The sequence below is a fragment of the Sphingobium chlorophenolicum genome (assembly GCF_000722875.1).
GTDB classification, from domain to species: Bacteria; Pseudomonadota; Alphaproteobacteria; order Sphingomonadales; family Sphingomonadaceae; genus Sphingobium; species Sphingobium chlorophenolicum.
The window spans coordinates 1-54,858 of record NZ_JFHR01000035.1; the positions used below are offsets into that span (position 1 = coordinate 1).

A 54,858-nucleotide genomic window follows, 5' to 3' on the forward strand; every position below is an offset into this window, starting at 1 on the left:
CGTCGACCGTCTGACCCGGAATGTCGCGCAGCAGCGACAGCGCGCGTCCCAGCGTGCTCTTGCGCGGGGGGGCGTCGCGCATCGGGCGGCGCATAGGGGCGGCGATCAGCCCCGGCGGCAGGCGGGGCGACAGGCCCCCCAGCCAATAACCCCGCACCCGCCCCTGCCCCCGCCCCGACCATTTCCGAGCAGCAGCAGATAGAGGATGACGCTGCCGCCACCGGCATGACTTCGCGCCTGGAACGGGCTGGCGCGGACGAAGGCGCGAACGCGACCCAGTAAGCACCGGCGCGGCCCACCCCAAAAACAGGGCAGGGCAACGGCTTTGCAGGCCAGGATCGGATAGACGACAGGCGCGATCCGCCGGTCCTCTTGGACCGGCGCTGCTCCTTTGCTATATTGCGATTCATGGATCGTCGTAGTTTCACGAAGCTCGCTTTGAGCGGGCTGGCCTTTTCATTCCTTGCCGACAGCGCCGGACGTGCCGCGTCCCTGGGCGAAACGCTTCCCCAACCTGCTGCTCCACCGGCTCCGCGCCCCATCACCGGCGGCCCGCTTGCTGCCCAGCCCTATGCGAAATTGCTGGAGCGCGCCAAGGCCGCGCTCGACCAGCATGGCCATATGTTCACGCTAAGGGACCGCGTGGCGCTGGCCGATTTCAACGCGCCGTCGCGGGAATTGCGCTTTCATATCGTCGACCTGATCGGCGGACAGGCCAGTTCCTATCTGGTCGCCCATGGCCGGGGCTCCGACCCTGGACATTCCGGCTGGCTCCAGACTTTCTCCAACGAACCCAATTCGCTGGCGAGCTGTTCAGGCGCGTTCAAGACGGGCGAAATCTACGAAGGCCAGCATGGCCGGGCGATGCGCCTGGCGGGACTGGACCCGCAGAACAACAATGCAGAAATGCGCGCCATCGTCGTGCACGGCGCCGATTATGTGAGCGAGGACCATATTGCCACCTGGGGCAAGATCGGCCGCAGCGAAGGCTGCTTCGCCCTGGCCCGCCACATGCTGCCGCAATTTATCGGCCTGATGGGACCTGGCCGGCTGCTCTTCGCCGACAAGATCGTCGGCGGCGTGGCCTAAGCCAAGACCGGCATTCCCCTCAGGCGCGGGTCAATTCGCAAAAGGCACGCGCCATAGCGAATTCATCCCGGCGGCGCGCCGAACGGGCAGCGGCTTCGGCGTCCTCGCCCCATTGTTCAATTTCCCACGCCTCGTCGATTTCCGCGGCGGTCCAGATCGCGTCGCCGTCATGCCTCCCCTCCACGACGGCCAGGCCGCAGACCAGCGATCCCGACAGAGTCACCAACGCCGACAGGCCCGCCAGGGTGAAGGGATCGAAGGCGGCCACCGCCGCCGCCAATCGCTCCAGCGTCTCGGCGGGCTGATCGACCGGAATTATACCCTGCGTCACCCGGAAGGTGACGTCATAGCGGCGGCGTGCCCAATCGAGCAGCGGGTCCCATGCGGCAGCTTCGCGAGAGACCAGTTCCGCCGGTCCCTCGGCGCGGTAGCAGAGCAGGTCGCTTTCCCCATAGCGCGCAATGCCTGCGGCGAAGCTGTCGCTCTGCGGCGCGATCTGGTCGATGGCCCCGTTGGCAAGGCCGGTGAACGGCATGGAGCGCGGGTCGACCATATCGCCCTGGGCGTGCCATTCCTCGGCAATCGCTTCGGCAAGGCGCGCATGAGGCAAAGCCAGCGGAGCGCGGGCGGGCGTGCGGACCGGACGACCGTCCAACTGTATCTCGAAACCGGTTTCGCCCGGAACGACCGAAACATTCTTGTAGAAGCGTTTCATGATTGCGGCGGTTTCCTGAACAAGGCCAGCAGCAGGCGCGGCACGATCACAAATTGGAACAGGCCGACTACGACGAAGATGGCGCCCATCGCCTTGGCCTTGCTCCCCTGCACCCAATGGAAGCGCTGCATCAAGATGAGGAAGCCGAACATCACCAGCAAAGCGCCCGACAGGCGGAACAGGCCCAGCGCAAAGAAACGCTGACGGGCGACCTTTTCGGGGTCGACCGGCGGGATCGGCGGAATTTCGGTCATCGGCTAATGCCGGGCGCGTGGATATGTCCGCGCAATTCCGCACTGTCCATCGCCACGCTATGTGCGCCCGCCGCGATCAAATCCTGCGGCGGGTGGTATCCCCAGCCGACCCCCAGCGCTCGCGTGCCCGCCGTCAAAGCCATGTCGATGTCGAAGCTTGTGTCCCCAATCATCACCGTCGTTTCGGGAACGGCGCCCGCTTCCGCCATGGCGGTGAGCAGCATGGATGGATGCGGCTTGGACGGATGGCGGTCAGCGGTCTGAAGCGTCACGAAATGGGCATGGATGCCATGATGGGTGAGGCAGAGCCGCAAACCGCGATCCGACTTGCCGGTGGCGACCCCCAGCAGCCATCCATCGGCGTCCAGTTCGCGGATAAGCTCGGCTATCCCCGGATAAAGCGGTTCCGACACGGCATTTTCGCGGCGAAGCTGTTGAAAGGCCAGCTTGTAGCTTTCGGAGAGATGCTCGTGATAATCGGCCCCCGCCTCCGGCAGCAGCCGCGCCATGGCCAGCGGCAGCGACAGGCCGACCACCGACAGGATCGTCGCCCGATCCGGCGCGGTCAGGCTTTCCCCTTCGAAAGCGCGGATCATGGCCGTGCAGATGCTGTGCTGGCTGTCGACCAGTGTGCCGTCGCAATCGAACACGGCAAGCTTGTTCATCATGGCTTCTTGCGCGCCCCCCCGCCGGAGCCGCGCGCGCGCCTTTCGCCTTTGCGGCCCTTGCGGATTTGCTTGGCATGGGCACGGGCGGCCTTCTTCTCATCCTCACGCGTGGGTGCGCGGGCTATCTCCTCGTCCAGCGGCAGGTCGCCGGTGGACAGGTCGAAACCCAGCGAGGCAAGGCTGGCGGCGAAATGCTCCGGCAGTTCGGCGCGCACGTCGACCCGGCCGCCATCGGGATGATCGACGCGGATGCGGCGGGCATGGAGGTGCATCTTGCGGCTGATCGTGCCGCTCAGAAAGGCTTCCTTGCCGCCATATTTGCCGTCGCCGACGATGGGATGGCCGATGGCCGCCATATGGACGCGCAACTGGTGGGTGCGGCCGGTATAGGGTTGCAGTTCCACCCAGGCGGCGCGATTGCCCGCGCGCTCGATCACGCGGTAGCGGGAGCGGGAGGGAAGCCCCTCCTCCTCATCCACATGCATTTTTTCGCCGCCGGTGCCGGGCTGCTTGGCGATGGGCAGTTCGATCATGCCGTCCTCAATGGAGGGGACTCCCATAACGATCGCCCAATAAACTTTCCGCGCCGTGCGGCTGGAAAAGGCCTTGGCGAAAAAGGCCGCCGAACGGGCAGTGCGGGCGATCAGCAGCGCGCCGGACGTGTCCTTGTCCAGCCGGTGGACCAGCTTCGGGCGCTGGTCGAGTTCATATTCCAGCGCGTCGAGCAGGCCGTCGACATGATCGTCGGTCTTCGTGCCGCCCTGGGTGGCCAGGCCCGGCGGCTTGTTGATGACGATCGCCTGCGCGTCCCGGTGGATGACGATGCCCTGGGCGAAGGCGATCTGGTCGTCGGTCAGTTGCGGACGGACGCGCTTGGGCTTGGCGGTTTCGGCGGCCTTGGGTTCAGCGGGGGGCACGCGGATGCTCTGGCCCTCCGCGATGCGGTCGCCGGGCGCGGCGCGGGCGCCGTCGACGCGCAACTGGCCGGTGCGGGCCCAGCGCGAGACGGTGTTGAAGCCGACATCGGGCAGATGCCGCTGGAACCAGCGGTCGAGCCGGATGCCGTCATCGTCCGCGCCGACGCGGAACTGCCGGACATCCAGCGAAACGCCCTTGGCAGGGGATGGCTTGGCTGGCTTGGCAACGGCAGGCTTGACGGCAGCCGCCTTGGGACCGGGCTTGGGCGCTTCCGGCTTGCGGGCGCGAGCAGCCTTGACGGCGCCCCGCGCACGGCCCTGGGGAGCAGCCCCGGACTTGCGCGGGCCGGAGGGTTTGCCGGGAGGACGCCCCTTCATGCCACGCTCCTCATCACGGCCAGGCCGCCGGCCAGCGCGCCCACCGCGCCGATGACCGAAAAGGCGGCATAGGCCAGCGCCATGCCGAACTGGCCGCGCTGCATCATCAGCACGGTTTCCAGGCTGAACGAGGAGAAAGTGGTGAACCCGCCCAGCACGCCGACGGCGAGCAGCAACCGCGCCGGTTCGCCCGCGCCGCCGTTGAAGCGCGCCAGCCACCCGGCCAGCAGCCCCATGGCAAGACCGCCGATGATGTTCGCGCCGAAGGTTCCCCAAGGCCAAAGGGCGCCGGGGACCATCTGGGCTGCAAGACGTCCGAGCAGGTAGCGCAGCGCCGATCCGGCGGCGCCGCCCGCCATGACGAGAAAGATATTGGTCATGCCGCCCGCCCTAGCATTTTTGCGCGCATTGGGAAGCGATCATTGGCTTTTGGAACATGAGTTGGCGAAGTGGCGGGCATTGCATAAAGCCCCATAGGCTCAAACTTTTCCTATTCACTCCTAAAGCGGTGATTGCCAAACGCGATTCATCCGCCTATCTAGCCCTCAGCATCAAGAGTTGGGGCGACGCCCAACGCCAACCTGCCGATCCGGGCAAGGTGGCACTCCGTCAAAGGAGGATGTGGCCGATCCGGCAACCAAGCGGACCCCAGCCACATCGCCAGCGTCGCTCCGCAACGGGGAATGGCGAGACGTGCCGATCAAGATAGCCGACGACCTGCCCGCCCGCGCCATATTGGAGGGTGAAGGCGTCGTCGTCATGCGGGAGGCCGATGCGGTGCGGCAGGATATCCGTCCGCTGCGGATCGCGCTGCTCAACCTCATGCCGGACAAGATCAGCACCGAAACGCAGCTTGCCCGGCTGCTGGGCGCGACGCCGTTGCAGGTCGAACTGACGCTGGTGCGGATCAGCGACCATGTGTCGCGCAATACCTCCGCCGATCATATGGCGTCCTTCTACCGCCCGTGGAGCGATGTGCGGGACGAACGGTTCGACGGCTTCATCATCACGGGCGCGCCGGTGGAGACGCTGCCGTTCGAAGAGGTCAGCTATTGGGACGAACTGCGCGCCATCCTCGACTGGACGCAGACCCATGTGCATCGTTCGCTCAGCATCTGCTGGGCGGCGCAGGCGGCGCTGCATCATTTCCACGGCGTGGGAAAGCATGGGCTGGAGCGGAAGGCGTTCGGCCTGTTCCGGCACCATAATCACATGCCGTCATCGCCCTGGATGCGGGGCTTTTCCGACGATTTCTGCGTGCCGGTGTCGCGCTGGTCGGAAGTGCGGCGGCAGGATATTCCGGAGGGACGCGGCTTGCAGATATTGGCGGAGAGCGACGAATCCGGCCTTTGCCTGATCGGCGATCCGGGGCGCGGTTTCCTGCATATGTTCAACCATCTGGAATATGACACGCTGACGCTGGCGGAGGAATATGCGCGCGACGGGGCGCGGCAGTTGCCCGCTTATTATTTCCCCGATGACGATCCGGCCCAGACACCGCGAAATCACTGGCGCAGCCATGCGCATCTGCTGTTCGGCAACTGGATCGACGAAATGTACCAGACGGTGCCCTTCGACCTGGGCAGGGTTGGTGCGGCGGTGTTGACGGCGGCTTAGGGTGAAAGCGGTCCTATCCTGTTCCTCCCCATCGGGAGATGGGGCGTGACCTGCGAATTTCCCCTCCACCATCGGCTGCGCCGACGTCGAAGAGAGTCACGCGCCTCTCTTCGACCCTCCCCACGCTTCGCGTAGGGAGGATTTTACCCTTAGCGCCCATTGTCGGCGACGACGTCCACGCTGGTCTTGCCGCCGGGCGCTCCGGTGAACAGCAGGAAGAAGGCGCTGCCGTCATCCTTGCGCGATCCGCCCAGCACATGGTCGCCGCCCATCACCTGATGTTCGGCGTCGAATCCGGCGCGGCGGGCCTGGGTATAATAGAAATCCATCACGCTCTGCCACGGCACCGGCGTCACGAAAGTGGCGGCGCGCAGCGTGCATCCATCCTTTTCCGCGCCCGCAGCCTCTACCAACTGCGCGCCGGGATAGACGGTGAAGGGTTCCGGCAGGCGGCTGGCCCATTGCGTGCCCTGCACCAGTCGATCCCGGCAGAAGGCGTTGCCGCCGGGCTTTTTCTGTTCGCTGGCCACGGCGGCGAGGGCGGACGCGGATTCCTTCGCTTCCGCCTGCGCGGGCGCGGGCGTGGCGAGCAGCGTGCCGCCAGCCAGCTTCACGGCATCGGCCAGCCCCTTGGCCGCCGCCCCCGTCAACACCGGCAGCTTCGCAGTCCGCTGCGACTGGCCCGCAATCCGGGGATCGACCACGATCTGTCCCGCCAGCGCGTCGACCGCATTGTTGGTGAGCTGCGCGTCCAGCGCGTTCAGATCGTCCTTCTCCTTGCCGCATGCCGCCAACGACATAATGGCAAGCAACGGGAGAATGCGAAAAGATCGGACAGGCGCCATGACTTCAACTCCTTCGTAAACAAGCGATGAAGATCAGAGGTTAATTTTTCGTTAGGGATTTTGGTGAATCCCGGAATTTATCGGCATGGGGGCCAGTTTCCGCCGATTGGCATCGCCGCCCGCCTTGCCGGGGCGCGGTGGACGCTTCATCTATGCCGCCATGTTCACCATCCAGCCAGCACCGTTCCAGGGGGGAGGCATCCTCTGAACTCCCAGCCATCCTCCGAACAGGCGGTCCGGCGGGGCCTGATCGCCGCGATAGCCGCCTATGCCACCTGGGGCCTGCTGCCCATCTTCTTCCGGTTGCTCCACCATGTGAAGCCGGTGGAGATCGTCAGCCAGCGCATCCTCTGGTCGCTGCTGCTGGTCACGATCCTGCTGCTGGCGCGGCGGAACTTGCCTGCGCTGTGGGCCATATTGCGGGATCGCCGTCTGGTGCTGCCGCTGGCGGGTTCGGCGCTGATGATCGGCATGAACTGGCTGACCTATGTCTGGGCGGTGAATGCCGGTCATGTGATCGCCGCCAGCCTGGGCTATTTCCTCAATCCGCTGGTCAATGTCGGGCTGGGCGTGCTGCTGCTGCATGAAAGGCTGCGGCGCGGACAGGCAGTGGCGGTAGGGATCGCGGCGGTCGGCGCGGCCATCATGGCCGCCACGGCGCTGACCACATTGTGGATCAGCATCGCGCTGGCGCTGACCTTCGCCTTTTACGGGCTGATCCGCAAGCTGACGCCGGTCGCCCCGATGACGGGACTGGGCGTGGAGACGCTGCTGCTGACGCCGCCCGCCATCGGCTACCTGCTCTGGCTGTCGGCGCATGGCGGCCTCGGCTTCGGGCAGGATATGACGACGACCGTACTGCTGATCGTGACGGGCGCGGTGACGACGGTGCCGCTGGTGCTGTTCGCGACCGCCGCGCAACGGCTGCCCATGGCGACGCTGGGCCTGCTGCAATATCTGGCGCCGACGCTGCAATTTCTCTGCGGCATCCTGCTGTTCGGGGAAAAGCTGACGACGGGCCAGATGGCCAGCTTCGCGCTGATCTGGCTGGGCCTGATCCTGTTCGCGACGGACAGTCTGACCGCTGCGCGACGCAACCGTCTGGCAGCGGCTTAGGGTGTGTGGGGGTTTAGTTCAGGGCGGGCTGCAAATGGTTGAAGGGAGTCGCGATACAGGCTGGGCCGCGTGGACAAATTAGGAAATGCCGGGAAATGGCCAATGGCGGACGTTAATGCTTCCCCTCCCCTTCAGGGGAGGGGACCGAGGGGTGGGGGTGTGCCCCACGCGAAAGCTGTCCTGTAACGGCACGCCCCCACCCCAACCCCTCCCCTGAAGGGGAGGGGCTTAATGTCCGCTAACCACCTAAATCACTTAGTCCAGCGGGTCTTGAATTTGTCTACGCGGCCCAGGCTTTAGGCGAATTCAGTCGCTTCGAACCGGACAGCTTCGCCCACCGCCTGGTTGGCGAGCGCGTCTTCCCACATGACGCGATGGCCGCGGATGATGGTGCCGATGGCCTTGCCGGTCAGGTCCATGCCCTCGAAAGGCGACCAGTCGCAGCGCGAGGCCAGCCAGTCGCTGCCCACGGTCCAGCGCTTCTTCAGGTCGACCACGGTGAAATCAGCATCATAGCCCAGCGCGATGCGCCCCTTCCCTACCAGGCCGAAGACGCGCTGCGGGCCAGAGGAGGTCAGTTCGATGAAGCGGCGAAGCGACAATCGTCCCTCCGCCACATGGTTGAGCAGCAGCGGCACCAGCGTCTGGACGCCGGGCATGCCGCTGGGCGAGGCGGGATAGGGTTTCGCCTTTTCCTCTATCGTATGGGGCGCATGGTCGCTGCCCAGCACATCAGGCACGCCCTGGTTCAGCCAATGCCACAGGCCGTCGCGATGGGCGCCCGACCGGATCGGCGGGTTCATCTGCGCATAGGTGCCCAGGCGCGGATAGGCATCCTCCGCCGCCAGGGTCAGATGCTGGGGCGTCACCTCGCAGGTGGCGATATCCTTGTTGCGGGCGATATATTCCAGTTCGGCGGGCGTCGTCACATGCAATATGTGGATGCGGCGGCGCGCCTTGCGGGCCAGGTCGATGATGCGCTTCGTCGCAATCATCGCGCTTTCGTCGTCGCGCCAGACGGGGTGGGAGGACGGATCGCCCTCCACGCGATAATCCTTGCGGGCGTTCATCCGCGCCTCATCCTCGGCATGGATGGCGACGCGGCGCGTGCCGCTGGCCAGTACGCGGGACAGGGCGTCGTCATCGTCCACCAGCAGGCTGCCGGTCGATGCGCCCATGAAGATCTTGACGCCCGACGTGCCGGGAATCCGCTCCAGTTCCTTCAACTGCCCGGCATTGTCGGCAGTGGCGCCGACATAGAAGGCGTGGTCGCACCACATGCGATGATGGGCGCGCTTCAGCTTGTCATGCACGCGGTCGGCGGTGTCGGTGTTGGGGTTGGTGTTGGGCATTTCGAAGACGGCGGTGACGCCGCCCAGCACCGCGGCGCGGCTGCCCGATTCCAGATCTTCCTTATGCTCCAGCCCCGGTTCGCGGAAATGGACCTGGCTGTCGATGCAGCCGGGCAGCACGTCCAGGCCGGTGCAGTCGATCACCTCCCCCGCGTCGCCCAAGGATGTGCCGATGGCGACGATCCGGCCACCGCTGACGCCCACATCCACGCTTTCCGCGCCGCCGGGGGTGTGGACGGTGCCGTTCTTGAGAAGAAGGTCGAAAGTCATGTCAGTGTCGCCTGCTTTGGATGGGCTTGGATATGGTTGCCGACTGTCCTACCTAAAGCCGATGACCGGCACCACCCTAACCGACCGCGCGCTCCTTAGAATTTCGGGCGAGGAGGCGAAAATCTTCCTGCAGGGCCTGTTGACCCGCGATGTGCCGGGGCTGAGGGCGGGCGAACCGCGCTGGACGGCGCTGCTGACGCCGCAGGGGAAGGCGCTGTTCGACTTCATCCTGTGGGCGGACGGCGACGATGTGCTGATCGATTGCGAGGCTGCGCAGGTCGACGCGCTGGCGAAGCGGCTGACCATCTACCGGCTGCGGCGCAAGGTCGCGATTGCGCGGGAGGAGTCGCTGGCGGTGCATTGGGGGCTGGAGGCTGCGGACAAGCCTTTCGATCCCCGGCTGCCCGCTTTGGGGCATCGCTGGATCGCTCCGGCGGACGGGGGCGATGCTTCGGCGGCCTTCCGGGCGCACCGGCTGGCGCTGGGCGTGTTCGAGGGGGTCGGGGAACTGGGGCAGGACCAGATTTTGTGGCTGGAGACCAATGCCGGGGAACTGGGCGGCGTCGATTATGACAAGGGCTGCTATGTCGGGCAGGAAAATACCGCCCGCATGCATTATCGCAATAAGGTGAGCCGACGGCTGGTGGCGGTGCCGATCGCGCAGGCGGACGAGAAGCGCCAGAAGGCGGCGCTGCCCGACCTTGGTCTGTCGATCGAATTGCGGCGGGTGGAGGATATCGATCCCGCCGCCTTGCCCGACTGGCTCTCCGGCGCGATGGCGGAGCAGGCCGCCGAATGAAGCGTGTGGTGTTCGCGCTGCTGGGCGCGTGGCTGCTGGTCGCTCCGGCGCAGGCGGAAACGCGGTGGAAGCTCGTTCGCAGCTATCCGCACGATTCGGCCGCCTTTACTGAGGGGCTCTTTTACCATGACGGCGCTTTGTACGAGAGCACCGGGCTGGAGGGCGAATCCGAAATCCGCAAGGTCGAGCTGAAGAGCGGCAAGGTGCTGAGCCGCCGGATCGTGCCGCGCCCCTATTTCGGGGAGGGGATCGTCAACTGGAAGGACCGGCTGATCAGCCTGACCTGGCGGCATCGGCAAGGCTTCGTCTGGAAACTGGATGATTTCTCGCCAGTGTCCCAGTTCCGTTATGAAGGTGAAGGCTGGGGGCTGACGCAGGATGGGCGCAGCCTCATCATGAGCGACGGCACGGCGCAATTGCGGTTTCTGGACCCTGAAAGGCTGACCGAGGAACGGCGGATCACGGTGACGTGGAACGGCCGTGCCGTGGATCGGCTGAACGAACTGGAATATGTGAAGGGCGAGATCTGGGCCAATATCTGGTATGACAGCCATATCGCCCGGATCGACCCGCGCACGGGGACGGTCATCGACTGGATCGACATCGCGCCGCTCGTTAAGGCCAGTGGGGCCAAGGACAGCGAGGCTGTGGCCAACGGCATTGCATATGACGCGAAGGCCGACCGGTTGTTCGTGACAGGAAAGAACTGGGCCAAATTGTTCGAGATAAGGATTGAGCGGTGATTTGGGCGGTGGATGGTAGCGACGTTCTTAATCCTCCCTGCGAAGCGTGGTGGAGAGGAAATGGGGAGACCTGCGTATCTTCCCCTCCACCACCGCTTTCAGCGGCGGTCCCCCTCCCCATCGATCGATGGGGAGGAATAGGATGGGTCTGCTTTCCACTCATAGTAGCATGATCGGAAGTGACGCCGTTAAAGCCCTAAACGGCTCCAGAATTCGTCCGGCTTGACTGGTGTGGCGCATTCGGGGGTGCGTTCGACGCGGCTCCAGGACGAGTGCGGGATATGGATTTGCGGGCTGGAGCCAGCACGGCGGCGCTGGCGGGTACGGGAGGCATTCTGGGTCATCGTCTTCTCCTGTCGAGGAGGAACACGAAACCTTGCGTGGTCGCTTCAGTACCGTGCGCTTTAGCCGTTGGTGACGCGGAGCAAGCTGACATCCTTCAAAAGCCGCGGAGCGTTGCGCTCAGCGATATATCTACTCTTTTCATAGAGAGATGGAAGATAGCTTTGCTTGCACCGCCCAGAAGACAGGTTTCAGGCGCAACGCGTCCGTCAGAAGGCCACGTTATAGATGAACCAGCCTACAATCAGCAGACTCGTCACCACGCACAGCCGATCACCGAAAATGTCGATACGCGACATCGTTTCCATCCTTCCTTGGCCGAGCGATCTTTGCCGCTTCGTTTCGAAAGGATAAACCATCAGAGCCGATAAAGGAATAGGATAAGTGCGGCGAAACGCCCCGCCAATCAGGCGAAGCGATAAGTCCTCATCTTGAACTCAATTGGCGCCATATGGCCGGAAAGCCGCCAGTCCGACGACTTTTCGCTGAAAATCAGGATATTAGACCCCGATGTTTCAGAAAGGACCGGGTCGCCTCCTCCGGGCCCCGATAAGCCTCCTGAAACTCCGCGCTCCAATATTTGAGGTCGTCGAGATCGATCCGCGCGCCCGAAACGGCGCACAGCACGAACTGCCCCGGACGCAGGATGTCGAAATGCGGCGTGTCGTAATGCAGCACCGCCAGCCCTTGAATATCCGCCATCAGTCGCCGGTCAGGATGCGATCGACAAGCTGCTTCACGGTCGGCACGAACCCGTTCGAATAAAAGGGATCCTGCTTGAACTTATAGGCGCCATGGCCCGCGAAGAGCAGATTCTTGTCGAGGTCGCCGCCATGGACCGCCTCCTGCAACGACTTCTGGATGCAGAAGCTGCGCGGATCGGCCAGGCGGCCGGTGGAGTTGGTCTCGCTGTCCATCCAGCTTGAAAAGGCGCATTGGCTGAGGCAGCCCATGCAATCGGTCTGATCCTTGCGGATTTCGGCCTTTTCCTCTTCGGTCACGAAGACCAGCGTATTGTCCGGCGTCTTGAGCGCGGAGGTGAAGCCCTGCCCAACCCATTCGCGGGCGCGCAGCAGGTCGCCCCGCGTCACCCAGAAATTCTTGCCCTTCACCCCGGCGTCAAGCTGGTGCGTGTGGTCGCCCGCCTGCTCGGTGCTGAAGGGAATCTGCCGTTCTGAACGCGCTTCCAACTGGCGCAGGAAGGGATTGCGGACGGCCGAACTGTAGAAGCCGGTCGGCGAGAAACGGTGCAGCAGCACGTCGCCCGGCTCCAACTGCATCAGCCGCTCTTTCCAAAGCTGCGGGATGGGGCTTTCCTGCGTCAGCAACGGACGGGTGCCGAACTGGAACATGATCGCGCCCAGTTCCGGATTGTCGATCCAGTCGTTCCAGTCCTTGAGCGCCCAGACGCCGCCCGCCATGACGATCGGCACGTCGTCGGAAATGCCGCCTTCGCGCATGGTGGCGCGCAGGTCGCGGACGCGGGGATAGGGGTCTTGGGGAAGCTTCGGGTCTTCGGCGTTGGACAGGCCGTTATGCCCGCCCGCCAGCCAGGGATCTTCATAGACCACCGCCGCCAGCCATTCCGAAGCCTTGGAATAGGCACGCTTCCAAAGGGCGCGGAAGGCGCGGCCGGAACTGACGATGGGCAGATAGCTGACGCCATAGGATGCGGCGATTTCGGACAGTTTGTACGGCATGCCCGCGCCGCAGGTGACGCCCGCCACCATGCCCCTGGTCTTTTCCAGGACGCCGTGCAGCACCCGCTGCGCCCCGCCCATTTCCCAGAGGACGTTGATGTTGATCGCGCCCTTGCCGCCCGCGATTTCGAAGGCGCGCTTCACCTGTTCGACCGCGCCGTCGATGGCGTAGGCGATCAGTTCCTCATGCCGGTCGCGGCGGGTGCGGCCATGGTAGATTTGCGGGATGACGTTGCCGAAACTGTCATAGCTGTCCGCGTTCACCGCCGACACCGTGCCGATACCCCCGGCCGCGGCCCATGCGCCGGAACTGGCGTGGTTGGAAACGGCTACCCCCTTGCCGCCCTCGACCAGCGGCCACACTTCACGGCCGCCATAGATGATGGGCTTCAACCCCTTGAACAACGCAATCTCCCGCGCAAAAATCCCGTGGCCCCGACCACTTAAATGCCGCCCTATAGCAGCTTTGCAGTCGAATGACGAATATTTGGCCGCGCCCTACCCTAAAATAGGGGGGCTGGATAGTGCCTCGCCATAAAGGGTTGCATAGGCGTCAACCATGGCGGCTTCGGTGAAATCGCGCCCGGCGCGAAGGCGGTTGGCCTCGCCCAGCCGTTCGCGAAGGCCCTGGTCGCGGGACAGGATGCCGAGCGCGGTGGCAAGGCCCGCCTCGTCCGGGACGACGAACGGCCGGTTTTCGGGCGCGACCATATGGGCGACGTCGCCCACATCCATGGAGGCTATGGGCAGGCCCGCCGCCATCGCCTCTATCAGCGAGATCGGGAATTGCTCGCTGTCGGAAGAGAGCGCGAAAATGTCGAACAGGCCGATGAAGCGCCACGGTTCGCTGAGGAAACCGGCCATGCAGATATCGACGCCATGCGCCCTGGCTTCGGCGAGTATGGCGTCGCGTTCCGGCCCCTCCCCCACCACCGCCAGTTGCAGCCGGTCGCGATGCGGCGCGACGGCGCGAACCAGGCGCGGGATATTCTTGACGGCGCGCAGACCGGCCAGCGTGCCGACCACCAGCTTGCCGGGCTGATGGTGGAGCGCCGGGATGGCGTCCAGTGCAGGCATCTGCGCGTAGCGGGCGGTGTCGATGCCGTTGCGGATCAGATGGACCTTGGCGGCGGGTTGCCGCCAGACCTGCCGGGCGACGGCGTCCAGCCGGATCGACGGGACGACCAGCGCATGGGCGCGCTGCAACGCAAGGCGGCGGTAGAGATTGCGCTGGGCTTTCAGGCCGGTCGCCTCGTCCGCGTTGAACCCGTCCTCATGGTGGATCAGCGGCGGCAGGTTGAGGGACCGGGCATGGATGCGATGCGCCATCACCGCATCCATCGCGCCCCAATTATAGCTGAGGATCAGGTCGTAGCCCGACAGGAATTCCGCAATTGCGCGGAAGCGCTTCAGGCCCGGCTTGCCCGCCATCGGGGGGGCTTCGGGAAAGTCGGCCGGCGTGGCGGGATCGATGGCGTCGCGGGCGCTCATCAGATGCGGGGCGGCGCTGACGATGCTGTGGCGGGCGCGGTCGCCCCACAGGTTCATCAGGCGGACGGCGCGGGCTTCCTTGCCGCCCAGCGAGAAGCTGCCATGGACATGCAGCAGCCTGGGCGGGTCTTTTCCGGCTGTCAAAGCCAGGTCAGCCATTCAAGACCCGCGCCAGCAGCCGGTCTATGGCAAAGGCCGACGCGGGTTCGTCCAGTAGCGGGGCATGGCCGACATGGGGGACGGTCGCCAGTTCCGCGTCGGGGCCGATTTCCTGCGCCATGCGCTCGGCCGTAGCGGCGGACAGCAGGTCGGACCGCTCGCCGCGCAGCAGCAGCGTCGGGATGCCGCGAAAGGCCTGCATCACCGGCCACATGTCGAGCCCGGCTTCGTCGCTGGCGACGCGCAGCGGTTCAGCGATGCGCATGTCGTAATCCAGGACGATGCGGCCCGCGCCGGTAAGCCGATAGAGCCGCTTCGCCATGGCGAGCCATTGGTCCAGTCCATAGGCCGGATAGATGTCTCGGCTCGATTCCTCCAGGGCGCGGGCGGCGTGGACCCAACTGGGATGCGACTGGCCGATGCCGACATAGGTGCGGATGCGGGCGAGGCCCGCCTCCTCCAGCGTCGGCCCCACATCGTTGAGCAGCGCGCCCGCCAGCCATTCGCGATGGGTCGCGGCGATCAGCATGGTGATGATGCCGCCCAGCGACGTGCCGATGGCGACGAAGCGGGTGATGGCCAGGTCGGCCACCAAGCGGCTGATGTCCTGCAAGTAAGTGAGCGGGACATAGCTCATCGGGTCTTTCGCCTGCGCGCTTTCGGCGCGGCCCCGCATGTCGGGGCAGATCAGGCGCCAATCCCCGGCGAGACGGGCGGCCAAAGGCTCGAAATCGCGGGCGTTGCGGGTCAGGCCCGGCAGGCAGAGCAAGGACGGGCGGCCATCCGCGCCGCCCCCATAATCGCGATAATGGAGCCTCAGCCCGTCGGGGGACCACCAATATCCGTCGCTATAGCTGCTCAAGCCGCTTGATCCTTCCGCCCTGCATCCCCCATATCGCCGCATGCGCCCTGCCCTGCAACCCGCCAAATATAGCCCCGCGAATGAAATCGTCGCGCTGCAACCCGATTTCGCCGATCCGGTCGCGGCGGCGGACTTTCCGCAGGCGATCCTGCGTTTCCGCAACGACCGCTGGGCTTCGGCGGTGGGGCTGGACGGGCTGAGCGACGAGGAGTGGGTGGCGCATTTCGGGCGGTTCGCGCCGCTGGAGGGATCGCTGCCGCAGCCGCTCGCGCTGCGTTATCATGGCCATCAGTTCCGCGTGTATAATTCCGATATCGGCGACGGGCGCGGCTTCCTGTTCGCGCAGGTGCGGGACGGGGCGGGCCGGTTGCTGGACTTGGGCACCAAGGGTTCGGGGCAGACGCCCTACAGCCGCTTCGGCGACGGGCGGCTGACGCTGAAAGGCGGGGTGCGGGAGATATTGGCGACCGAGATGCTGGAGGCGTTGGGCGTCAATACGTCCAAGACATTCTCCATCATCGAGACGGGCGAGGCGCTGGAGCGCAATGACGAACCTTCCCCCACGCGGGGCGCGGCGATGGTGCGGCTCAGCCATTCGCATATCCGCATCGGGTCGTTCCAGCGGGCGGCCTATCATGACGACAGGGCTTTGCTGGAGCGGCTGACAGACTATGCGCTGACCCGGCTTTACGGCGAGGCGCCGGGCGACAATCCGCCTGCGCAACTGCTGGGCCGCGTGGTCGAGCGGACCGCCGATCTGGCGGCCAGCTATATGGTCGCGGGTTTCGTGCATGGCGTGCTCAACAGCGACAATATCAATGTGACGGGCGAGAGTTTCGACTATGGGCCGTGGCGGTTCACGCCGCTTTGGGAGCCGGGCTTCACCGCCGCCTATTTCGACCGTGACGGGCTTTATGCCTTCGGGCGGCAGGCGGAGGCGATCCACTGGAATGTGGCGCAACTCGCCGTGTCGTTGCGCCCCTTGGTGGAGGCGGAGCCGCTGATCGAACAGTTGGAGCGTTTTCCCGCGCTTTACGCACAGGCGATGACCCGGCGCTTCTGCTGGCGGCTGGGCGTGGTGGAGACGAACGACGCCTCCGCCATGATCGAGGCGGCGGTGCGGGGGATGATCGCGAGCGGGACGCCGATCGATCGCTTCTTCCAGGATTGGCGAGGCGGCGATCCACGCGGCGGCACGGCTTATGCGGGGGAGGAATGGGCTGGATTCCGCGAAGCTATTGCCGGATTTGAGGCCAGCGGAGCGAAGGATCATCCCTATTGGGCGGACGCGTCGCCCTGCTCCATGCATATCGATGAGGTGGAAGCCATCTGGAGCGCCATCGCCGAGCGCGACGATTGGGCGCCGCTGCATGCGAAGGTCGCCGCGATCCGGCGCATGGGCGATGCATTGGGCGATGCGCCACCCCTTCCCTAACGCCCCATTATCCTCCATATCTGCACCATGTCCGCAACGCTGACTTCGATGGAACCCGCCACTGGTGCTCTCTTGTGGCAGGGGACTGCCAGCGACGTGGAGGCGGAAGTCGCCCGCGCCCGCGAGGCCTGGCCCAAATGGGCGGCCCAGCCCATCGCTTACCGCATCGAAACGCTGCGCCGCTTCGTCAATGTCGTGCGCGCCAATGAGGATGCGCTGGCCGACCTGATCGCGCGGGAGACGGGCAAGCCGCTGTGGGATGCGCGGACCGAAGTTACGGCGGTGATGAACAAGGTCGACATTTCCGTCGCCGCCTTTTCGGAACGGACCGGACAGCGGCGGCTGGAAGCGGCGATGGGCGCGCGCCAGTCGGTGCGGCACAAGCCCCATGGCGTGATGGCGGTGCTGGGGCCCTATAATTTCCCGGCGCATCTGCCCAATGGGCATATCGTCCCCGCGCTGCTTGCCGGAAACGCCGTGCTGTTCAAGCCATCGGAAAAGACGCCCGCCGTGGGCGAGATGCTGGTGCGCCTCTATCATGAGGCGGGCGTGCCGGAGGATGCCGTGCGGCTGGTGCTGGGCGGCCCGGAGGAGGGCAAGGCGCTGGCCGCCCATCCCGATGTGGGCGGGGTGCTGTTCACCGGATCGGCGCAGACCGGCATCGCCATCAATCGCCAGTTCGCGGCCAATCCAGGCAAGATATTGGCGCTGGAGATGGGCGGCAACAATCCTATCGTCGCCTGGGACACGGCCGATATAAGCAGCGCAGCGGTGCTGATCGTGCAATCGGCCTTCCTGTCGAGCGGGCAACGCTGCACGGCGGCGAGCAGGCTGATCGTCAAGGAAAGCCTGGCCGACATGCTGATCGCGGAGGTCAAGAGGCTGGCGGACCGGCTGATCGTCGACCATCCCCATGCCGACCCCGCGCCCTTCATGGGACCGGTGATCGACAATCAGGCAGCCGATCAATTGACCGAAAGCTTCCTTTACTTGATGAGCAATGGCGGCAAGCCGATCAAGCATATGGTCCGCACGGTCAAGGGGCTGCCCTTCCTGACTCCCGCGATCATCGACGTGACCGCCATGGCGGAACGGCCGGATATCGAGTTGTTCGGGCCTCTGTTGCAGGTCATCCGCGTGCCGGATTTCGAATCGGCTATCCGGGAAGCGAACAATACCCGCTATGGGCTGTCGGCCGCGCTGATCGGTGGATCGCTGGAGCAATATAACCAGTTCTGGGCCAATATCCGGGCGGGGATCGTCAACTGGAACCGGCCGACCAACGGCGCCTCTTCATCCGCGCCCTTCGGTGGCGTCGGGATTTCGGGAAACCATCGGCCGAGCGCTTATTATGCGGCGGACTATTGCGCCTATCCGGTGGTTTCGGTGGAGATCGAACAGCCCCGCGCATCCATTGGCGTGGGTTTGAAGGATATCGATACCGGCGCGATGGGGGATTGAAGGAAGCGAGTTAAATTAGCGTCTCCCCAAATTTTCCTACGCGCCGGGCAAAGCATTCTGAATTGAAACCATTGGCCGCTTTCGCCATTTGCCGAGCATGGCTGAAACTCCACCTGCCCTTGTTCATCTCGTCGGCGCTGGTCCGGGCGACCCGGAACTGCTGACCCTTCGCGCCGCGCGCCTGATCGGCGAGGCGGAGGTGATCGTTCATGACGGGCTGGTTTCCGCCGGGATATTGGCGCTCGCCTCGCCCCATGCCGAACTGATTTCCGTGGCGAAGCAGCGCAGCCGCCATTCGGTGCCGCAGGACAGGATCAATGCCCTGCTGGTCGAACTGGCGCTGGCCGGGCGGAAAGTCGTGCGGCTGAAGGGCGGCGACCCCTTCATCTTCGGGCGCGGCGGCGAGGAGATGGAGGCTTGCCGCGCTGCGGGCGTGCCGGTCGAGATCGTGCCGGGGATCAGCGCGGCCATCGGTTCCGCTGCGCAGGCGCAATTGCCCCTCACCCATCGCGACGCGGCGAGCGCCGTGACCTTCGTCGCTGGCCAGTGCAAGGGGCTGACCGATCAGGACTGGTCGGGACTGGCGGGCGCGGGGCGCACGCTCGTCATCTATATGGGCGTGGCGACGGCGGCGGACATCGCCGACAAGCTGATCGCGGACGGCGTGTCGCCGGGGATTCCGGTGGCGGTGCTGGAAAACGGCACTCGCGCCGACATGCGGAGCTTGCGCACCCTGCTGGCCGATCTGGGCGACATGGTGGCGCGGGAAAAGGTCAGAAGTCCGGCGCTGATCGTGGTGGGTGAAGTGGCGGCCTATGCGCTGGCGCAGGATGTGCTGGCGGGTTGGGCCGCGCAGATGAACAATGGGGCGGAGATGCTTTCGTGAAGATTTTGACCGGCAATGACCTCGGCACCGGGGACGTGATCTGGTGGGCGGGCGACGGCTGGTCGCGGCAGGTCGGCGATTCCGTCGACGTGGGCGACAAGGGCGACGAACTGGCGCGCGCGGAGGAAGCGGCGCTGCGCGTCGTCGGCGCCTATGTGATCGACGCGACCGTCACTGAAGAGGGCGTGCGCCCCGCGCATATCAAGGACCGCATCCGCGCCCTGGGGCCGACCGTGCGCCCCGACCTGACGCTGAAACCGAATGACGCCGACGCCGGCAACTGGGTGATCTGAACCATGTATCGTTACGACAGCTACGACCAGTCCATCGTCGACGCCCGCGTCGAGGAATTTCGCGATCAGGTGCAGCGCCGTCTGGCAGGCGCGCTGACCGAGGATCAGTTCAAGCCGCTGCGGCTGATGAACGGCCTCTACCTTCAGCTTCACGCCTATATGCTGCGCGTCGCCATCCCCTATGGCACGCTGTCCGGCAAGCAGATGCGCAAGCTGGGCGAGATCGCGGCGAAATATGACAAGGGCTACGGCCATTTCACCACGCGCCAGAACCTGCAATATAATTGGATCAAGCTGGCCGACGCGCCGGATATCCTGGCCGAACTGGCCACGGTCGAGATGCATGCCATCCAGACCAGCGGCAACTGCATCCGCAATATCTCTTCCGATCAATATGCGGGCGTGTCGGCCGATGAAGTGACCGATCCGCGTCCCTGGGCGGAATTGCTGCGCCAATGGTCGACCTTCCATCCGGAATTCACCTATCTGCCGCGCAAGTTCAAGATTTGCGTGATCGCCAATGAGGAAGATCGCGCCGCCATGCGGCTGCATGACATCGGGCTGAAACTGGTGTTGCGCGACGGACAAATCGGGGCGGAAGTCTATGCGGGCGGCGGCATGGGCCGCACCCCGATGGTCGCGCCGCAGATCAGGGATTTCGTGCCCGAAGAGGAGATCGTCTCTTATCTGGAGGCCTGCCTGCGCGTGTATAATCGCTATGGCCGCCGCGACAACAAGTATAAGGCGCGGATCAAGATATTGGTCCACGAACTGGGCGTCGAGGAATATAAGCGCCAGGTCGAGGAAGAATATGCGCATATGCGTGAACTCGGCCTCAATCCGCCGACCGAGGAACTGGACCGCATCCGGCCCTTCTTCGCGGGTCCGGCTTATGAGACGGGTCTTTCGGACGATCTGGACCGTTCCGATCCGGCTTTCGCTTTGTGGGTGGACCGTCAGGTCGCCGCGCACAAACAGCCGGGCTATGCCATCGTCAACATCAGCCTGAAGCCGCGCGGCGGCATTCCGGGCGACGCTTCGGCGGAGCAGATCGCGCTGGTGGCGGATCTGGCGGAGCGCTATTCGCTCGACGAACTGCGCGTCACCCATGCGCAGAACCTGGTCCTGCCGCATGTGAAGAAGGCGGATCTCCACGCCATCTGGCAGAAGCTGGACGAGGCCGGCCTTGCCGAGGCCAATCTGGACCTGATCACCGACATCATCGCCTGCCCTGGCCTCGATTATTGCAGCCTCGCCAATGCCCGCTCCATCCCGCTGGCCCAGAAGCTGTCGGAACGGTTCGCCGCGGCGGACCGGCAGAAGGAACTGGGCGAGTTGAAGGTCAAGATTTCCGGCTGCATCAACGCCTGCGGCCACCACCATGCGGGCCATATCGGCGTGTTGGGCGTGGACCGGAAGGGCGTGGAGAATTTCCAGCTTTCCCTTGGCGGATCGGGCGCGGAGGACGCCAGCGTCGGCCAGATCACCGGCCCCGGCTTTTCCGAGGACGGCGTGGTCGACGCCATCGAGAAGGTGACGAACCTCTACCTCGCCGAGCGGGAGGAAGGCGAACGCTTCCTCGACACCTATCGCCGTCTTGGCATGAAGCCCTTCAAGGAGGCGATCTATGGTTGAATTCCTGTCCTTCCGCGAAGGCGATGCGGGCCAGGAACCCGCCGTGACCGTCGAATCCTTCACCGGCCAGTCCAACTCGACCGCCGTTAGGATCGAAGCGGGCGAGGATGCGCGGGAATTGCTGCCCTTCCTCGACCGACTGTCGCTGGTGGAGGTGAACTTCCCCGCCTATGGCGACGGGCGCGGCTATTCGGCGGCGCGGATTTTGCGGGAGGCCGGATATCAGGGCGAACTGCGCGCCGTGGGCGACGTGCTGGTGGACCAGCTTGTCGCGATGCGCCGCTGCGGCTTCGACAGCTTCCGGCCCGACAAGGCGCTGGACGATGCCGCCGTGGAACGCGCCCTCAATCGCTATGCCGACGTCTATCAGAAGACCGTCGACGGCCGCCGCCCGGTCTGGGCGAAACGGCACCCGGAGACTGCGAATGGCTGAACCTGCCCGCCGGATTGACGTGATCGACGCCCGTCCCGCCTTTACCCAGGCTGACGCGGACGCGCTGAATGCGCGTTTCGAGGGCGTCGACACGCTGTCGATGCTCAAAACCGTCTTTGCCGAGGGGCTGGCGGGGAATGTCGCCGTCGTCTCCTCCTTCGGGACGGAAAGCGCGGTGCTGCTGTCGCTGATCGCCAAGGCGGACAAGAACGTGCCGGTGATCTTCGTCGATACGCTGAAGATGTTCTCGGAAACGCTGGACTATCGCGAGACGCTGATCAACACGCTGGGCTTTACCGACAGCCGGGCGGTCGCGCCCCATGCGGACGTGCTGGCGCAGAAGGACGAGACGGGCCTGCGCTGGTCCTATGATCCCGACGGCTGCTGCGAAATCCGCAAGGTCGAGCCGATGAACCGCGCCAAGGAAGGGCTGGACGCCTGGATTTCCGGGCGCAAGGCGTTCCAGTCGGTGACGCGCCAGAACCTGCCCCGTTTCGAGGTCGAGGATGGCCGGTTGAAGATCAACCCGCTGGGCGACTGGACCAAGGACGACCTGGAAGCCTGGTTCGAGGCGGAGAAGCTGCCGCGCCATCCGCTGGAGGCGCAGGGCTATCTGTCCATCGGTTGCGAACCCTGCACGTCCAAGGTGCTGCCGGGCGAAGACCCCCGGGCCGGGCGCTGGCGCGGGTGGGACAAGGTGGAATGCGGCATTCACTCGCCGGTGACGCCTATCCCCTCCCCCGCCGCCGATCCGGACGATCCGGCTAACCAGCCGGTGTTCTGACCCTTCCGATCCTCCCCACGCTCCGCGCCGGGGAGGATTTTTCTATCCACTCCTTCGTTTTCAGGGCATTGTGACGGATATTTGATCGGGGGAGGACGACATGGCCGTCGAACTGAAGATATTGGCGTGGAGTTGCGTGCTGTTGCTGGTCCACATCTTCGCGGCGGCGCACATCAAGACGCGCCAATATGGCGCCAAATGGAATATGGGGGCGCGGGACGAGGAATTGCCGCCGCTCGATCCGGTCGGCGGGCGGCTGGTGCGGGCGCAGGCCAATTTCCTGGAAACCTATCCGATTGCGATCATCCTGCTGCTGGGCGTGGTGATCGCCGGGAAGACCAGCGGGACGACGGCGCTTGGCGGGTGGCTCTGGCTGGGGGCGCGAGCGGTATATCTCCCGCTTTACGGCATGGGCGTGCCCGTGGTGCGGACATTGGTCTATCTGGCGAGCCTGGTGGGATTGGGGCTGGTTTTCCAGGCGTTTGTCTAGAGCTGAACCGTGCTCCTGCGCAGGCAGGAGCCCAGTTGAAACGTCTGGACTGGGCCTTTATTCGTAATCTTCCATATAGCTGCCCTCCGCGAGGTCGGAGAAGCGGGTGATCTTCGCGTCGAACTTCATGCGGATGCGGCCGGTGGAGCCATGGCGCTGCTTGGCCACGATCACTTCTGCCAGGCCGTAGATGCGCTCCATCTCCTGCGCCCATTCCAGATGCTCCGGGCTTTCCTTGTTCCCCGGCTCCTTGGCGGCGACATAATAATCCTCGCGGAAGACGAACCAGACCATGTCCGCATCCTGCTCGATCGAGCCTGATTCACGCAGGTCGGAAAGCTGCGGCCGCTTGTCCTCGCGCTGCTCGACGGCGCGGCTTAGCTGCGACAGCGCCAGCACCGGGCAATTCAGTTCCTTCGCCAAGGTCTTGAGACCACGGGAAATCTCCGAAATTTCGTTGACGCGGTTGTCGCCCTTCCCCGTGCCCTGGAGCAATTGGAGATAGTCGACCACGACGAAACCGATGTCGTGCCGCCGCTTCAACCGGCGGGCGCGGGTGCGCAGCGCGGCAATGGTCAGGCCGGGCGTATCGTCGATGAAGAGCGGCAGTTCCTGCAATTCCCGCGCAGCGCGGGAGAGGTTCTGGAAATCGGCGCGGCTGATCTTGCCCATGCGCAGCGCTTCGCCGCTGATGCCCGACTGTTCGGCCAGCACGCGGGTGGCGAGCTGGTCGGCGGACATTTCCAGGCTGAAGAAAGCGGTCTTCGCGCCCATATTCTTTTCGGGCGGAATGCCGTCTGCATTGTCGCGCAGCCAGCGCGAGGCCGCATTATAGGCGATGTTGGTGGCCAGCGAGGTCTTTCCCATGCCCGGACGACCCGCAAGGATCATCAGGTCGGAATTGTGCATGCCGCCGATCTTCTCGTTCAGGCTGTTGATGCCGGTAGTGATGCCCGAAACATGGCCGCCGCTGTTGAGGGCGCGTTCAGCCACCTGCACCGCCATGGTGGTGGCGGTGGCGAAGCTCTTCACCGAGCCGCTTTCGCCCTCCCCTTCCGACACTTTGTACAGCGCGACTTCGGCCTGCTCGATCTGCTCGCGGGGGTTGACGTCCTCGCTGGTGTCCAGCGCATTTTCGACCAGTTCCCGGCCGACATGCACAAGCTGCCGCAACAGCGCCAGATCGTAAATCTGCGTCGCGAAGTCCCGCGCCCCCAGCAGCGCCGCGCCATTGCCCGTCAATTGCGCCAGATAGCCGACACCGCCCAGTTCCTTGAGCGCCGGGTCTTGCTCCAGCATCGGCTTCAACGTCACCGGGTTCGCGACCATGTCGCGTTCGACCAGCTTCATCACGGCTTCGTAGATGCGGCCGTGCAGCGGTTCGAAGAAATGTTCGGGCTTCAGCCTCAACTGCACGTCTTCGGCGATGCGGTTGTCGATCATCAGCGCGCCGAGCAGCGCGGCCTCCGCCTCCACATTGCGGGGAAGTTCAGTGACGCCGGTTTCGGCGCTGTCGTTCATCTGGACCAGTTCAACCATCGCCCCCTCATCGCGCCGCGCATGGTCCCTTGCAAGGCGGAAGGTTGAAACCATTCGGAAAAGCTGTGGACAAGAGTCCCCGCCGCTTTTCCCGGTTGCATTTCCCCGTGCGCCGCCGCACTGACCATAGCGTCCATGGCCGACCCGCGCATCATCGATATCACGCTCGACGAGCGGACGATCCTCTGGCGCAACGCCGATGTCGAGCAGGAACGGCGCATCGCCATCTTCGACCTGCTGGAGGATAATCATTTCCAGCCCCAGCGTCACCATGAGGACGGCTATGACGGGCCGTACAGGGTGCATCTGCGCGTCGAGGAGGGGCGGCTGGTCATAGAGATCAGGCGGGAAAATGGCGATCCGCTGGAGGCGATCATCCTGGGGCTGGGCCGGTTCCGCCGCCCGATCCGGGATTATTTCGCAATCTGCGACAGCTATTATCAGGCGATCAGCAATGCCTCGCCCCAGCAGATCGAAACGGTGGACATGGCGCGCCGCGGCATCCACAATGCCGCCGCCGAGACGCTGATCGAGCGGCTGGAGGGCAAGATCAAGGTCGACTTCGATACGGCCCGTCGCCTCTTCACGCTGATCTGCGTCCTGCACATCAAGGGGTAAGGGGCATCCGTATCGTCAGTGCCGGCCAGTTGCTGGCTCGTTTTTGCGTGGTTTTCGCGATTCTGGGGCTGCTGGTCCTGGGTGCGTGGCTCTATGCCCGCGACTGGGCGCCGAGCCGCGACGAATTTCCGACCCAGGGCGTCTCCATATCGTCCGACAACGGACCCATCGAATGGGGCACGCTGGCGGCGCAGGGGGCGGATTTCGCCTATATCCGCGCCGCAAGCGGCGGGCGGTTCCGCGATCCGGCGTTCGAGGCCAATTGGGCGGCGGCGCGGGCGGCGGGAATGCGCTACGGCGCGTCGCTCGATTTCAGCCTGTGTGCGAAGGCCAGCGATCAGGCGACCGGCTTCATGACCATGGTGCCCCGCGACAATGCCGCCCTGCCCCCGGTGATCCGGCTGGGGTTCGAGCCGGGATGCCATGCCCGGCCGGGGCAGGACGCGGTGTTGTCCGAACTGAACACGCTGATCAACCTGATCGAAAGCCATTCCGGCACGCCGGTGGTCCTGAACGTCAGCGACGATTTCGATGCGCAATATGGCATCGCCTCCGGGATCAACCGGACATTGTGGCTGGACCGCAACTTCTTTCCGCCCGATAGCGGAAAGCGCAAATGGGTGATGTGGACAGCCAGCGATATGCGGCATATCGACGGCATCGACGGTCCGGTGAAATGGGATGTTATGCCGCGATGAGCGGAACGGAAGAATTGATAGAGGCGGCGCGGGGGGCGATGGCGAACGCCCATGCGCCCTATAGCCGCTTCGCCGTCGGGGCCGCGGTGCGGTTGACCGACGGGCAGATCGTCACCGGCTGCAATTTCGAGAATGCGAGCTATGGCCTGTCGCTCTGCGCCGAAACGGTGGCGCTGGCGACGGTCAACGCGCAGGGCCGCTTTTCCGATGTGGAGGCGATTGCGGTCGTCGGCGGCGCGATACGCCCGGACGGCTCCATCGCGGGAAGCGCCGTCGTCACGCCCTGCGGCCGGTGCCGCCAGATCATGAACGAAGCCGAGCAGATGGCCGGGCGGACGCTCTCCATCTATTGCGCGGCGCCGGATGGGGGCGCGGTGGTCGAACATAGCGTCGCCGAACTCTTGCCCCATGCCTTTGGTCCCGCCGATCTGGGCCTCACCCCAAGAAAGAGCTGAACAGCCATGTCGATATTGTCGGATAAATGGATTCGCGAACAGGCCCAGACCAACGGCATGATCGAACCGTTCGTGGAGAGCCAGCGGCGCGACGGCTGCATCAGCTATGGCCTGTCTTCCTACGGCTATGATGCGCGGGTGGCGGACGAGTTCAAGATCTTCACCAATGTCGACAGCGCCGTGGTCGACCCCAAGGATTTCGCGGCGAACAGCTTCGTCGACCGCAAGACCGACTGCTGCATCATCCCGCCCAACAGCTTCGCGCTGGCGCGGACGGTGGAATATTTCCGGGTGCCCCGCGACGTGCTGGTCATCTGCCTGGGCAAGTCGACCTATGCACGGTGCGGCATCATCGTGAACGTGACGCCGCTGGAGCCGGGCTGGGAAGGCCATGTGACGCTGGAATTTTCCAACACCACGCCGCTGCCCGCCAAAATCTACGCCAATGAAGGCGCGTGCCAGTTCCTGTTCCTCCAGGGGAACGAGCCGTGCGAGACCAGCTATGCCGACCGCGCAGGCAAATATATGGGGCAGCAGGGCGTCACATTGCCGCGCCTTTGACGCCGTGCGAGAGTGGCGGACATGATGTTGCCCTTCCGCCGCCGGAAAGCGCCTGAGGATGCGCCTGCCCCCAGCGTGGGCGAAGATGTGCGCGTCTATGCCATCGGCGACATTCATGGCCGGGACGATCTGTTCGCGCAATTGCTGGACAGGATCGCGCAGGACGAAGCCGGTCGTCCTCCCCTGCCCCGGCTGCTGATCCTGCTGGGCGATCTGGTGGACCGCGGGCCGCAATCGGCGCAGGTGGTCGAACGGGCGATGGAACTGGCCCGATCAGGCCAGCATGTCCGCTTCATCAAGGGCAATCATGAGGAAATGTTCATCGCCGCGGCGCGGGGCGGGGCGCAGGCGGCGCGATATTTCCGGCGTCTGGGCGGGGTGGAGACGCTGGCCAGCTACGGCCTGTGCCCCGATGCGGGCGCGACCATGAGCGACGAGGCGCTGGCGCAATGGATGCTGGCCCATATCCCCCGCGATCCCATCGATTTTCTGGACGATTTTCCGGACATGCTGCCGGTGGGCGACTATCTGTTCGTGCATGCCGGGGTGCGGCCGCGCATCGCGCTGGACGCGCAGACTGCCGCCGATCTGCGCTGGATCAGGGGCGATTTCCTGAAACACCGCCGGCCCTTCGACAAGATGATCGTCCATGGCCACAGCATCAGCGAGGATGTGGACGTCCAGCCCAACCGGATCGGCATCGACACCGGCGCCTTCCGCAGCGGCCGGCTGACGGCGATGGGGCTGGAGGCGGACCGGCGCTGGTTTCTGCAAACCGGCGCCTGATCCGGCGTAACGGCGCGGTCTTTTCCATCCGCTGCCGACAGAGCGATGGCGGATCGGCGCCCCTTTCTTCGTTCGAGGATCGGAACGGCAGAAGATGCCGTCCGCCACTGGGGAATGATCGATGCCTATTCGCCATGCGCTGGCGGGACTCGCACTTGCCGCCTGTCTTGGGTCGCCCGTGCAGTTGCTGGCGGCGTCGAAGGCCGACACGACGCTATCGCAGCGCCACAAGTTCGACATCGCGCCGCAGCCGCTGAGCAGCGCCCTGCGCAAGCTATCGGCGCAATCGGGGGTGCGCATCCTGTTCCCCTATGATGAGGTGGCCTCCATCCGCAGCCGTCGCGTGCAGGGCTGGCTGTCCACCGACGACGCGCTGGACCGGTTGCTGGCCGGAACCGCGTTCAAGCATAGCGCGGCGGGCGTGGGCGTCGTCGCCCTTATCATCCCCGCCAGTCGCAGCGCCACCCGCCGCAGCCCGCTGGCGGTCCAGTTCGCCCAGGTCGGCGCGGCCGGGGGGGCGGCCCCCGTCTCCATGACGCCGGGAACCGAAGCGGAGGAGGCGGCGGCCCCGATCATCGTCACCGGCACCCGCCAGACCACCCGCACCGTCGCGGAAAGCCTGGCCCCCATCGACGTGCTGAGCGCCAGGGATCTGGAAGCCAGCGGCAAGCAGTCGGTTCGCGACCTGCTGGGGACTCTGGTGCCGTCGATCAACGTGTCGAACAGCGGCGCGGGGGCCAGCTTCGCGGTCAAGACGCTTTCGTTGCGCGGGCTGGCGGGGGACCATCTGCTGGTGCTGGTGAACGGCAAGCGGCGGCACAATACGGCGACCCTCTTCATCAACGGCACGACCCAGAACGGCCAGTCGCCGCCGGATCTGGACCTCATCCCCTCCTCCGCCATCGAGCGGATAGAGGTGCTGCGCGACGGCGCATCGGCCCAATATGGGTCGGACGCGATCGCGGGCGTCGTCAACATCCTGCTGAAGGACGACGCCAGCGGCACGGCATCCTTCGTGGGCGGCGCGACGGCTGACGGCGGCGGCGAGCAGGGCCGGTTCCAGATCAGCAAGGGCTTCGGCATAGGCGATGGCGGTCATGTGCATTTCACGCTGGACGCCTATCTCCAGGGACGCACCTATCGCAGCGCGCCCAATCCCGGCCAGTTTTTTGCGCGGGTGGGCCAACTCTATTCCTCCGCGACCGGCATGCTTGACCCGCGCGAGGCGACCGTGGACCGCAACGTCAACAGGGGCGGCCAGCCGCAGGTTTCCGGCGTCAACTTCGCCTATGACATGTCGCTGCCGGTGAACGACATGGTCGAATTCTACCTGTTCGGCACCGCGTCGCGGCGGCATAGCGATGCCTGGCTGACCTATCGCTTTCCCGACGCGCCGAACAATATCCCGGAACTATTCCCCAACGGCTACAGCCCCCATCTCCATATCTATGACGAGGATTTTCAGGCGTCGGCAGGTCTGCGCGGCGATCTGTCCGACAGTTTCCACTATGACCTGTCGAGCAGCTTTTCCCGCGACTGGGTGAAATATCGCGAAAATTCGGTCCTGAACGCCTCGCTCGGCCCGGCGAGTCCGACCGACATGCATATCGGTTCCGTCACGTCGAAGGAATGGACGACCAATCTGGACCTTCGGAAAACGGTCGATATGGGGCTGGCCGAACCGCTGCTGGTGGCGCTGGGCGCGGAATATCGCTGGAACGGCTATGCCATCGGCGCGGGAGACCCCGAATCCTATATCGATGGCGGCTACCGCTCGAGCGGCGGCCCCAATGCGGGCGTGCTGCGCACATCCGGATCGCAGGGCGTGACTGGCTTTCCTCTCTCCTCCGCCGGGAAATGGCACCGCGACAATATGAGCGCCTATCTGAACCTGGAACAGCAGGTGGTGGAAGGGTTCGAGGTCGCGCTGGCGGGACGGCATGAGGATTATTCCGACTTCGGCACCACCGACACCGGCAAGGCGTCGCTGCGCATCGAGCCGGTGCGCGGGCTGGCGCTGCGCGGCACGGCCAGCACCGGCTTTCGCGCGCCGACGCTGCAACAGCAGCATTATTCCTCCGCCAGCACGATCAATGTCGGCGGCGTGCTGCTGCCCGTATCGGCGTTGCCGGTGGATTCCGCCGCCGCCTTGGCGCTGGGCGCGACACCGCTGAAGCCGGAGAAATCGCGGAATCTGTCCGCTGGCATCGTCCTGACGCCCACGCCGCGCCTGAACATCACGGTGGATGCCTATCAGATCAGGATCAAGGATCGCATCCTGCTCTCCGAAACCCTGCAAGGGCCGCTGGTGCGCGGCGTGCTGGCGGCGGCGGGCATCACTTCATCGGCGGGCGGATTTTACTTTTCCAACGCGGCCGATACGCGGACGCGGGGGCTGGACGTGGTCAGCACGTGGCGCGCCGACCTGGGCCAACTGGGCCATGCGCTGTTCAGCCTGTCCGCCAATTTCAACAAGACCGTCTTCACCCATGTCGACGCCGTGCCGTCCGTGTTGGCCGATTCCGGGCTGATGCTGATCGGCCGGGCGAAGAGGGGGGATTTCACCAAGGGCACGCCACGCGACAAGTTCATCGCCAACATGCTCTGGACCAGGGGACCGGCCAGCCTGAACCTGCGCGCCACCCGTTATGGCAAGGTGACGATGGTCCATCCGACCACCCCTTCGCTGGACGCGGCAATCGATCCGAAGATCATCGTCGACCTGGAAGCGGGGGTGGATTTGCGCAAGGGCATCAGGCTGACCGCGGGCGCGAATAATCTGTTCAACCGCTATCCCGACAAATTGCTGCCTTCGTTGCAGGGCAACGGCTTCTCGCTTTACAACCCATATTCGCCTTATGGGACGAGCGGGGGCTTTTATTACGGCCGGTTGAATTTCGAATTTTGATGGAAGTGGAGGGAAATGGCGCGACCTGCGCATTTTCCCCTCCATCAGCCTGCGGCTGGTCCCCCTCCCCATCTGTCGATGGGGAGGAATTGGATAACCGATACCGCCGCTATCTCAACGCCATCCCGCATCCTTCGCGGCCGCCTCCTGCGCGGCGTTCAGCGGGGGGCCGTCGATCAGCGCGTCGACCGTCGCCATGATGCGCGCATCGCCGGATGAGGCCTGGCGATAATCCGTGTCCTGCCCTGCGCCCGCAACCAGTTGCTGCACCTGCCACTTTTCTCCTTCGCGGCAGGCCACGCCTGAAACCGCCTGCCCTTCGAAACTGCGGCACCAGCCGCCGCCCTTGCGCTGGAAGCTGAGGCCGATGCGGACAGGCGAGCCATCCTGCGCGGACGCCAGTTGCGTGTCGAGCGCGGTCGCCAACGTCCCCTGCGCCACCATGGCGCCATTGCGGACGGCGACCGGACCCTCCGGCCCGCCCGACCAATGGCCGATGCCCAGTCCCAGCAGAAGGCTGGCGGCAATGGCGCCGCCGGTGCCCCAGTGACGCCACCGCGATGCAGGGCGGGCCAGCGGGACGACCTTCGCGCTTTCGGTCAGCAGCGCCTGCATCCCGGCGGGCACCGGTTCCGCCGCGACCGGGGCGTAATGGCCCGACAGCCGGTCCCGCAGGCGGACATGCCTCTCCAGCCGTTCGGCCAGCGCCGGGTCTTCCGCTATGGCCCGGTCGACACGCCGCCGCGTGACTTCGTCCAGTTCGCCGTCGACCCAGGCGATCAGCATGGCTTCATCGATGTCGGTCATGCCGCTTCCCCCAATAATTCGATCAGCGCGCCGCGCCCGCGCACCAGCCGCGACGTCAGCGTCCCCATCGGCACGCCCAGCACGTCGGCCGCTTCCTTGTAGGACAGCCCCTCGACCAGCACGAGGGCAATGGCCTCCCGCTGTTCGTCGGGCAGGGCATGCATGGCGCGGTCCACATCCGACAGCATGACATGCGCCTCCACGTCGCGGTCGCCAGCATGGCCGACATGTTCGCCCGCCTCTTCGGGCGCAAAGGTCCGGGCGGCGCGCTGGCGCGAGCGGCCCTCATCGATCCAGAGATTGCGCATGATCCGATACATCCAGCTATCCAGTCTCGTCCCCGGTTGCCATTGATCGCGCGCCCTGAGCGCCTTTTCCAGCGCCGCCTGGCAGAGATCGTCCGCATCGGCGCGGTCCCGCGAAAGGCTGGCGGCAAAGCGGCGCAGCCGGGGCAGGATCGCCAACAGATCGCTTTCGAACGACATCGGGTCTCCATTTCTGTCCTTCACGGATGAAACGACCGGCGGCCGCCGTTTCATCCCTGTGGACGAATCTTGTATCGGAAATTTTTTCACGATGAATCATTTTGAGAACGAAAGGACCGGAAGACGCGCCGGTGATAGAGAGGTGGAGATGAAATTCGCGCGCCCATGGATCGTCGCCGGCCTGCTGCTGACCGCACCGGGCGCTCAGGCGCAATTGCTCCCTGGCCCCGGCAATGCGCTGGGGCAGGTGGGCGGCGTCGTGCCCGGCGTGCTGGACCGGGTGGAAGGAGGGCTGGACCAGGCGGGTCTGGACCGGCTGTCGCCCGCCCGGCTGGCCGACCGGTTGTCGGCTGCGCGCGCGGCGCGGATCGGCGACCTGCTGCGGCGTCATGCGGATTCGGTGGAGCTGGACGACCGGCGCGAACCGGCGCGGCGCGGCGTCATATTGCTGACTGGAGCGGAAGCCAGGAGCATCGAGGCGCTGCGCTCCGCCGGATATGGGGTGGAGGATGCGTCAGTCGAGGGACTGGACATGAGCGTCACGCGGCTGACCGTGCCGAAGGGCCGCAGCCTGCCCCGCGCCCTGAAGCATGTGCGATCGATCGCTCCCGAAGCGCAGGCGAGCGCCGACAATCTCTATTTCCCCAGCGGCCCGTCGATCGGAATGACGGCGGTGGCGCTGGCCGAATCGGGACCGGTGCGGGGCAAGGCGGCGGGGCTGATCGACGGCGGGGTGGCGCGTCACCCGGCGCTCAGCGGCCCGGTGGCACAGCAGGGCTTCGCCCGTGGCGCACCCCGCGCAAGCGCGCATGGAACGGCGGTGGCGTCGCTCATCAGCGGGACGGGCAGCGTGCGCGGCGCGGCGCCGGGCGCGCCGCTGCTGGTGGCCGACGTCTATGGCGACGATCCGGCGGGCGGCGGCGCCTTTGCGATTGCGAGGGCGCTGGGCTGGATGGCGGCGCGTGGGGCCAGCGTGGTGACGGTCAGCCTGGTGGGGCCTGACAATCCGTTGCTGGCGGGCGCGATCCGGCTGGCGCGGGAAAAGGGCGTCACCGTCGTCGCGGCGGTCGGCAATGACGGACCGGCGGCGCCCCCGGCCTATCCCGCCTCCTATGCCGAGGTGATCGCCGTCACCGGCATAGACGGGCGCGGCCGCACCCTGCCCGAAGCGGGACGCGCCCGCCATGTGGACTTCGCCGCGCCGGGGGCGGACATGAATGCGGCGCGGCCCGATGGCGGCAAGGGCAAGGTGCGCGGCACGTCCTTCGCGGCGCCGCTGGTGGCCGGGCGGCTGTTCGCCACGGGCAGCGTCAACGCCCTGCGCGCAGAGGCGAAGCGCGGGTCCGGGCCGCCGGTGATCTGCGGCGAATGCAGAAATATTGATTGAATTTCAATATATTGTGATTTTTTTCGCTCGATCTGGATTAAATTCGATCCCTCTCCCGTTGTCCCTTCATCGGATCGACAATGAACAAGGAGACGATCGATGAAAGTGAAGTTCCTTCTCGCCACCGCCGCCCTTGCCGCCATGACGGCGGCGCCCGCATCGGCCCAGTTGCTGGGCGGTGGCGGCGGCATGCTGGGCGGCGGTCTGGGCGGCACGTTGGGCGGCGTCGGCGGATCGCTGGGCGGCACGCTTAGCGGATCGGGTGGCGTCGGCCTCGACCGCAGCATCGACCTGGAAAATGGCCGCGTCGGCGCCAGCGGTTCGGGCCGTGGCAGCGGCAACGGTTCCGCCACCGGATCGGTCAGCCGCCACGGCAAGAATCATGGCGGCAGCGCATCCGGCTCCGCTAGCGGTTCTGCCAGCGGTAGCCTGACCGCCGATACGCTGGGCACCAGCGATGTGACCAACGCCGTGGGCGGCCTGCGCGATCAGGCGGGCAGCACGGTCGGAACGGCGCGGGATCGGGCCTCTACGGCCGTCGCCAACACCCGCGACCGTGCCGGGGCTGCGGCCAGCGCGGCCCAGGATCATGCCGCGAACGCTGCGGGCAGTGCAGCCGGGACCGCAAGCGGCATCGCCAATAAAGCGAACGGCGCAGCATCGATCAACGCCAGCGGTCAGCTTTCGGGCAACGGCCAGGCCTCCGGATCGAGCGGTTCCTCCTCTTCGGATCAGGCGACTGAATAATCCGTCGGGGCGGTTCCCCACCCGGCTTTCAGCCGATCCCTTCCGCCCCACTGCCTGATCGAAAGGCCGGCCTTCCCCCATCGGGATGGCCGGCCTTTCCCGTCGCGCCGTGAAGCGATTGATTCAATTGGATTATGATCATCCAACTTCCCATCCCATGGCAAAGAGGGTAAACCAAAGTTATAGACATGCCGCCGGGTGGACGCCCGAATGGAATGTGGTCGCAATTGGGGTCGTCAGGACGCCGAAAAAGGAAATTAGCGGGACATTCATGCCCGATTCCGATCCCGAATTCGTGTCGAAGCGTCAATATGAACGGCGGCGGCGGTTGCTGAAGGCGCGCATGCGCCATCCGCGCCATGGCGAAATCGACATATTGGTGCGCGACGTTTCGGAACTGGGCATTGGCGGGCGATGCGAACTGGATCTGGCGCTGGGCGACCGCGTGGTCATCACCCTGCCCGACTGCGCGCCCGCCGAAGGGAGCATCGCCTGGCGCAGGGGTCAGGCCTTCGGCGTGCGGCTCGGCGCCTCGATCGATCCCGCCAATGTGAAAAGCCCCGCCCCGGTCGAACGGCCGGTTGAAACGGCCTATCAGGTTCCCGCCAACTTCCGGCCTGCGGTCGAAACGAAAAGGCCGGGTTTCAGAACCCGGTCGCCGGGCCTGGACACGCATTTCAAGCTGGATTGATCTCCGAAATCCAGAACGGAAAAGGCCGACAATCCCTTGCGGATCGTCGGCCTTTCTATTCCCCTGTCGGACGCGTCAGGCGACCTTGGTGGCGAATTCTTCCGCTTCATCCGGATCGCGCAGCACATAGCCGCGGCCCCAGACGGTCTCGATGTAATTTTCGCCATTGCAGGCCAGCGCCAGTTTCTTGCGCAGCTTGCAGATGAAGACGTCGATGATCTTGAGTTCCGGTTCGTCCATGCCGCCATAAAGGTGGTTCAGGAACATTTCCTTGGTCAAGGTCGTGCCCTTGCGGAGCGAAAGCAGCTCCAGCATCGCATATTCCTTGCCGGTCAGGTGGACGCGGTTGCCGTCCACTTCCACGGTCTTGGCGTCCAGGTTCACCGCCAGCTTGCCGGTGCGGATGACCGACTGCGAATGGCCCTTCGAACGGCGGACGACCGCGTGGATGCGGGCGATCAGTTCCTCGCGATGGAAGGGCTTTGTCACATAATCGTCCGCGCCGAAGCCGAAGGAGCGGACCTTGCTGTCCATCTCCGCCACGCCGGACAGGATCAGCACCGGGGTCTGCACCTTTGCCGCGCGGAGCTTCTTGAGCACGTCGTAACCGTGCATGTCCGGCAGGTTCAGGTCCAGGCAGATGATGTCGTAATCATAGAGCTTGCCGAGGTCGAGACCCTCTTCGCCAAGGTCGGTCGTATAGACGTTGAACCCCTCGGTCGTGAGCATCAGCTCGATCGCCTTCGCGGTGGTCGGTTCGTCTTCGATTAGCAGCACGCGCATGTGAAGCCCCTTTGCGTAGCAGTCCCGTTCACCCCCAGAGAACGACAGCCGCTCCAATTCATTAACCAAAAAACTTCTGAAGGACAAAGGTTAATTTTTCGCTAACCGGCAGAATTCCACGAGTCGCGTGATTTTGAATCTATTTTCAATGTTTTGACGCCGAAATGATTCAGATGGAGTCAATATGGATTCGTCTGCGAAACAAGCCGTCAGCAGCCATGATGGCGGGTGAGGAAATCCAGCACCGCATCGACCCGCGCAGGCCGCAGGCGCGAGGGCGGCGTGACCAGATGAATGCCGAGCGGCGGCGGCCGCCAATCGACCAATATCTCCTCCAGTTCGCCCGAAGCCAGCCCCTCTCCGACGATGAAGTCGGGCAGCCGGGCAATGCCCACCCCGGCGCGCAGGGCGGGCAGCATCGCCTCCCCGCTGTTGACGGTGATGCGGGCGCGGACCTGCACCACGACATTCTGCTGGCCGGGGCCTGAAAAGCGCCAGACATCGGGCGTCTGCGTGTTGGAATAGCAAAGGCAATCATGGCTGCCGAGGTCGGACGGATGCGTCGGACGCCCGCGTTCATCCAGATAGGCGGGCGATGCTATGGTATGCAGCTTGGCGTCCGCCAGACGCCGGGCGCGCAGCGAACTGTCGGGCATGTCGGCGATGCGGATGGTCGCGTCCAGCCCCATCTCCACCATGTCGATGCGGGCGTCCGACAGATGCAGGTCAATGTCCACCTGCGGATTTTGCCGGGTGAATTCGGCGATCAGCGGCGCGACGCGCAGCAGGCCGAAATTCATCGGCGCGCCCAGCCGGACCGTGCCGGACAGTTCGGCCGTTTCGTCGCGTGCCGCTTCCTCCGCCGCCTGTCCTTCGGAAAGGATGCGGGCGGCATGGTCGGCCAGCCGCTTGCCGCTTTCGGTCAGGGCCAGGCGGCGGCTGGTGCGGCTGAACAGGCTGGTGTCCAGATGCTGTTCCAGCCGGGTCACCGCCTTGGACACGGTGGCCTTGGACACGCTGAGCGCCTTGGCCGCGTCGGTGAAGCTGCGATGTTCGACCACGGCGGCGAACATCGCCCAGGCCTCAAAGTCAGGGAGACGCATAAGGAAACAATCCGTTTCAATGCTGCTTATTCAAGAAACGATCCTGATGCCTAGATTGTCGGAAAGCAAGCCGGAAACCTCCGGCGATCATTTGAAAGGCTTGAGTTATGAGCACGACAATCGGGAGCCGCATCGAACGCCGCCCCTTCGCCTCGCTCGGCCATGCAGACCATGGCTGGCTGAATGCGCGGCATCATTTTTCCTTCGCGGACTATCATGATCCGGCCCGCATGCACTGGGGCGCGATCCGGGTGTGGAACGACGATGAAATCGCTTCGCGCTCCGGCTTTCCGCCGCACCCGCATGCGGACATGGAAATCATCACCTATGTCCGCAAGGGCGCGATCACCCATCAGGACAGCCTGGGCAACAAGGGCCGTACCGAAGCGGGCGACGTCCAGGTGATGAGCGCGGGCACCGGCATCCGCCATGCCGAATATAATCTGGAGGATGAGACGACGACGCTCTTCCAGATCTGGATCATTCCCCGCGAGCGGGGCGGGCAGCCGAGCTGGGGTTCCAAGCCCTTTCCCGGCGGCGACCGCTCCGGCAGGCTGGCGGTGCTGGCCAGCGGCCATGACGAGGACAGGGAAGCGCTGCGCATCCGCGCCGACGCCCGCCTGCTGGGCGGCACCGTCAAGGCGGGCGAGAGCGTGACCTATGACAGCGCCGAAGGGCGGCACCTTTATCTGGTCCCGGCAACAGGTCGGATCGAGATAGAAGGCGAGATTTTCGAGGCGCGGGACGGCGCCGCGATCATCGGCGGCGCCCCCGTCACCATCAAGGCCATCGAGGACGCCGAAATCGTCCTGGTGGACAGCGAATAGGCTTTTTCCGCCTTCAGCAATCGGCCCGCCCCTCCTCCCTCCCTTGGGATGGGCCGACAGGCCGCCCGCCTATCCCTCCCCCTCGGGCGGGCGGCCGAATTTTTCGAAAATTTTTTACGTTCAACGCATCAACGTGATTGGAGACACTCATGGCCAAGATTCTGGTTCTCTATTATTCCTCCTACGGTCACATCGAAACGATGGCCAAGGCCGTGGCGGAAGGCGCCGCTTCGACCGGCGCGCAGGTCGACATCAAGCGCGTGCCCGAAACCGCGCCGCTGGAAGTCGCGAAGGCCGCGCATTTCAAGCTGGATCAGGAAGCGCCCGTCGCGACCGTCGCCGACCTGGCGGAATATGACGCGATCATCCTCGGCACCGGCACACGCTTCGGCCGCATGTCCAGCCAGATGGCGGCGTTCCTCGACCAGGCGGGCGGCCTGTGGGCCCGCGGCGCGCTGAACGGCAAGGTGGGCGGGGCCTTCACCTCGACCGCCAGCCAGCATGGCGGACAGGAAACCACGCTCTTTTCGATCATCACCAACCTGCTGCATTTCGGCATGGTGATCGTCGGCCTCGACTATGGCTTTGCCGGGCAGATGGGCGTCGACAAGGTGCGCGGCGGATCGCCCTATGGCGCGACCACGCTGGCCGACGGCGACGGCAGCCGTCAGCCGGGCGAGGAGGAATTGGAAGGCGCGCGCTATCAGGGCCGCCGCGTCGCAGAAACGGCGTTGAAACTGCACGGATAAGCGCCTGCCGCGCCGTCTGCTGTTCGACCGGCGTGATTTTCGGTCGTTTCTATACGAATGTTGAGAGCCTTGGGTCGCAAGGCATCAACGTCACCGGGGGGGAGCCGGCGCATCGGACTGCGCGTCGGCTCCCTTCTTCTACATATCCGACGAACCGCTTCCGCAGCGCGTCAAAATCGCCTAAGCTGTCTCATTCAGCAGCTATAGGAGCGTTGATGCAATTTCTGCGGACTGCCTTCTGGGTCGTCATCGCCGTCGCCCTCGCCTTTTTTTGCATGGCGAACTATGTGCCCGTGACCGTCCGTCTGTGGGGCGATCTCGTCATGGAAACCAAGCTGCCTGTCCTGCTGATCGGCGCCTATGCGCTGGGCGCGCTGCCCTTCTGGGTCATGGCGCGGGCGACGCGCTGGCGGATGAAGCGCAAGCTGGAAAGCACCGAACGGGCGCTGGTCGCCGCGACCGCCACGCCCTCCCCCGCCGCAACCGCCATCGACGATGCGGCAGCAACCCCTTCCCTCTCCGTCACAGGACAAGCATGACCAGCCCAATCTACGTTGCCATCGATACGCCGGACCTGCGCAAGGCCCAGTCACTCGCGCAGCAGGTGCGTCATCATGTGGGCGGGCTTAAGCTGGGCCTGGAGTTTTTCTGCGCCCATGGCCATCATGGCGTGCATGAGATGATGAAGTTCGGCCTGCCGATCTTCCTGGACCTGAAGCTGCACGACATCCCCAATACCGTGGCGAAGGCGGTGCAGGCGCTGCACGTGCTGGAACCGGCGATCCTGACCGTCCATGCAGCGGGCGGGCGCGCCATGCTGGAGGATGCGAAGGCGGCTGCGGGCGTCAATACCAAGGTGGTCGCGGTGACGGTGCTCACCAGCCTGGACGATGGCGACCTGCTGGACATCGGCGTCGGCGGCCGGGCCGAGGATCAGGTGGCGCGGCTGGCGGATCTGGCGCACAGCGCGGGGCTGGATGGGATCGTCTGTTCCGGTGAAGAGGTCGGGCTGGCGAAGAAGGCCTGGCCGGAAGGGTTTTTCGTGGTGCCGGGGGTCCGGCCCGCAGGTGGGGCGCTGGGCGACCAGAAGCGCGCCGTGACGCCGCGAGAGGCACTGGATCGCGGGGCTTCGATCTTGGTGGTCGGGCGGCCGATCAGCCTGGCGGAGAATCCGGATATCGCTGCGCGGGAGATTGAGGCGACGCTTTAGGCGAGTTGTTTGCCGACTCCGCGATTGGAGTGGTTTGCTGACCTGTCCTATTCCTCCCCATCGAGAGATGGGGAGGGGGACCGCGCGAAGCGTGGTGGAGGGGAATGGGGCACGACCTCCGAATTTCCCCTCCACCATTCGCTGCGCGAACGGTCCCCCTCCCCATGCAAGCATGGGGAGGATTAAGAGGGTCCGCTATCGGCCATTTCCCTCTCCCAGCTTTGATCAGAAGCGCCAGCCGACGCTGGCCACGACCTGATGGCGGTCGGTATCGATGCCGAATTCATCGCTGGACGCGCCGTTGGCGAAGTCGATATGCGCATCCTCATATTTGGAATAGCGATATTCCAGCTTGGCAAAGGTGTTGGCGTTGATCGCCCGTTCCACGCCCGCGCCGATGCGCCAGCCGTCCAGTTTGAAATTGGTGTCGGTTTCCTGATTGGTGTCGCCCGCCAGCACGTTCAGCTTCGTGTTGGTATAGCCGCCCTTCACATAGACCAGCGTGTTGGGGCTGGCGAGGATACCGGCGCGGGCGCCGATATAGAGGTCGCGGCCCTGCTTGACGCGGCCGAAGCCGAACTGGTCGGTGAAGTCGGTGCGGCTGCTCTTGGCGGTGGAATCGGTATACTCGCCCTCCACGCCGATCACCGCGCTGCCCAGATTCACGTCATAGCCTGCGCCGACGCCGTAGAGCAGGCCGTCGATGGACTGGTCGTCGCGGTCATTGTCATTGTCGACGCTGCTGCCCGCGCCAGTCCGGTCATAGCCCAATATCGCCTCGACGCGGGGGCCGGTGAAGGTGGGATTGGGTTCCTGCGCCAGAGCGGGGCTTGCGACCGCTGCACCGGTCAGGAGGGTTGCGGCCAGGATCTTACGCATATTCCGATACTCCATTCTTCTTCTCATCCTCCAGTCGGGAGGGCAGGCGGTGAAGTCATGGAGATGCCGGGAGGTTTCATGAACCTCAGATAAACGGTTGATTATGTGCCATAAATGTCACGAAACAGGCTCGGTTCGTCGTATCGAAGAGCGGACGGGGCGGCGAACCGATCAGCATTCCACCACATTGACGGCCAGACCGCCAAGGCTGGTTTCCTTGTAGCGGCTGGCCATGTCCTCGCCGGTCTGGCGCATGGTTTCGATCACCGCGTCCAGGCTGACGATGTGGCGGCCGTCCCCTTGCAGGGCGAGATAGGCGGCGTTGATCGCCTTCACCGCGCCCATGGTGTTGCGTTCGATGCAGGGGATCTGGACGAGGCCGCCGATCGGGTCGCAGGTGAGGCCCAGATTATGCTCCATGCCGATTTCGGCGGCATTTTCGATCTGGCCGTTGGTGCCGCCCAGCACGGCGGCGAGGCCAGCGGCGGCCATGGAGCAGGCGACGCCGACCTCCCCCTGACACCCCATTTCGGCGGCGGAGATGGAGGCGCGCTTCTTGTAGAGGAAACCGATGGCGGCGGCGGTGAGCAGGAAGCGGCGTTCGCCCTCCCGATCCGCGCCGGGGACGAAACGCCGATAATAATGGAGCACCGCCGGGATGACGCCCGCCGCGCCGTTGGTGGGCGCGGTGACGACGCGGCCGCCCGCGGCATTTTCCTCATTCACGGCGAGGGCGAACAGGCTGACCCATTCGAATATCTGCGCGGGGCCGAGGGCATTTTGTTGCAGCACCAGCCGGTTATGGATGGCGCGGGCGCGGCGGCGAACTTTGAGCCCGCCGGGCAGCAGCCCCTCTTCCTTGAGGCCCCGGTCGATGGAGGCGGTCATCGCGTCGATCACGCTGTCCAGAAAGGCTTCGGTTTCGCCCTGGGTCCGCCAGGCGCCTTCGTTGCGCAGGACGAGGGTGGCGATGCTGAGGCCCGTCGCCTCGCCCAGCGCCAGCATTTCCGCGCCGGAGGAGAAGGGATGCGGCTGGACGACATTATGGCCGAGTTGCGGGTCCAGCCCGTCGGCCGTGCCGGGGAGGACCGCGCCGCCGCCGACGGAATAATAGTCGCTGGTCAGCGGTTCTTCCTGCCCTTCGAACCAGGCGGAGAAGCGCATGCCATTGCTGTGCGCCTCCAGAAACTCGCCCATGCGGAAGAGCAGGTCGGTGGCTTCGTCGAAGGGGATGAAGTGGCCGGTGGCGCTGCCCGACTGGATGCGGCCTTCGCTGCGTATGGCGGCCAGGATGGCGGGAATGGCGTCGGGGTCGACGCTTTCGGGACGATGGCCGGACAGGCCGAGCAATATCGCCGTGTCGGTGGCGTGGCCTTTGCCGGTGAGGGCCAGCGAGCCATATAGTTCGCACTGCACGCGGACCGGGGCGGCGGGCAGCGAGTCCATGAACATCAGCGCGGCGCGCATCGGGCCGACCGTGTGCGAGCTGGACGGGCCGATGCCGATGGTGAACAGGTCCATGACGCTGATCGCGGCGGCGGCGTCGATGCGGGATTTGGTCACGCCCTTAATAATCCTTCGAAACGCGGACGTTGGCGCTTTCGCGGCCAAGGGTGGAGATGGCGGCGAGCAGCGAGAGCCAGCGCGTGACCTGATATTCGATGCGGGTGGCGGAATAGCCCTGCCCGTCGGTGATCAGTTCCACATAGGTTTTGCGGGTCAGATATTTGCCCGCCGCGATGGATGTCCCCTGCCCCTGCGTTGGATCGGCGGCGATGATGCGCAGGCGGTCGAGGCCCGCCGCCCTGCGCACGGCGTTGATCGGGTCGAGGCCGCCCTGCCCCTGAAGCGAGCCGACCGCCGAAGCGAGTTGCAGCGCTTCGGGCGCGGACAGGTTGACGATGGACGTGCCGAACAGGATGCGGGACAGCAATTCATCCTGCGGCAGCGCCGGGACGCTGGTGAAGGTGATGGCGGGTTTCAGCCCAGTGCCGCCGACATGGATGGTGGCGGTGAGGTCGCTGACATTCGCCTCCGCATCGATGTCCAGCGTCGGGTTGACCGGGGTGCGGCCGTCGAACTGGATCTTGCCTTCCTTCAGGTCGAAACGGCGGCCCGCAAAATCGTAGGTGCCGCGAACCAGATCGGCGGTGCCCGCTATGGCCGGGCTGGCGACGGTGCCGCCGATATCGAGATTGGCGCGCCATTCGCTTTCGAGGCCAAGGCCGGTGACGGTCAGGCGATTGCGGGCGCGGGCCTTGATCGCCAGATCCCAGGGCGCGACTGCGCGGGGGCGCTCTATCTCGTCGCCGCGCCGGTTGATTTCGATCACCTTCAATTCGGGGATCTGCGCCACGGCGGCGGCGCGGCCCATGGTGAAGCGGCTGCGGTTGAGGATCAGGTCGCCGCCGATAATGCCCCCCTTTCCGCTGGAATTGAGCGTGATCGGGCCGGTGACGGTGGCGGCGATATCGTCCCTCTCCAGCAGGGCGGCGTTGTCGGCCTGAAGGCGCAGGTCCATGCCGACGCCCGCTATGCCATTGAAGGTGAAACTGCCGGTGCCGGTGACGCTGCCGCCATTTTGCGCGGTGGCGGCGAAATTCGTCATGACCAGTTGCGCGCCGGAAAAACGGCCCCGCGCCTTGACGCCGTGCAGGCGCATGCCGGTGACGGGGCTGTTGATCGCGGCATTGTCGGTCGTCAGCGATCCGGTGATGGCGGGGTTGCCCAGCGTGCCCCGCGCATCGGCGGTGACGCCGACCGGGCCGGATATGTCGACGATCTCCACACCGGTCAGGCGCCACAGCGTGTCGGCGGTGCCGTTGTAGCGAAGCTGCGCGAACAGGGGCGCGCGGTTGAGCCGATCCACCAGGCTGCCTTCGGTGCCCAGCGGAGTCAGCAGCGCCTGGGCGCGGCCGATGGTCTGGCCGTCCGCGACGAAGATCATGCGGGTAGCGAGCCGGTCATGGGTCAGGACCGCGTTGACGCCTGCGTCGACCGGGCGGGAGCTGAGCGACAGGCCGGATCGGGACAGGCCGCGCACGCGCAGTTCCGCCTTGCCCGTGGGCATTTCGCCGCGCGTGTGGACATAGCTGAGCGATCCGGTGGCGGTGCCGCCCAGGCCCAGATTGTCATAGCCGATGTCGAGCAGCGACAGCGGCAGCCTCTGCAGACGCGCCTCTATGCTGGTGGTCTGGCCGCTGAGTTCGCCGCCAAGCTGGAGCGATCCGCGCGCGAAGCTGATCGATGCGGGGTCGAGCCGCCAGCCGTCCTGCGTGCGGGTGAAGATGGCGGCGCGGGTCAGCTTGATCGGGCGCTTGTCAATGGTGCCGCTGGCCTGGAGCTGGATGCGGTCGGGTTCGACCTGCGCTTCGCCGGTGATGTCGAAGAGGCGGCCGCGTTGGCCGGAAATGCTGGCGCGCACCTTGCCGCTGCCGTCGACCAGTTCGGCATTGGCGGCGAGGCGGCCGATGGAGATCGCCCCGACGCGCATGCCCCGCGCCTGCGCGGTGGCGTTGATCGATGTGCCGGACGGATCGAGCAGGATCGTCGCGTCCAGCTTGCCCCGGCGGATGGCGATGCTGGTGGGGCCGTCGAAGCTGGCGTCGGTGGCGTCGAGTTTAAGGATGAGTTGCTGGATGCCGTTGACCGGCGCGAAGGCGACGGTGCCGGTGACGGGGCCGCTGACGTTGAGCGTGCCGTCAAGGCCGCCAGTGACCGGGCGCAGGTCGCCGCTGGCGATGACGCCCGATGCCGCGACGCGGGCGATGCGGACGATGGCCTGGCCACGCGGCGGCAGCAGGATCGCGCCATTGCCGGTGAAGGGGCCAAGGGTCGATCCCCCCTCCGCCGTGAAACTGTAGCCCGCCGCGTCGGGGACGAGGTGGGCGTGCATGTCGGTGACGCCCAGCGCCTTCAACGGGCTTTGCAGGACAAGGTCTACGGTCGGGCGGTCGATCTTGCCGTCCAGGGTCAGGCGTAGCGGGCCATAGCTTTTATGCTGGCCGCTGCCCTCGAAATGGAAGCTGCCGTCGCGGCGGCGATAGCCCTTGGCCGCGAGCGTGATCAGCGGTGCTTCGAGATGAAGGTTGGTGAATTGCAACTGGCCGTCCGGTCCCAGCGTCAGGCCGCTGCGCAGCACGGGCAGGCCACCGCCCAGCGAGCGCAGGAAGCTGTTATCCAGCCGTCGCATCCGCGCCATCGCATTGCCGCTGAGCGTGAAGGCTCCCTTGGGACCGGGGATGGCGCGCAGCTTCGACGTCAGGTCGACGATGCCGAGGCCGCGAATGGCGAGGCCGTTGATCTGTCCGTCCAGACCGAAATCATAGCGACCCGTTTTCAGGTCCGCGACCATGATCAGCTTGCCGCGCAGCTTGTCGGATCGGACCGTCATCGGGTTGCTGACGATCTGCTGGTTCTTGAGCTGCAACACGCCGTCCAGGACGAAATTGCGGATGATGCCTTCGATCAGTTCGCCCTGCCCGTCCAGGCGGCGGGCGCGCAGATGGACCGGGATCAGCGCGGGGCCACCCCTGGCCTTGCGCCCCTTGCCGTCGGCGCGGACGTCGTGGATCACCGTCTTGCCGAAAGCCAGTTGCTTCGCCGTCAGCAGATATTCATAGCCGAAAGCGCCGAGCGGGCCGTCCAGCCGGATGCGGGCCGCGATGTCGCGACCGTTCATCGATTTGAGCAGGGCCTGCGGGCGGGCCAGCTTCACATTGACCAGCAGATTGTCGAGCGCATTGTTGCGCAGGTCGATGCCGCCGTCGGCGCTGAGGTCGATGGCGGCGGAGCGGAGCGAGAGCTTGCCGTCGATCACGCGGTCGGTCATCGATCCGCTGGCCTGGATGGCGAGGCGCGGGGCGGAGAGGCGCTGGAACAGGCCCTGACCCGCTATGGCGGACCCTTCGATCGTGCCGGTGGCGGTATAGGCGCCGCTGCGGGCGGCGAGTTTCAGGTCGATGGCGGGTTCGCTGTCGAGCGTGCCCGCCAGCCGCCCGTCCCAGCGGGTCCAGCTTCCCTTGCCCTGGATGCGCAGATTGGCGTCCTGGCGCAGGCCCGCCATCACCGCCAGCACGCCGCCTTTGGGCGCGTTGACGGTGACGTCCAGGTCGAACCTGTCGTCGTCCGGGCGGCTGTCGAGCGCGATGTTCAGCGCATCCTCGCCATTCAGCACGCGGGCGGACAGGTCGATGATCGCCCGGCCGCCGCGAATGTCGGCATCGCCGGACAGGGTGGCCTCCTGCACCTTGCCGGTGACGCCCCGGTCGATGGTCAGGCGGCCGACGGAAAATTGCATCAGGCGGATGTCGAAACCGGGAAGGATCGGCCCCTGCCGCTCGCTGGGGTTGAGTTTCGGCAGCTTGCGCAGGGTCGCCTGCGGGATGACGAGCCGGTCGATGTCCAGCCGGTTATAAGCCCAGGCGAAGGGCCACCAGTCCAGTTCCACCCTGGGCGCGTCGAAAAAGGCGCCCTTGGGGTCTGACAGGGTAAGACCGTGGAGGATCGCCTTGCGGTAGATGCTGCCGTCGATCCGGTCGACATGGATGCGCAGGCCCGAAGGCGGGCTGATCCGGGCGATGCGGGCGACGAGGAAACGGTGGCCGGGCGCGGTATCGAGCCAGGCCAGCGCGCCCGCGACGATCAGCAGCAGCGCGGCGATGATGCCTGCCACCCATCTTTGCCAGCGCCCGTCCCAGGTGCGGCGGCGCGGCGGGGTTTCCGGCAGATCGTCCGCCATCAGAAGGCCTGCCCCAGCGAGACGTAGACGGCGACCTTCGGATCGCCAGACTGCGGGTTGAGCGGCGTGCCGACATCGATGCGGATCGGGCCAAAGCTGCTGTAATAGCGTGCGCCCAGCCCCGCGCCGATGCGCAGGTCGCGGAAGCGCGGCAGGAAGCTGGTCGAGATATTGCCCGCGTCGACAAAGGGCACAATGCCGAAATTGCCGAAGCGGATGCGCGATTCCAGCGAGAATTCGGCCAGGCTCTTGCCGCCGACCGGATCGTCATTGGGGCCGTAGCGCGGGCCGATGGCCTGATAGCCATAGCCGCGCACCGACGCGCCGCCGCCCGCATAGAAGCGGCGCGAGGGGGCGATGCGGTCGACCGTGGAACCCAATATCGTGCCGAAGCGGGCGCGGGCGGCGAGCACGATGCGATCGCTCATCGGCCGATAGACGCTGCCATCCACCTGCACGCGGGCATAGCCGAAGCTGCTGTTCTGGAAGGAGAGTTCGGGGCTGAGGCGGCCACCCAGGCGAAAGCCCGTGGTCGGGTTCAGCAGGTCGTCGCTGCCGTCATAGGTCAGGCTGAGCGGAACCGCGCCGATCAGGAAGGTGCGGCGGTTGCCGTTGCTGAACGCATCCGCTTCGTCCGACGCGATCAGTTCGCCGCCGATCCGCCAGACCCATTTCTTCTGGAAGAGGATGTTGGTCTGGCGCTCCAGCGACCCGGACAAGGTGACGGTGCGCGCATCATAGGCGTCTCGCTTGATATTGCTGACTGACAGCAGGCCGGTCAGCACATTGTCGCGGCGGCGGAAATTGTTGCGGCGATAGGTGAAAGAGGCCGTCTGTTCCTGCGTGCCGATGACGCCGCGCAGAGTCACTGCGCCTTCGGGCGGGAAGAAGTTGCGATGCGTCCAGCTCACTTCGGCGCGATAACCCTCGCCCGTGCCATAACCCAGTTCGCCCGCGATGGTGCGCAGCGGGGCGGGTCTGGCCTCTATGGCCAGGTCGACATGTTCGCCGTCGCCCGCATCCCTGGGCGTCATGGTGAGCGAAGAGACAAGGCCGGTGGCCACCAGCGCCTGCCGCAAATCCTCTACATCCGACGCCATATAGGTGTCGCCGGGGTGGAAGCGGGCGATGCGCTGCACATGGCGGGCGCTGAACAGTTTCTCATTGCCCATGACGATCTTGCCGAAGGTGCGGTAGGCGCCGGGATTGACGACGATGTCGAGATCGCCCTTGCGCTCCTCATGATCGATGCGGACTTCCGGTTCGTCCACCTTGCCGAAGGGGAAGCCGTTTTCCGCAAGCGCGACCTTCAGCGATTCCTGCCCCGCCAGAATGGCGTCCGCATCGACCGGATCGCCCGCCGTTGGCGGGAAGGCCGCGCGCAATTTCGCTTCGCGCTCGCCGGTGGTTTCCAGGCCCGTCAGGTCGACGGACGACAGCAGATAGCGGGTGCCGGGCGCGATGCGGAAGGTAACGGCCAGCCTGTCGCTGCCCGACGGGGCGGAGACCGCGCCGCGGACGCGGGCGGCATAATAGCCCTTGGCGCGCAACAGGCGGTCCAGCAGGTCGCTGTCCTCCTTGATGCGGCGGTTGATCTGGGCGAGGTTGGCGGGCTTCCCCTCCCCCAGATGCAGGGTCGACAATTCGTTGAAGCGGGTGATGAACTGGGTGTCGGCAATCTCCTCCACGCCGGTCAGCCTGACGGTGTAGCGGCGCTCCTCACCCGCATCCGCGAAGGTGACGGCTTCCTCCACCGGGTCGTCGGAGGGTTCGGGCGCGACCGCCTGCCGCTGCGCGTCGGGGGTTTCGGGCGGCAATTCGACCATCGGGGTGACGGCGTCGGGCTGCCCCATGTCGGGCCAGTCGACGCCGATGTCGGGCATCGGCGCCAGGACGGGATCGGGATCGGACTGGCCACCGGATTGGGGCGCCGTCTGCGCATGGGCGACGGGCGCGAGCAGAAGCAGCGGCGCGAGAAGGCATCGGGCAGCTTGCGGAAGGCCTGAAATGCGGCGGCAGGTCCGCAAACCGGTGTTCATATGCCTGATCTAGACCAGTTATCGGGCAATTGGCCAGCCCCCAAGATCATGCCGGGGCAGACTGTGCGGCGATTCCGGCTCTCGCTTGTTCGTCATGCTGAACTTGTTTCAGGGTGACGGCTAAGACAAGGGCGGCCAGCGCTCGCGATTGGCCAATTACAGTCTCTGCCCACCACTCAAAAAGCGGCGTTGAGGCGATCCATCAGGGCGCGGGCAGGATTGGGTTCGGCCTGGGCGCGCGGGCGGGCCATGCGATCCTGCAGGCGGGCGACGCGTTCGTAAAGATCCTGGCTTCCGTCTATCAAGGCGCGGGCGGCGAAGGGGAAGGTCGCGCAAAGCGCGGGATCGCTGGTGGTGGCGTGGCCGAGGCGGTATTTCTCGTCCAGCATCTCCGCATCGGCGAGTTCGCCGCGCTGCCATGCCCGCTGGCTCAGCAGCCAGGCGATGATGTGCATCAGGCGGGTCGTTACTTTCAGCGATTCGCAGGCGAAGGCGACCCTGCGCAACGGATCGTCGGCTTCCGCATCGGGCCTCTCGCGCATGTCGAAATAGGCGCGGGCCTCATCCGCCATGACCATGGCCTCTACATAAAGGCCATCGACCAGGCGACGATGCAGACCCCGGTCAAGAGAAGCGGCAAGTTTCATGGACGACATGTGCCATAAGCGGGATGGCTTGTCAGGCCCGATGCAGGCCGTTAACCCCGAATTGTCTCATTAGGGGGCGGTTGACGCGCCGTTAACCACAATCATTTCGTCAGGCGATGATGTCGGGGACGAGCTGATCCTCCAGCAACGCCATTTCATCGCGCAGTCGCAATTTGCGTTTCTTGAGACGCGCAACCTGCATCTGGTCGCCCGATCCGGAATCCACCAGCGCGGCGATGGCGCCATCCAGGTCGCGATGCTCGATTCGCAGCAATTCCAGCCGACGCATGATGTCTTCGCGGCTCACCATACACCTACTTTCACACCCGTTGCCGTCCCATCCTCCCCTGATAGCCCGGCGGGGCGGCACGAACCATCGTAAATTTGCCTGCGTCCCGTCGCAAAGCGCGAATCGCCCGCAGACAAGCCCCGCGAATCATGATCTATTCGATCATCCATCACCCTCGTAAGGAGAATGTCATGGAAAATAGCCACATTTCAGCTCTTTCGGCCAAGCATGCAGGGCTTGAGGCGCGAATCAAGGCGGAGACGAGTCGTCCCATGCCCGATGCGATCTTGGTAGCCTCGCTCAAGAAGCAGAAGCTTCGGCTGAAGGAGGAAATGGAGGCGCAACACTGACAGCCGGTGACGCCTGAGCGAAAGGCATGGATCAGCGGTCCCTTGCCGCTGATCCAGCCCTTTGCAGGGCAAGATGATGGAAGCTCCGGGGCTGGATGCCTGCGGGGCTTTTTTATTGGGTTTGGGTGACTGATTGGGGTGGGAAGCGGACCCCATCCTATTCCTCCCCATCGGGAGATGGGGAAGGGGACCATGCGAAGCATGGTGGAGGGGAAAGGGGCACGACCTCCGAATCTCCCCTCCACCACCGCCTTCGGCGGCGTCGAAGAGAGTCACGTGCCTCTCTTCGACCCTCCCCACGCTTCGCGTAGGGAGGAATTGATGTCAGCTATTGGCCGTCTTTCGGCATTCCGAATATCAGTCCGCCCAAGCGGAAACGCTCAGCGGATGATCCTGCGGGTACGGAGATAGTCGGGCACCGGCGCCTGCGCGCCCTGCCCTGAAACCGGCCGGCGCGCCAGTTGGGGATCGATCTCCTGGTCGAAGGCGATGCCGATGCGATCATCCCGCGACCAGACGATCGATCCGTTGACCTGGCCGATGCCGCGCAGGTCGAAGCGGATGCGGATGCCCGCTGGCACGGCGCGCTCGCAATCGGCCATCAGGCCGGTCGCGGAAAGGTTGCGGACCCGCGCGCGGCCGAGCGGCGTGCCGTCGGCCGTGCTTAAATTGGTGAGCAGGAACAAACTGTCTCGCGGACCCGATCGCGCCGGACCCCGATCCATATTTTCCCCATTGCTGTCCATCAACGATGCCCTGCGATATCATCCTGTTATCGCATCGGCATGCCATGGCCGCATGGACAAAAGGTTAAAGGTTAATCGTCGCGAGAGACTTTTTCCTGCCGCTCGTGCCGTTCCTGGGCTTCGACCGTCATGGTCGCGATCGGGCGAGCCTCCAGCCGGCCCAGCGAAATGGGTTCGCCGGTCACTTCGCAATAGCCATATTCGCCCTCGTCGATGCGGCGCAGCGCGGCGTCGATCTTGGAAATGAGCTTGCGCTGGCGGTCGCGGGTGCGCAGTTCGATCGACCAGTCCGTCTCGCTCGACGCCCGGTCGTTGAGGTCCGGTTCGCGGAGCGGTTCATTCTGCAAAACGGCCAATGTCCCTTCGGCTTCGGCCAATATCTGCTTCTTCCAGTCCCACAGGCGCTGCCGGAAATATTCCAACTGAAGCGGGTTCATAAACTCTTCGTCCGCGGAAGGACGATAGTCGGGGGGGAGTATTACAGCCGATTTCGGCGGGTTTTGGCCGTCTTTATCGGAATTAAGGACCGATGCCATCTGGCTCTCCGACTCGCGGGACCCGCCGGTGCTGAAAGTGCCGGGGTATCCATAGCTTGTGATTGACCGCGCCTAATAGCCAGCGGCAAGGCCCGATACAAGCGGGCAATCGATGGTCCGACGTGCCGAACGCGCACCGCTCCGCGCCGTATCACGGAAAACCGCCGATTCCCCAAGGCTCGGCAATATCAAAGAAAATAGACAAGCCGCATTATCGAAGCGGCCGGCGGCCGTATCACTATGGGACGTTAACCATCTTGGTTGATGCTTTATTAGAATTTTCCTCGACTTAACCCCGATATTAAGAGTTAACGGCATTGAAGTTAACGCTTTGTTTTGCGTTGTTAGCGATTGGGAACGGCCCGCTGGAATCATCGGGCCGCGAAGATAAACAAGAGTGGAACCTATGTCGGTACGGATGGCATTGGCTAAATTATGCGCTTGCGCCGCTGGCGGTGCGATCATCGGCGGGGGCGCTGTCCATGTCGCTGAAAGCGCGCGTCCGGCCGGGGTGCAAAGCAGCAAGAGCGTGAAGGCCGCTCCGCGCAAGCATGTCGCCGTGCGCAAGGTGCAACGGGTGGTGAAGACGGTGTCCTGCGCGCCGCAGACCGTGACGGTGACGACCCAGGCCGCGCCCATCCCCCTGCCCGCCCCGGTCGCCGCAGCGGAAATGCCGGTCATGTCGGGTGGAGGCGGCGGTGCGCCGGTCGTCCTGGCGGGCGGACCCGGCTTTGGCGGCGGCGGGTTCATCGGCGGCTTCTTCGGGGGCAGCGGCGGCGGTTCGGGCGGTTCGGTGGTGATCTCCTCCACCAGCAGTTCAACCGGCGGGATCACCAGTTCGACCAGTTCCACGACCGGCGGCGTGTCGACCTCTACGGGGGGCGTATCGACGTCCACGGGCGGGGTTTCCACCTCTTCGGGCAATGTGTCGACATCGTCGGGCAACGTCTCCACCTCCAGCGGAAACGTGACCAGCAGCTCCTCGACGTCGAGTTCCACGTCCAGTTCGACTTCGTCCAGCAGCTCGACCAGCAGTTCGACGTCGTCGTCGACTTCCTCTTCGTCCTCCTCCTCGTCCAGTTCTTCGGGGGGCGACCATCATCATCCGCCGCCGCCGACCGACGTGCCCGCGCCGCCCATGGTGCTGCTGTTCGGGGCCGGTGCGGTCGCCCTGCTGGCGCGCAAGCGTTTCGCGCGCGCCAAGGGCGAAGCCGAGGGTTAACCGGGGGCGATCCGGCCGGCGCATCCGGGGGGAGGCGCCGGCCGGATATCGCGTTCAACTGCTCGCAATGATACGCTCTATTTCCGGCACGGGATGATTGGACAAATCCTTGGCGATCTCTCCCACCAGCCGGTTCTGCACCTCCTTGTGATAATGTTTGCGCATTTCGCCGAGGGCAGCGGGCGGCGCGACGACGATCAGTTTTTCATAATCATGCGCAAGGGCGCGCCGCTTGAGCAATTCGGCCGCCTCTGCAGCGAAACGGCTCTCCTCCAGATCGTGGAAATCGGTCTGCTCGACGGAGCCGCGATGGCTGGCGACCGAATTGGGGCCGCGCCCCGCGCCGTCGGATGACTGTTCCCGGTTCGGGGGATTGTCCTGCTGCTTAACCTCCTCCGTCTCCAGGTTCGGGAAGTCCGGGCTGCCCTTGTTGCGAAAGAACAGCATCTTGCGCCCATCGGCCACCAGCACCATCGCGCCATGGTCTATCTGCATCGTCCCGTTCCTTTCTTCAACGTTCGGTCCATGACCAACGGACGGCGGTGTGCAGGGTTGCGCGGCTGGTCGCAGAACGGCATAGGGCTGACCCATGCACGACATTCGTTTCCTTCGCGAAAATCCCGCCGCTTTCGACGCTGGACTGGCCCGGCGCGGCCTGGAACCGCTGAGCGCGGAACTGCTGGCGCTCGACGAGCGGAGCCGGGCGATCAAGACCGCGCTGCAACAGGGCCAGGCCCGCCGCAATGAGGCGAGCAAAGCCATCGGCCAGGCCATGGCGCAGAAGGACATGGCGACGGCAGAGGCGCTGAAGGCCGAAGTCGCCGCGCTCAAGGACAGCATGCCCGCGCTGGAGGCCGAGGATCGCGAGCTGGGCGAGACGCTGAACGCCCGGCTGGCGGCGATCCCCAATCTGCCCGCCGACGATGTGCCGCCGGGCGAGGATGAGGCGCAGAATGTCGAGGTGGCGCGTTGGGGCGAGCCGCGCAGCTTCCCCTTCACGCCGCAGGATCATGCCGATTTCGGCCCGGCGCTGGGGCTGGATTTCGAGGGCGGCGCGGCGCTTTCCGGCGCGCGCTTCACCGCGCTGCGCGGGCAGATGGCACGCCTGCACCGGGCGCTGGCGCAGTATATGCTGGACCGCCAGTCGGGCGAGAACGGTTATGAAGAGGTCAATCCGCCGCTGCTGGTGAAGGACGAGGCGCTGTTCGGCACCGGGCAGTTGCCGAAATTCGCGGAGGATCTGTTCAGGACCACGGACGGACGCTGGCTGATCCCGACGGCGGAGGTTTCCCTCACCAACCTCGTGCGCGAGCAGATCGTGCCGGTGGACAGCCTGCCGCTGCGCCTGACCGCGCTGACGCCCTGTTTCCGGTCGGAAGCGGGATCGGCGGGGCGCGACACGCGCGGTTTCATCCGCCAGCATCAGTTCGAGAAGGTCGAACTGGTCGCGATCTGCAAGCCGGAGGAATCGGAGGCCGAACATGAGCGCATGTGCGCCGCGGCCGAGGGCGTGTTGCAGGCGCTGGGCCTGCCCTATCGCAAGATGCTGCTGTGCACCGGCGACATGGGTTTCGGGGCGCGCAAGACCTGGGATCTGGAAGTCTGGCTGCCGAGCCAGCAGACCTATCGCGAGATCAGTTCCGTCTCCAACTGCGGCGATTTCCAGGCGCGGCGGATGAATGCCCGCTACAAGCCGGAGGGGGAGAAGAATACGCGCTTCCTGCATACGCTGAACGGGTCGGGTCTGGCCGTCGGGCGGACGCTGGTGGCCGTGCTGGAAAATTACCAGCAGGAGGATGGCAGCGTCATCGTGCCGGAGGTTCTGGCCCCCTATATGGGCGGCCTGACGCGCCTGCGGCGCTCGTAATTCGCTTGCCCCGTTCGTTTCGAGCGAAGTCGAGAAACGGGGTGGATGAGCTTCTCGACTTCGCTCGAAGCGAACGGATTTCAAGAACATGCGCATCCTGCTCACCAATGATGATGGGGTTCATGCTCCGGGCCTGACTGTGCTGGAGGAGATTGCCCGGACGCTGTCCGACGACATATGGATCGTCGCCCCCAGCGAGGAGCAATCGGGCGCGGGCCACAGCCTGACGCTGACGCGCCCCCTGCGCGTCCGTCAGCATGGCGAGAAACATTATAGCGTGACCGGAACGCCGACCGACGCGGTGATGATGGCGGTCGGGCATCTGATGAAGGACGCGAGGCCCGACCTGATATTGTCCGGCGTCAACCGGGGCGCCAATCTGGCCGAGGACGTGACTTATTCGGGCACCGTCTCCGCCGCGATGGAGGGCGCGATCTCCGGCATCAGGTCCATCGCGCTCAGCCAGGTCTATGCGCGGGAGGGGATGGGCGACGCGGTGCCCTTCGCGGCGGCGCGGGCCTGGGGCGAGCGGGTGTTGCGACCGCTGATCGCCATGCCGGCCAGCCGCCGTCTGCTGTTCAACGTCAATTTCCCGGCGATCGATCCGGCGGCGGTGAAGGGCATCCGCGTGGTGCGGCAGGGGTTCCACGATGTCGACCGGACGAAGATCATCCAGGGCACCGACCCGCGCGGCTACGACTATTATTGGTTCGGGCTGGGAACGAGCGACTCCGTGCCGGAGGGGAGCGATCTGGCCGCGATTGCGGAGGGCTATGTGACCGTGACGCCGCTGCATTACGACCTGACGCAGGACAGCGCCATGGCGGCGACGGCGGCGGCGTTCGGCGGCTGAACATCTCCTGATTTTCGCGCCCCCGTGACATCGGGCGCAAAAATCCCTATGTGCGCGCCGATCATGGCAACCAAAATTCCCGAAGCGCCGAAGGTCGGCATGGTGTCGCTGGGCTGTCCCAAGGCGCTGGTCGACAGCGAGCGCATCCTGACCAAGCTGCGTTCCGACGGCTATCAGATGTCCGCCGACTATGCCGGTGCGGACGTCGTGCTGGTCAATACCTGCGGATTCCTCGATTCGGCGAAGGAAGAGTCGCTGGAGGCCATTGGCGAGGCGATTGCGGAGAATGGCCGCGTCATCGTCACCGGCTGCATGGGCAATGAGGCGGAAATGATCCGCCAGAAATTCCCGCAAGTGCTGGCCGTGACCGGCGCCCATCAATATGAGGCGGTGGTGAATGCGGTGCATGAGGCTTCGCCACCGATCCCCAACGCCTTTGTCGATCTGGTGCCGGAGGGTGGCCTTAAGCTGACGCCGCGCCACTACAGCTATTTGAAGATTTCGGAGGGCTGCAACCATCGCTGCTCCTTCTGCATCATCCCCTCGCTGCGCGGCGATCTGGCGTCGCGGCGCGTCGACGCGGTGCTGCGCGAGGCGGAGAA

Annotated in this window: 57 protein-coding genes and 1 riboswitch (1 of these 58 only partly in view); of the genes, 31 read left to right on the forward strand and 26 right to left on the reverse strand. The window is 65.1% G+C overall.

What is annotated here, in order from left to right:
• Positions 1–408 precede the first annotated feature (408 nt).
• Positions 409–1,089 carry a murein L,D-transpeptidase catalytic domain family protein gene (locus BV95_RS14435; RefSeq protein WP_037453254.1) on the forward strand — a complete coding sequence of 227 codons (681 nt, stop codon included), beginning with the start codon at positions 409–411 and terminating at the stop codon, positions 1,087–1,089.
• A 19-nt stretch (positions 1,090–1,108) separates the two neighbouring features.
• Here the strand turns inward: BV95_RS14435 and BV95_RS14440 are convergent, their stop codons facing one another.
• From BV95_RS14440 to crcB, 5 genes are read right to left on the reverse strand one after another with little or no spacing between them, the layout of a single operon-like run.
• Positions 1,109–1,804, reverse strand: coding sequence for an ATP12 family chaperone protein (locus tag BV95_RS14440; RefSeq protein ID WP_037453257.1), 696 nt, complete (start codon positions 1,802–1,804; stop codon positions 1,109–1,111).
• Positions 1,801–2,058 (reverse strand): hypothetical protein, encoded by a 258-nt coding sequence (locus tag BV95_RS14445; protein WP_037453260.1) that lies wholly within the window; start codon positions 2,056–2,058, stop codon positions 1,801–1,803. The genes BV95_RS14440 and BV95_RS14445 overlap by 4 nt, the downstream gene beginning before the upstream one ends.
• Complete coding sequence (locus BV95_RS14450) at positions 2,055–2,726, reverse strand: HAD-IA family hydrolase (protein WP_037453262.1); 672 nt, start codon at positions 2,724–2,726, stop codon at positions 2,055–2,057. Before BV95_RS14450 ends, BV95_RS14445 begins: the two co-directional genes overlap by 4 nt.
• Complete coding sequence (locus BV95_RS14455; protein ID WP_037453264.1) at positions 2,723–4,021, reverse strand: RluA family pseudouridine synthase; 1,299 nt, start codon at positions 4,019–4,021, stop codon at positions 2,723–2,725. The genes BV95_RS14450 and BV95_RS14455 overlap by 4 nt, the downstream gene beginning before the upstream one ends.
• Positions 4,018–4,401, reverse strand: a complete 384-nt coding sequence (crcB, locus tag BV95_RS14460) for a fluoride efflux transporter CrcB (protein ID WP_037453267.1) — start codon at positions 4,399–4,401, stop codon at positions 4,018–4,020. The genes BV95_RS14455 and crcB overlap by 4 nt, the downstream gene beginning before the upstream one ends.
• 163 nt (positions 4,402–4,564) lie before the next feature.
• A riboswitch (SAM-I-IV-variant riboswitch) is annotated at positions 4,565–4,672 on the forward strand.
• Positions 4,673–4,714: 42 nt separating this feature from the next.
• Between crcB and BV95_RS14465 the strand changes: the two genes are divergently transcribed.
• Positions 4,715–5,638 (forward strand): homoserine O-succinyltransferase, encoded by a 924-nt coding sequence (locus BV95_RS14465; RefSeq protein WP_037453270.1) that lies wholly within the window; start codon positions 4,715–4,717, stop codon positions 5,636–5,638.
• 149 nt (positions 5,639–5,787) lie between these two features.
• Here BV95_RS14465 and BV95_RS14470 read toward each other — a convergent pair whose 3' ends face one another.
• The gene (locus BV95_RS14470) at positions 5,788–6,483 is read right to left on the reverse strand and encodes a hypothetical protein (RefSeq protein WP_037453272.1); all 696 of its coding nucleotides are present in this window, start codon (positions 6,481–6,483) and stop codon (positions 5,788–5,790) included.
• 249 nt (positions 6,484–6,732) lie between these two features.
• Here BV95_RS14470 and rarD point away from each other — a divergent pair, with 249 nt between their 5' ends.
• A complete protein-coding gene (gene rarD, locus BV95_RS14475; RefSeq protein WP_081873394.1) occupies positions 6,733–7,599 on the forward strand; it encodes an EamA family transporter RarD in 867 nt (288 codons plus the stop codon).
• A 296-nt stretch (positions 7,600–7,895) separates the two neighbouring features.
• Here the strand turns inward: rarD and BV95_RS14480 are convergent, their stop codons facing one another.
• Positions 7,896–9,221 carry a dihydroorotase gene (locus BV95_RS14480; protein WP_037453275.1) on the reverse strand — a complete coding sequence of 442 codons (1,326 nt, stop codon included), beginning with the start codon at positions 9,219–9,221 and terminating at the stop codon, positions 7,896–7,898.
• Between the two features lie 61 nt (positions 9,222–9,282).
• Here BV95_RS14480 and ygfZ point away from each other — a divergent pair, with 61 nt between their 5' ends.
• Together ygfZ and BV95_RS14490 are read left to right on the forward strand one after the other, a co-directional pair.
• Positions 9,283–10,020, forward strand: coding sequence for a CAF17-like 4Fe-4S cluster assembly/insertion protein YgfZ (ygfZ, locus tag BV95_RS14485; RefSeq protein WP_037453278.1), 738 nt, complete (start codon positions 9,283–9,285; stop codon positions 10,018–10,020).
• Complete coding sequence (locus tag BV95_RS14490) at positions 10,017–10,763, forward strand: glutaminyl-peptide cyclotransferase (RefSeq protein WP_037453281.1); 747 nt, start codon at positions 10,017–10,019, stop codon at positions 10,761–10,763. Before ygfZ ends, BV95_RS14490 begins: the two co-directional genes overlap by 4 nt.
• Before the next feature lie 188 nt (positions 10,764–10,951).
• Here BV95_RS14490 and BV95_RS24360 read toward each other — a convergent pair whose 3' ends face one another.
• The 5 genes from BV95_RS24360 to BV95_RS14510 all read right to left on the reverse strand — a co-directional run bounded on the left by BV95_RS24360 (position 10,952) and on the right by BV95_RS14510 (position 15,317).
• Positions 10,952–11,107 carry a hypothetical protein gene (locus tag BV95_RS24360; RefSeq protein ID WP_169804653.1) on the reverse strand — a complete coding sequence of 52 codons (156 nt, stop codon included), beginning with the start codon at positions 11,105–11,107 and terminating at the stop codon, positions 10,952–10,954.
• 490 nt (positions 11,108–11,597) lie between these two features.
• Positions 11,598–11,807 carry a DUF2093 domain-containing protein gene (locus tag BV95_RS14495; protein ID WP_037453283.1) on the reverse strand — a complete coding sequence of 70 codons (210 nt, stop codon included), beginning with the start codon at positions 11,805–11,807 and terminating at the stop codon, positions 11,598–11,600.
• Entirely contained in the window at positions 11,807–13,210 is a 1,404-nt protein-coding gene (locus BV95_RS14500) for an NAD(P)H-dependent flavin oxidoreductase (protein WP_037453286.1), read from the reverse strand. The genes BV95_RS14495 and BV95_RS14500 overlap by 1 nt, the downstream gene beginning before the upstream one ends.
• A gap of 93 nt (positions 13,211–13,303) precedes the next feature.
• Positions 13,304–14,455 carry a glycosyltransferase family 4 protein gene (locus tag BV95_RS14505; RefSeq protein WP_037453289.1) on the reverse strand — a complete coding sequence of 384 codons (1,152 nt, stop codon included), beginning with the start codon at positions 14,453–14,455 and terminating at the stop codon, positions 13,304–13,306.
• Entirely contained in the window at positions 14,448–15,317 is an 870-nt protein-coding gene (locus BV95_RS14510; RefSeq protein WP_037453292.1) for an alpha/beta fold hydrolase, read from the reverse strand. The genes BV95_RS14505 and BV95_RS14510 overlap by 8 nt, the downstream gene beginning before the upstream one ends.
• Before the next feature lie 40 nt (positions 15,318–15,357).
• On the opposite strand from BV95_RS14510, the gene BV95_RS14515 reads away from it, so the two are divergent.
• The 8 genes from BV95_RS14515 (at position 15,358) to BV95_RS14550 (ending at position 22,734) form a co-directional block, all read left to right on the forward strand.
• On the forward strand, positions 15,358–16,752 hold the full coding sequence (locus BV95_RS14515) for a protein adenylyltransferase SelO (RefSeq protein WP_037453295.1): 1,395 nt from the start codon (positions 15,358–15,360) through the stop codon (positions 16,750–16,752).
• A 27-nt stretch (positions 16,753–16,779) separates the two neighbouring features.
• Positions 16,780–18,213, forward strand: a complete 1,434-nt coding sequence (gene astD, locus BV95_RS14520) for a succinylglutamate-semialdehyde dehydrogenase (RefSeq protein WP_037453298.1) — start codon at positions 16,780–16,782, stop codon at positions 18,211–18,213.
• 97 nt (positions 18,214–18,310) lie between these two features.
• Positions 18,311–19,099 carry a uroporphyrinogen-III C-methyltransferase gene (gene cobA, locus BV95_RS14525; RefSeq protein WP_037453301.1) on the forward strand — a complete coding sequence of 263 codons (789 nt, stop codon included), beginning with the start codon at positions 18,311–18,313 and terminating at the stop codon, positions 19,097–19,099.
• Positions 19,096–19,392, forward strand: a complete 297-nt coding sequence (locus BV95_RS14530) for a DUF2849 domain-containing protein (protein ID WP_037453304.1) — start codon at positions 19,096–19,098, stop codon at positions 19,390–19,392. The genes cobA and BV95_RS14530 overlap by 4 nt, the downstream gene beginning before the upstream one ends.
• A gap of 3 nt (positions 19,393–19,395) precedes the next feature.
• Positions 19,396–21,027 carry a nitrite/sulfite reductase gene (locus BV95_RS14535; protein WP_037453308.1) on the forward strand — a complete coding sequence of 544 codons (1,632 nt, stop codon included), beginning with the start codon at positions 19,396–19,398 and terminating at the stop codon, positions 21,025–21,027.
• On the forward strand, positions 21,020–21,460 hold the full coding sequence (locus BV95_RS14540; RefSeq protein WP_037453311.1) for a DUF934 domain-containing protein: 441 nt from the start codon (positions 21,020–21,022) through the stop codon (positions 21,458–21,460). The genes BV95_RS14535 and BV95_RS14540 overlap by 8 nt, the downstream gene beginning before the upstream one ends.
• Positions 21,453–22,244 carry a phosphoadenylyl-sulfate reductase gene (locus BV95_RS14545; protein WP_037453315.1) on the forward strand — a complete coding sequence of 264 codons (792 nt, stop codon included), beginning with the start codon at positions 21,453–21,455 and terminating at the stop codon, positions 22,242–22,244. The genes BV95_RS14540 and BV95_RS14545 overlap by 8 nt, the downstream gene beginning before the upstream one ends.
• 100 nt (positions 22,245–22,344) lie before the next feature.
• Positions 22,345–22,734 carry an MAPEG family protein gene (locus tag BV95_RS14550; RefSeq protein ID WP_037453319.1) on the forward strand — a complete coding sequence of 130 codons (390 nt, stop codon included), beginning with the start codon at positions 22,345–22,347 and terminating at the stop codon, positions 22,732–22,734.
• A 57-nt stretch (positions 22,735–22,791) separates the two neighbouring features.
• Here the strand turns inward: BV95_RS14550 and BV95_RS14555 are convergent, their stop codons facing one another.
• Entirely contained in the window at positions 22,792–24,273 is a 1,482-nt protein-coding gene (locus tag BV95_RS14555; RefSeq protein ID WP_013846243.1) for a replicative DNA helicase, read from the reverse strand.
• A gap of 135 nt (positions 24,274–24,408) precedes the next feature.
• Here BV95_RS14555 and BV95_RS14560 point away from each other — a divergent pair, with 135 nt between their 5' ends.
• The 6 genes from BV95_RS14560 to BV95_RS14585 all read left to right on the forward strand — a co-directional run bounded on the left by BV95_RS14560 (position 24,409) and on the right by BV95_RS14585 (position 30,299).
• Complete coding sequence (locus BV95_RS14560) at positions 24,409–24,891, forward strand: UPF0262 family protein (protein WP_037453322.1); 483 nt, start codon at positions 24,409–24,411, stop codon at positions 24,889–24,891.
• Positions 24,892–24,938: 47 nt separating this feature from the next.
• A complete protein-coding gene (locus BV95_RS14565) occupies positions 24,939–25,589 on the forward strand; it encodes a glycoside hydrolase family 25 protein (protein WP_409372084.1) in 651 nt (216 codons plus the stop codon).
• Complete coding sequence (locus BV95_RS14570; protein WP_037453327.1) at positions 25,586–26,044, forward strand: cytidine deaminase; 459 nt, start codon at positions 25,586–25,588, stop codon at positions 26,042–26,044. The genes BV95_RS14565 and BV95_RS14570 overlap by 4 nt, the downstream gene beginning before the upstream one ends.
• Positions 26,045–26,050: 6 nt before the next feature.
• Positions 26,051–26,605 carry a dCTP deaminase gene (dcd, locus tag BV95_RS14575; RefSeq protein WP_037453329.1) on the forward strand — a complete coding sequence of 185 codons (555 nt, stop codon included), beginning with the start codon at positions 26,051–26,053 and terminating at the stop codon, positions 26,603–26,605.
• 21 nt (positions 26,606–26,626) lie between these two features.
• Positions 26,627–27,391, forward strand: coding sequence for a metallophosphoesterase (locus tag BV95_RS14580; protein ID WP_037453332.1), 765 nt, complete (start codon positions 26,627–26,629; stop codon positions 27,389–27,391).
• Positions 27,392–27,512: 121 nt separating this feature from the next.
• Positions 27,513–30,299, forward strand: a complete 2,787-nt coding sequence (locus tag BV95_RS14585; protein ID WP_037453333.1) for a TonB-dependent receptor plug domain-containing protein — start codon at positions 27,513–27,515, stop codon at positions 30,297–30,299.
• 114 nt (positions 30,300–30,413) lie between these two features.
• On the opposite strand, the gene BV95_RS14590 is transcribed toward BV95_RS14585, so the two are convergent.
• Complete coding sequence (locus BV95_RS14590) at positions 30,414–31,106, reverse strand: anti-sigma factor family protein (protein WP_037453335.1); 693 nt, start codon at positions 31,104–31,106, stop codon at positions 30,414–30,416.
• On the reverse strand, positions 31,103–31,591 hold the full coding sequence (locus BV95_RS14595) for an RNA polymerase sigma factor (RefSeq protein WP_013846235.1): 489 nt from the start codon (positions 31,589–31,591) through the stop codon (positions 31,103–31,105). Before BV95_RS14595 ends, BV95_RS14590 begins: the two co-directional genes overlap by 4 nt.
• Positions 31,592–31,682: 91 nt before the next feature.
• Here BV95_RS14595 and BV95_RS14600 point away from each other — a divergent pair, with 91 nt between their 5' ends.
• From BV95_RS14600 to BV95_RS14610, 3 genes are all read left to right on the forward strand, one after another.
• Entirely contained in the window at positions 31,683–32,978 is a 1,296-nt protein-coding gene (locus tag BV95_RS14600) for a S8 family serine peptidase (RefSeq protein ID WP_037453338.1), read from the forward strand.
• A 99-nt stretch (positions 32,979–33,077) separates the two neighbouring features.
• A complete protein-coding gene (locus tag BV95_RS14605) occupies positions 33,078–33,725 on the forward strand; it encodes a hypothetical protein (RefSeq protein WP_037453341.1) in 648 nt (215 codons plus the stop codon).
• Positions 33,726–33,996: 271 nt separating this feature from the next.
• On the forward strand, positions 33,997–34,416 hold the full coding sequence (locus BV95_RS14610; protein ID WP_037453344.1) for a PilZ domain-containing protein: 420 nt from the start codon (positions 33,997–33,999) through the stop codon (positions 34,414–34,416).
• Between the two features lie 75 nt (positions 34,417–34,491).
• Here BV95_RS14610 and ctrA read toward each other — a convergent pair whose 3' ends face one another.
• Positions 34,492–35,199, reverse strand: a complete 708-nt coding sequence (ctrA, locus tag BV95_RS14615; protein WP_007688543.1) for a response regulator transcription factor CtrA — start codon at positions 35,197–35,199, stop codon at positions 34,492–34,494.
• A 209-nt stretch (positions 35,200–35,408) separates the two neighbouring features.
• Complete coding sequence (locus BV95_RS14620; protein WP_037453347.1) at positions 35,409–36,302, reverse strand: LysR family transcriptional regulator; 894 nt, start codon at positions 36,300–36,302, stop codon at positions 35,409–35,411.
• Positions 36,303–36,409: 107 nt separating this feature from the next.
• Here BV95_RS14620 and BV95_RS14625 point away from each other — a divergent pair, with 107 nt between their 5' ends.
• From BV95_RS14625 to pyrF, 4 genes are all read left to right on the forward strand, one after another.
• On the forward strand, positions 36,410–37,129 hold the full coding sequence (locus tag BV95_RS14625; RefSeq protein WP_037453350.1) for a pirin family protein: 720 nt from the start codon (positions 36,410–36,412) through the stop codon (positions 37,127–37,129).
• Positions 37,130–37,278: 149 nt separating this feature from the next.
• Positions 37,279–37,878, forward strand: coding sequence for an NAD(P)H:quinone oxidoreductase (gene wrbA / locus BV95_RS14630; protein WP_037453353.1), 600 nt, complete (start codon positions 37,279–37,281; stop codon positions 37,876–37,878).
• 215 nt (positions 37,879–38,093) lie between these two features.
• Positions 38,094–38,417 carry a lipopolysaccharide assembly protein LapA domain-containing protein gene (locus tag BV95_RS14635; protein ID WP_037453356.1) on the forward strand — a complete coding sequence of 108 codons (324 nt, stop codon included), beginning with the start codon at positions 38,094–38,096 and terminating at the stop codon, positions 38,415–38,417.
• Entirely contained in the window at positions 38,414–39,088 is a 675-nt protein-coding gene (gene pyrF / locus BV95_RS14640) for an orotidine-5'-phosphate decarboxylase (protein WP_013846227.1), read from the forward strand. Before BV95_RS14635 ends, pyrF begins: the two co-directional genes overlap by 4 nt.
• 225 nt (positions 39,089–39,313) lie before the next feature.
• On the opposite strand, the gene BV95_RS14645 is transcribed toward pyrF, so the two are convergent.
• The 6 genes from BV95_RS14645 to BV95_RS14670 all read right to left on the reverse strand — a co-directional run bounded on the left by BV95_RS14645 (position 39,314) and on the right by BV95_RS14670 (position 48,682).
• On the reverse strand, positions 39,314–39,967 hold the full coding sequence (locus tag BV95_RS14645; protein WP_037453388.1) for an outer membrane protein: 654 nt from the start codon (positions 39,965–39,967) through the stop codon (positions 39,314–39,316).
• 171 nt (positions 39,968–40,138) lie between these two features.
• Complete coding sequence (locus BV95_RS14650) at positions 40,139–41,530, reverse strand: L-serine ammonia-lyase (RefSeq protein ID WP_037453358.1); 1,392 nt, start codon at positions 41,528–41,530, stop codon at positions 40,139–40,141.
• Between the two features lie 4 nt (positions 41,531–41,534).
• Positions 41,535–45,707 (reverse strand): translocation/assembly module TamB domain-containing protein, encoded by a 4,173-nt coding sequence (locus BV95_RS14655; RefSeq protein ID WP_037453360.1) that lies wholly within the window; start codon positions 45,705–45,707, stop codon positions 41,535–41,537.
• A complete protein-coding gene (locus BV95_RS14660) occupies positions 45,707–47,746 on the reverse strand; it encodes an autotransporter assembly complex protein TamA (RefSeq protein ID WP_037453363.1) in 2,040 nt (679 codons plus the stop codon). Before BV95_RS14660 ends, BV95_RS14655 begins: the two co-directional genes overlap by 1 nt.
• A gap of 176 nt (positions 47,747–47,922) precedes the next feature.
• Positions 47,923–48,393: a DUF1465 family protein gene (locus BV95_RS14665; RefSeq protein ID WP_037453368.1), complete on the reverse strand. Its 471-nt coding sequence runs from the start codon at positions 48,391–48,393 to the stop codon at positions 47,923–47,925.
• Positions 48,394–48,502: 109 nt separating this feature from the next.
• Positions 48,503–48,682: a YdcH family protein gene (locus BV95_RS14670; protein ID WP_037453391.1), complete on the reverse strand. Its 180-nt coding sequence runs from the start codon at positions 48,680–48,682 to the stop codon at positions 48,503–48,505.
• Positions 48,683–48,873: 191 nt separating this feature from the next.
• Here BV95_RS14670 and BV95_RS23210 point away from each other — a divergent pair, with 191 nt between their 5' ends.
• Entirely contained in the window at positions 48,874–49,032 is a 159-nt protein-coding gene (locus BV95_RS23210; RefSeq protein WP_007684009.1) for a YdcH family protein, read from the forward strand.
• Positions 49,033–49,412: 380 nt separating this feature from the next.
• Here BV95_RS23210 and BV95_RS14675 read toward each other — a convergent pair whose 3' ends face one another.
• Both BV95_RS14675 and dksA read right to left on the reverse strand, forming a co-directional pair.
• Complete coding sequence (locus BV95_RS14675; RefSeq protein WP_037453371.1) at positions 49,413–49,778, reverse strand: PilZ domain-containing protein; 366 nt, start codon at positions 49,776–49,778, stop codon at positions 49,413–49,415.
• Between the two features lie 71 nt (positions 49,779–49,849).
• Positions 49,850–50,314, reverse strand: coding sequence for an RNA polymerase-binding protein DksA (gene dksA / locus BV95_RS14680; RefSeq protein ID WP_013039684.1), 465 nt, complete (start codon positions 50,312–50,314; stop codon positions 49,850–49,852).
• A gap of 418 nt (positions 50,315–50,732) precedes the next feature.
• Here dksA and BV95_RS24365 point away from each other — a divergent pair, with 418 nt between their 5' ends.
• Complete coding sequence (locus BV95_RS24365) at positions 50,733–51,536, forward strand: PEP-CTERM sorting domain-containing protein (protein ID WP_202901567.1); 804 nt, start codon at positions 50,733–50,735, stop codon at positions 51,534–51,536.
• Between the two features lie 54 nt (positions 51,537–51,590).
• On the opposite strand, the gene BV95_RS14690 is transcribed toward BV95_RS24365, so the two are convergent.
• Positions 51,591–52,031: a host attachment family protein gene (locus tag BV95_RS14690; protein WP_013846218.1), complete on the reverse strand. Its 441-nt coding sequence runs from the start codon at positions 52,029–52,031 to the stop codon at positions 51,591–51,593.
• Between the two features lie 94 nt (positions 52,032–52,125).
• Here BV95_RS14690 and serS point away from each other — a divergent pair, with 94 nt between their 5' ends.
• The 3 genes from serS to rimO form a co-directional block, all read left to right on the forward strand.
• Positions 52,126–53,403, forward strand: coding sequence for a serine--tRNA ligase (serS, locus tag BV95_RS14695; protein ID WP_037453377.1), 1,278 nt, complete (start codon positions 52,126–52,128; stop codon positions 53,401–53,403).
• An 88-nt stretch (positions 53,404–53,491) separates the two neighbouring features.
• Complete coding sequence (gene surE, locus BV95_RS14700) at positions 53,492–54,256, forward strand: 5'/3'-nucleotidase SurE (protein WP_037453382.1); 765 nt, start codon at positions 53,492–53,494, stop codon at positions 54,254–54,256.
• Between the two features lie 48 nt (positions 54,257–54,304).
• Positions 54,305–54,858 carry the start of a 30S ribosomal protein S12 methylthiotransferase RimO gene (gene rimO, locus BV95_RS14705; RefSeq protein WP_174544451.1) on the forward strand. Its footprint extends 829 nt past the window's final position, so only the first 554 of its 1,383 coding nucleotides appear in the window; the start codon lies at positions 54,305–54,307; its stop codon lies off the right edge, out of view.

What these genes read in the sequence shown, in the direction of transcription:
- BV95_RS14435 (WP_037453254.1), top strand. Translation starts at nt 409, where the DNA reads ATGGATCGTCGTAGTTTCACGAAGCTCGCTTTGAGCGGGCTGGCCTTT.
- BV95_RS14440 (WP_037453257.1), bottom strand. Translation starts at nt 1,804, where the DNA reads ATGAAACGCTTCTACAAGAATGTTTCGGTCGTTCCGGGCGAAACCGGT.
- BV95_RS14445 (WP_037453260.1), bottom strand. Translation starts at nt 2,058, where the DNA reads ATGACCGAAATTCCGCCGATCCCGCCGGTCGACCCCGAAAAGGTCGCC.
- BV95_RS14450 (WP_037453262.1), bottom strand. Translation starts at nt 2,726, where the DNA reads ATGATGAACAAGCTTGCCGTGTTCGATTGCGACGGCACACTGGTCGAC.
- BV95_RS14455 (WP_037453264.1), bottom strand. Translation starts at nt 4,021, where the DNA reads ATGAAGGGGCGTCCTCCCGGCAAACCCTCCGGCCCGCGCAAGTCCGGG.
- crcB (WP_037453267.1), bottom strand. Translation starts at nt 4,401, where the DNA reads ATGACCAATATCTTTCTCGTCATGGCGGGCGGCGCCGCCGGATCGGCG.
- BV95_RS14470 (WP_037453272.1), bottom strand. Translation starts at nt 6,483, where the DNA reads ATGGCGCCTGTCCGATCTTTTCGCATTCTCCCGTTGCTTGCCATTATG.
- BV95_RS14480 (WP_037453275.1), bottom strand. Translation starts at nt 9,221, where the DNA reads ATGACTTTCGACCTTCTTCTCAAGAACGGCACCGTCCACACCCCCGGC.
- ygfZ (WP_037453278.1), top strand. Translation starts at nt 9,283, where the DNA reads ATGACCGGCACCACCCTAACCGACCGCGCGCTCCTTAGAATTTCGGGC.
- BV95_RS14490 (WP_037453281.1), top strand. Translation starts at nt 10,017, where the DNA reads ATGAAGCGTGTGGTGTTCGCGCTGCTGGGCGCGTGGCTGCTGGTCGCT.
- BV95_RS24360 (WP_169804653.1), bottom strand. Translation starts at nt 11,107, where the DNA reads ATGACCCAGAATGCCTCCCGTACCCGCCAGCGCCGCCGTGCTGGCTCC.
- BV95_RS14495 (WP_037453283.1), bottom strand. Translation starts at nt 11,807, where the DNA reads ATGGCGGATATTCAAGGGCTGGCGGTGCTGCATTACGACACGCCGCAT.
- BV95_RS14505 (WP_037453289.1), bottom strand. Translation starts at nt 14,455, where the DNA reads ATGGCTGACCTGGCTTTGACAGCCGGAAAAGACCCGCCCAGGCTGCTG.
- BV95_RS14515 (WP_037453295.1), top strand. Translation starts at nt 15,358, where the DNA reads ATGCGCCCTGCCCTGCAACCCGCCAAATATAGCCCCGCGAATGAAATC.
- astD (WP_037453298.1), top strand. Translation starts at nt 16,780, where the DNA reads ATGTCCGCAACGCTGACTTCGATGGAACCCGCCACTGGTGCTCTCTTG.
- cobA (WP_037453301.1), top strand. Translation starts at nt 18,311, where the DNA reads ATGGCTGAAACTCCACCTGCCCTTGTTCATCTCGTCGGCGCTGGTCCG.
- BV95_RS14535 (WP_037453308.1), top strand. Translation starts at nt 19,396, where the DNA reads ATGTATCGTTACGACAGCTACGACCAGTCCATCGTCGACGCCCGCGTC.
- BV95_RS14540 (WP_037453311.1), top strand. Translation starts at nt 21,020, where the DNA reads ATGGTTGAATTCCTGTCCTTCCGCGAAGGCGATGCGGGCCAGGAACCC.
- BV95_RS14545 (WP_037453315.1), top strand. Translation starts at nt 21,453, where the DNA reads ATGGCTGAACCTGCCCGCCGGATTGACGTGATCGACGCCCGTCCCGCC.
- BV95_RS14550 (WP_037453319.1), top strand. Translation starts at nt 22,345, where the DNA reads ATGGCCGTCGAACTGAAGATATTGGCGTGGAGTTGCGTGCTGTTGCTG.
- BV95_RS14555 (WP_013846243.1), bottom strand. Translation starts at nt 24,273, where the DNA reads ATGGTTGAACTGGTCCAGATGAACGACAGCGCCGAAACCGGCGTCACT.
- BV95_RS14560 (WP_037453322.1), top strand. Translation starts at nt 24,409, where the DNA reads ATGGCCGACCCGCGCATCATCGATATCACGCTCGACGAGCGGACGATC.
- BV95_RS14570 (WP_037453327.1), top strand. Translation starts at nt 25,586, where the DNA reads ATGAGCGGAACGGAAGAATTGATAGAGGCGGCGCGGGGGGCGATGGCG.
- dcd (WP_037453329.1), top strand. Translation starts at nt 26,051, where the DNA reads ATGTCGATATTGTCGGATAAATGGATTCGCGAACAGGCCCAGACCAAC.
- BV95_RS14580 (WP_037453332.1), top strand. Translation starts at nt 26,627, where the DNA reads ATGATGTTGCCCTTCCGCCGCCGGAAAGCGCCTGAGGATGCGCCTGCC.
- BV95_RS14585 (WP_037453333.1), top strand. Translation starts at nt 27,513, where the DNA reads ATGCCTATTCGCCATGCGCTGGCGGGACTCGCACTTGCCGCCTGTCTT.
- BV95_RS14590 (WP_037453335.1), bottom strand. Translation starts at nt 31,106, where the DNA reads ATGACCGACATCGATGAAGCCATGCTGATCGCCTGGGTCGACGGCGAA.
- BV95_RS14595 (WP_013846235.1), bottom strand. Translation starts at nt 31,591, where the DNA reads ATGTCGTTCGAAAGCGATCTGTTGGCGATCCTGCCCCGGCTGCGCCGC.
- BV95_RS14600 (WP_037453338.1), top strand. Translation starts at nt 31,683, where the DNA reads ATGAATCATTTTGAGAACGAAAGGACCGGAAGACGCGCCGGTGATAGA.
- BV95_RS14605 (WP_037453341.1), top strand. Translation starts at nt 33,078, where the DNA reads ATGAAAGTGAAGTTCCTTCTCGCCACCGCCGCCCTTGCCGCCATGACG.
- BV95_RS14610 (WP_037453344.1), top strand. Translation starts at nt 33,997, where the DNA reads ATGCCCGATTCCGATCCCGAATTCGTGTCGAAGCGTCAATATGAACGG.
- ctrA (WP_007688543.1), bottom strand. Translation starts at nt 35,199, where the DNA reads ATGCGCGTGCTGCTAATCGAAGACGAACCGACCACCGCGAAGGCGATC.
- BV95_RS14620 (WP_037453347.1), bottom strand. Translation starts at nt 36,302, where the DNA reads ATGCGTCTCCCTGACTTTGAGGCCTGGGCGATGTTCGCCGCCGTGGTC.
- BV95_RS14625 (WP_037453350.1), top strand. Translation starts at nt 36,410, where the DNA reads ATGAGCACGACAATCGGGAGCCGCATCGAACGCCGCCCCTTCGCCTCG.
- wrbA (WP_037453353.1), top strand. Translation starts at nt 37,279, where the DNA reads ATGGCCAAGATTCTGGTTCTCTATTATTCCTCCTACGGTCACATCGAA.
- BV95_RS14635 (WP_037453356.1), top strand. Translation starts at nt 38,094, where the DNA reads ATGCAATTTCTGCGGACTGCCTTCTGGGTCGTCATCGCCGTCGCCCTC.
- pyrF (WP_013846227.1), top strand. Translation starts at nt 38,414, where the DNA reads ATGACCAGCCCAATCTACGTTGCCATCGATACGCCGGACCTGCGCAAG.
- BV95_RS14645 (WP_037453388.1), bottom strand. Translation starts at nt 39,967, where the DNA reads ATGCGTAAGATCCTGGCCGCAACCCTCCTGACCGGTGCAGCGGTCGCA.
- BV95_RS14655 (WP_037453360.1), bottom strand. Translation starts at nt 45,707, where the DNA reads ATGGCGGACGATCTGCCGGAAACCCCGCCGCGCCGCCGCACCTGGGAC.
- BV95_RS14660 (WP_037453363.1), bottom strand. Translation starts at nt 47,746, where the DNA reads ATGAACACCGGTTTGCGGACCTGCCGCCGCATTTCAGGCCTTCCGCAA.
- BV95_RS14665 (WP_037453368.1), bottom strand. Translation starts at nt 48,393, where the DNA reads ATGAAACTTGCCGCTTCTCTTGACCGGGGTCTGCATCGTCGCCTGGTC.
- BV95_RS14670 (WP_037453391.1), bottom strand. Translation starts at nt 48,682, where the DNA reads ATGCGTCGGCTGGAATTGCTGCGAATCGAGCATCGCGACCTGGATGGC.
- BV95_RS23210 (WP_007684009.1), top strand. Translation starts at nt 48,874, where the DNA reads ATGGAAAATAGCCACATTTCAGCTCTTTCGGCCAAGCATGCAGGGCTT.
- BV95_RS14675 (WP_037453371.1), bottom strand. Translation starts at nt 49,778, where the DNA reads ATGGACAGCAATGGGGAAAATATGGATCGGGGTCCGGCGCGATCGGGT.
- dksA (WP_013039684.1), bottom strand. Translation starts at nt 50,314, where the DNA reads ATGGCATCGGTCCTTAATTCCGATAAAGACGGCCAAAACCCGCCGAAA.
- BV95_RS24365 (WP_202901567.1), top strand. Translation starts at nt 50,733, where the DNA reads ATGGCATTGGCTAAATTATGCGCTTGCGCCGCTGGCGGTGCGATCATC.
- BV95_RS14690 (WP_013846218.1), bottom strand. Translation starts at nt 52,031, where the DNA reads ATGCAGATAGACCATGGCGCGATGGTGCTGGTGGCCGATGGGCGCAAG.
- serS (WP_037453377.1), top strand. Translation starts at nt 52,126, where the DNA reads ATGCACGACATTCGTTTCCTTCGCGAAAATCCCGCCGCTTTCGACGCT.
- surE (WP_037453382.1), top strand. Translation starts at nt 53,492, where the DNA reads ATGCGCATCCTGCTCACCAATGATGATGGGGTTCATGCTCCGGGCCTG.